56 protein-coding genes (2 of these 56 running past the window's edge) are annotated in these 55,780 nt (G+C 70.6%); 37 read left to right on the top strand and 19 right to left on the bottom strand.

All coding sequences use genetic code 11. The features are described 5' to 3' along the window. The 18 genes from OG440_RS11425 to OG440_RS11340 all read left to right on the top strand — a co-directional run. Positions 1–303: the 3' end of an LCP family protein gene (locus tag OG440_RS11425; RefSeq protein WP_406006733.1), read on the top strand. Its footprint begins 837 nt before the window's first position; the window shows 303 of its 1,140 coding nt (coding positions 838–1,140); its start codon lies off the left edge, out of view; its stop codon occupies positions 301–303. Between the two features lie 149 nt (positions 304–452). Continuing rightward, complete coding sequence (rpmE, locus tag OG440_RS11420; protein WP_020131190.1) at positions 453–677, top strand: 50S ribosomal protein L31; 225 nt, start codon at positions 453–455, stop codon at positions 675–677. 108 nt (positions 678–785) lie between these two features. Then, the gene (gene prfA, locus OG440_RS11415; protein WP_406006732.1) at positions 786–1,862 is read left to right on the top strand and encodes a peptide chain release factor 1; all 1,077 of its coding nucleotides are present in this window, start codon (positions 786–788) and stop codon (positions 1,860–1,862) included. Positions 1,863–1,907: 45 nt separating this feature from the next. Next, positions 1,908–2,753, top strand: a complete 846-nt coding sequence (gene prmC / locus OG440_RS11410; protein ID WP_020131188.1) for a peptide chain release factor N(5)-glutamine methyltransferase — start codon at positions 1,908–1,910, stop codon at positions 2,751–2,753. A 53-nt stretch (positions 2,754–2,806) separates the two neighbouring features. Further along, positions 2,807–3,454, top strand: coding sequence for an L-threonylcarbamoyladenylate synthase (locus OG440_RS11405; protein WP_328479689.1), 648 nt, complete (start codon positions 2,807–2,809; stop codon positions 3,452–3,454). After that, positions 3,451–4,128 carry a protein-tyrosine-phosphatase gene (locus OG440_RS11400; RefSeq protein ID WP_406006731.1) on the top strand — a complete coding sequence of 226 codons (678 nt, stop codon included), beginning with the start codon at positions 3,451–3,453 and terminating at the stop codon, positions 4,126–4,128. The genes OG440_RS11405 and OG440_RS11400 overlap by 4 nt, the downstream gene beginning before the upstream one ends. Positions 4,129–4,198: 70 nt before the next feature. Continuing rightward, on the top strand, positions 4,199–5,470 hold the full coding sequence (glyA, locus tag OG440_RS11395) for a serine hydroxymethyltransferase (RefSeq protein WP_406006730.1): 1,272 nt from the start codon (positions 4,199–4,201) through the stop codon (positions 5,468–5,470). 164 nt (positions 5,471–5,634) lie between these two features. Further along, positions 5,635–6,996, top strand: coding sequence for an MraY family glycosyltransferase (locus tag OG440_RS11390; protein WP_406006729.1), 1,362 nt, complete (start codon positions 5,635–5,637; stop codon positions 6,994–6,996). A 302-nt stretch (positions 6,997–7,298) separates the two neighbouring features. Beyond that, complete coding sequence (locus OG440_RS11385; protein WP_406006728.1) at positions 7,299–7,751, top strand: hypothetical protein; 453 nt, start codon at positions 7,299–7,301, stop codon at positions 7,749–7,751. Between the two features lie 225 nt (positions 7,752–7,976). Then, positions 7,977–8,798, top strand: a complete 822-nt coding sequence (gene atpB, locus OG440_RS11380) for a F0F1 ATP synthase subunit A (protein ID WP_307165438.1) — start codon at positions 7,977–7,979, stop codon at positions 8,796–8,798. Between the two features lie 72 nt (positions 8,799–8,870). After that, on the top strand, positions 8,871–9,119 hold the full coding sequence (locus OG440_RS11375; protein ID WP_030008695.1) for an ATP synthase subunit C: 249 nt from the start codon (positions 8,871–8,873) through the stop codon (positions 9,117–9,119). 36 nt (positions 9,120–9,155) lie between these two features. Continuing rightward, entirely contained in the window at positions 9,156–9,701 is a 546-nt protein-coding gene (locus OG440_RS11370) for a F0F1 ATP synthase subunit B (RefSeq protein WP_406006727.1), read from the top strand. After that, positions 9,698–10,519 carry a F0F1 ATP synthase subunit delta gene (locus OG440_RS11365; protein WP_406006726.1) on the top strand — a complete coding sequence of 274 codons (822 nt, stop codon included), beginning with the start codon at positions 9,698–9,700 and terminating at the stop codon, positions 10,517–10,519. The genes OG440_RS11370 and OG440_RS11365 overlap by 4 nt, the downstream gene beginning before the upstream one ends. Positions 10,520–10,653: 134 nt before the next feature. Further along, the gene (gene atpA, locus OG440_RS11360; protein WP_406006725.1) at positions 10,654–12,243 is read left to right on the top strand and encodes a F0F1 ATP synthase subunit alpha; all 1,590 of its coding nucleotides are present in this window, start codon (positions 10,654–10,656) and stop codon (positions 12,241–12,243) included. A gap of 21 nt (positions 12,244–12,264) precedes the next feature. Further along, a complete protein-coding gene (locus tag OG440_RS11355) occupies positions 12,265–13,182 on the top strand; it encodes a F0F1 ATP synthase subunit gamma (RefSeq protein WP_406006724.1) in 918 nt (305 codons plus the stop codon). Beyond that, positions 13,182–14,618 (top strand): F0F1 ATP synthase subunit beta, encoded by a 1,437-nt coding sequence (atpD, locus tag OG440_RS11350; protein ID WP_366884299.1) that lies wholly within the window; start codon positions 13,182–13,184, stop codon positions 14,616–14,618. Before OG440_RS11355 ends, atpD begins: the two co-directional genes overlap by 1 nt. A gap of 133 nt (positions 14,619–14,751) precedes the next feature. Then, positions 14,752–15,126, top strand: coding sequence for a F0F1 ATP synthase subunit epsilon (locus OG440_RS11345; protein WP_406006723.1), 375 nt, complete (start codon positions 14,752–14,754; stop codon positions 15,124–15,126). A gap of 142 nt (positions 15,127–15,268) precedes the next feature. Continuing rightward, on the top strand, positions 15,269–15,715 hold the full coding sequence (locus OG440_RS11340; protein ID WP_406006722.1) for a DUF2550 domain-containing protein: 447 nt from the start codon (positions 15,269–15,271) through the stop codon (positions 15,713–15,715). Between the two features lie 83 nt (positions 15,716–15,798). On the opposite strand, the gene OG440_RS11335 is transcribed toward OG440_RS11340, so the two are convergent. The 3 genes from OG440_RS11335 to OG440_RS11325 all read right to left on the bottom strand — a co-directional run bounded on the left by OG440_RS11335 (position 15,799) and on the right by OG440_RS11325 (position 19,597). Beyond that, positions 15,799–17,622, bottom strand: a complete 1,824-nt coding sequence (locus tag OG440_RS11335) for a glycosyl hydrolase family 18 protein (RefSeq protein ID WP_406006721.1) — start codon at positions 17,620–17,622, stop codon at positions 15,799–15,801. 113 nt (positions 17,623–17,735) lie between these two features. Next, positions 17,736–18,416, bottom strand: a complete 681-nt coding sequence (locus OG440_RS11330) for a response regulator (protein ID WP_406006720.1) — start codon at positions 18,414–18,416, stop codon at positions 17,736–17,738. After that, a complete protein-coding gene (locus tag OG440_RS11325; protein WP_406006719.1) occupies positions 18,413–19,597 on the bottom strand; it encodes a sensor histidine kinase in 1,185 nt (394 codons plus the stop codon). Before OG440_RS11325 ends, OG440_RS11330 begins: the two co-directional genes overlap by 4 nt. A 151-nt stretch (positions 19,598–19,748) precedes the next feature. Here OG440_RS11325 and OG440_RS11320 point away from each other — a divergent pair, with 151 nt between their 5' ends. Next, complete coding sequence (locus OG440_RS11320) at positions 19,749–20,288, top strand: hypothetical protein (protein WP_406011319.1); 540 nt, start codon at positions 19,749–19,751, stop codon at positions 20,286–20,288. Positions 20,289–20,314: 26 nt separating this feature from the next. Here the strand turns inward: OG440_RS11320 and OG440_RS11315 are convergent, their stop codons facing one another. Continuing rightward, positions 20,315–20,887 carry a cob(I)yrinic acid a,c-diamide adenosyltransferase gene (locus OG440_RS11315; RefSeq protein WP_406006718.1) on the bottom strand — a complete coding sequence of 191 codons (573 nt, stop codon included), beginning with the start codon at positions 20,885–20,887 and terminating at the stop codon, positions 20,315–20,317. Positions 20,888–21,312: 425 nt separating this feature from the next. Between OG440_RS11315 and OG440_RS11310 the strand changes: the two genes are divergently transcribed. Both OG440_RS11310 and OG440_RS11305 read left to right on the top strand, forming a co-directional pair. Next, positions 21,313–21,636 (top strand): STAS domain-containing protein, encoded by a 324-nt coding sequence (locus OG440_RS11310; protein WP_020131168.1) that lies wholly within the window; start codon positions 21,313–21,315, stop codon positions 21,634–21,636. A 237-nt stretch (positions 21,637–21,873) separates the two neighbouring features. Then, positions 21,874–24,423, top strand: a complete 2,550-nt coding sequence (locus OG440_RS11305; protein WP_406006717.1) for an ATP-binding protein — start codon at positions 21,874–21,876, stop codon at positions 24,421–24,423. Positions 24,424–24,493: 70 nt separating this feature from the next. Here OG440_RS11305 and nucS read toward each other — a convergent pair whose 3' ends face one another. Next, positions 24,494–25,165 (bottom strand): endonuclease NucS, encoded by a 672-nt coding sequence (gene nucS, locus OG440_RS11300; protein WP_406006716.1) that lies wholly within the window; start codon positions 25,163–25,165, stop codon positions 24,494–24,496. Between the two features lie 320 nt (positions 25,166–25,485). Between nucS and OG440_RS11295 the strand changes: the two genes are divergently transcribed. Then, the gene (locus OG440_RS11295; protein ID WP_406006715.1) at positions 25,486–25,878 is read left to right on the top strand and encodes an SCO5389 family protein; all 393 of its coding nucleotides are present in this window, start codon (positions 25,486–25,488) and stop codon (positions 25,876–25,878) included. 83 nt (positions 25,879–25,961) lie between these two features. Here the strand turns inward: OG440_RS11295 and OG440_RS11290 are convergent, their stop codons facing one another. Next, entirely contained in the window at positions 25,962–26,990 is a 1,029-nt protein-coding gene (locus tag OG440_RS11290) for an LLM class flavin-dependent oxidoreductase (RefSeq protein ID WP_406006714.1), read from the bottom strand. 222 nt (positions 26,991–27,212) lie between these two features. On the opposite strand from OG440_RS11290, the gene OG440_RS11285 reads away from it, so the two are divergent. Next, complete coding sequence (locus tag OG440_RS11285) at positions 27,213–27,542, top strand: ATP/GTP-binding protein (RefSeq protein ID WP_406006713.1); 330 nt, start codon at positions 27,213–27,215, stop codon at positions 27,540–27,542. 3 nt (positions 27,543–27,545) lie between these two features. On the opposite strand, the gene OG440_RS11280 is transcribed toward OG440_RS11285, so the two are convergent. The 7 genes from OG440_RS11280 to mce form a co-directional block, all read right to left on the bottom strand. After that, the gene (locus tag OG440_RS11280; RefSeq protein WP_406006712.1) at positions 27,546–28,427 is read right to left on the bottom strand and encodes an ABC transporter permease subunit; all 882 of its coding nucleotides are present in this window, start codon (positions 28,425–28,427) and stop codon (positions 27,546–27,548) included. Next, positions 28,424–29,725: an ABC transporter ATP-binding protein gene (locus OG440_RS11275; RefSeq protein WP_406006711.1), complete on the bottom strand. Its 1,302-nt coding sequence runs from the start codon at positions 29,723–29,725 to the stop codon at positions 28,424–28,426. The genes OG440_RS11280 and OG440_RS11275 overlap by 4 nt, the downstream gene beginning before the upstream one ends. 110 nt (positions 29,726–29,835) lie before the next feature. Then, positions 29,836–30,606 (bottom strand): ABC transporter permease, encoded by a 771-nt coding sequence (locus OG440_RS11270; RefSeq protein ID WP_406006710.1) that lies wholly within the window; start codon positions 30,604–30,606, stop codon positions 29,836–29,838. Positions 30,607–30,608: 2 nt separating this feature from the next. After that, the gene (locus OG440_RS11265) at positions 30,609–31,604 is read right to left on the bottom strand and encodes an ABC transporter ATP-binding protein (RefSeq protein WP_406006709.1); all 996 of its coding nucleotides are present in this window, start codon (positions 31,602–31,604) and stop codon (positions 30,609–30,611) included. An 85-nt stretch (positions 31,605–31,689) separates the two neighbouring features. Continuing rightward, a complete protein-coding gene (locus OG440_RS11260) occupies positions 31,690–32,628 on the bottom strand; it encodes a cellulose-binding protein (RefSeq protein ID WP_256911601.1) in 939 nt (312 codons plus the stop codon). 183 nt (positions 32,629–32,811) lie between these two features. Continuing rightward, entirely contained in the window at positions 32,812–36,693 is a 3,882-nt protein-coding gene (scy, locus tag OG440_RS11255; RefSeq protein ID WP_406006708.1) for a polarized growth protein Scy, read from the bottom strand. Positions 36,694–36,925: 232 nt separating this feature from the next. Then, on the bottom strand, positions 36,926–37,366 hold the full coding sequence (gene mce, locus OG440_RS11250) for a methylmalonyl-CoA epimerase (RefSeq protein ID WP_406006707.1): 441 nt from the start codon (positions 37,364–37,366) through the stop codon (positions 36,926–36,928). 152 nt (positions 37,367–37,518) lie between these two features. Here mce and OG440_RS11245 point away from each other — a divergent pair, with 152 nt between their 5' ends. From OG440_RS11245 to OG440_RS11235, 3 genes are all read left to right on the top strand, one after another. Beyond that, complete coding sequence (locus OG440_RS11245) at positions 37,519–38,730, top strand: acetyl-CoA C-acetyltransferase (RefSeq protein WP_406006706.1); 1,212 nt, start codon at positions 37,519–37,521, stop codon at positions 38,728–38,730. A gap of 72 nt (positions 38,731–38,802) precedes the next feature. Beyond that, the gene (gene meaB, locus OG440_RS11240; protein ID WP_406006705.1) at positions 38,803–39,759 is read left to right on the top strand and encodes a methylmalonyl Co-A mutase-associated GTPase MeaB; all 957 of its coding nucleotides are present in this window, start codon (positions 38,803–38,805) and stop codon (positions 39,757–39,759) included. Between the two features lie 227 nt (positions 39,760–39,986). Then, positions 39,987–41,213 carry an MFS transporter gene (locus tag OG440_RS11235; RefSeq protein ID WP_406006704.1) on the top strand — a complete coding sequence of 409 codons (1,227 nt, stop codon included), beginning with the start codon at positions 39,987–39,989 and terminating at the stop codon, positions 41,211–41,213. A gap of 203 nt (positions 41,214–41,416) precedes the next feature. On the opposite strand, the gene OG440_RS11230 is transcribed toward OG440_RS11235, so the two are convergent. The 4 genes from OG440_RS11230 to OG440_RS11215 form a co-directional block, all read right to left on the bottom strand. Then, positions 41,417–41,893 carry a MarR family winged helix-turn-helix transcriptional regulator gene (locus OG440_RS11230; RefSeq protein WP_406006703.1) on the bottom strand — a complete coding sequence of 159 codons (477 nt, stop codon included), beginning with the start codon at positions 41,891–41,893 and terminating at the stop codon, positions 41,417–41,419. Between the two features lie 92 nt (positions 41,894–41,985). After that, positions 41,986–42,792, bottom strand: a complete 807-nt coding sequence (locus OG440_RS11225; RefSeq protein WP_406011318.1) for an AIM24 family protein — start codon at positions 42,790–42,792, stop codon at positions 41,986–41,988. Between the two features lie 2 nt (positions 42,793–42,794). Next, positions 42,795–43,445 (bottom strand): AIM24 family protein, encoded by a 651-nt coding sequence (locus OG440_RS11220; RefSeq protein WP_406011317.1) that lies wholly within the window; start codon positions 43,443–43,445, stop codon positions 42,795–42,797. 1 nt (position 43,446) lies between these two features. Continuing rightward, entirely contained in the window at positions 43,447–44,079 is a 633-nt protein-coding gene (locus OG440_RS11215; protein WP_406011316.1) for an AIM24 family protein, read from the bottom strand. A gap of 169 nt (positions 44,080–44,248) precedes the next feature. Here OG440_RS11215 and OG440_RS11210 point away from each other — a divergent pair, with 169 nt between their 5' ends. The 3 genes from OG440_RS11210 (at position 44,249) to OG440_RS11200 (ending at position 46,023) form a co-directional block, all read left to right on the top strand. Next, positions 44,249–44,593, top strand: coding sequence for a DUF3817 domain-containing protein (locus OG440_RS11210; RefSeq protein WP_406006702.1), 345 nt, complete (start codon positions 44,249–44,251; stop codon positions 44,591–44,593). After that, positions 44,590–44,892 carry an MTH1187 family thiamine-binding protein gene (locus OG440_RS11205; RefSeq protein WP_406006701.1) on the top strand — a complete coding sequence of 101 codons (303 nt, stop codon included), beginning with the start codon at positions 44,590–44,592 and terminating at the stop codon, positions 44,890–44,892. Before OG440_RS11210 ends, OG440_RS11205 begins: the two co-directional genes overlap by 4 nt. Positions 44,893–45,039: 147 nt before the next feature. Continuing rightward, entirely contained in the window at positions 45,040–46,023 is a 984-nt protein-coding gene (locus OG440_RS11200; protein ID WP_406006700.1) for a matrixin family metalloprotease, read from the top strand. Here the strand turns inward: OG440_RS11200 and OG440_RS11195 are convergent. Further along, positions 46,017–47,003: a DUF5937 family protein gene (locus OG440_RS11195; protein WP_406006699.1), complete on the bottom strand. Its 987-nt coding sequence runs from the start codon at positions 47,001–47,003 to the stop codon at positions 46,017–46,019. The genes OG440_RS11200 and OG440_RS11195 overlap by 7 nt on opposite strands. 73 nt (positions 47,004–47,076) lie before the next feature. On the opposite strand from OG440_RS11195, the gene OG440_RS11190 reads away from it, so the two are divergent. The 4 genes from OG440_RS11190 (at position 47,077) to OG440_RS11175 (ending at position 51,323) form a co-directional block, all read left to right on the top strand. Further along, entirely contained in the window at positions 47,077–48,522 is a 1,446-nt protein-coding gene (locus tag OG440_RS11190) for an MFS transporter (protein WP_406006698.1), read from the top strand. Positions 48,523–48,533: 11 nt separating this feature from the next. Further along, positions 48,534–49,043, top strand: a complete 510-nt coding sequence (locus tag OG440_RS11185) for a MarR family winged helix-turn-helix transcriptional regulator (RefSeq protein WP_406006697.1) — start codon at positions 48,534–48,536, stop codon at positions 49,041–49,043. A 67-nt stretch (positions 49,044–49,110) separates the two neighbouring features. Next, positions 49,111–49,449, top strand: coding sequence for a DUF3817 domain-containing protein (locus OG440_RS11180; RefSeq protein ID WP_406006696.1), 339 nt, complete (start codon positions 49,111–49,113; stop codon positions 49,447–49,449). 173 nt (positions 49,450–49,622) lie between these two features. Then, the gene (locus tag OG440_RS11175) at positions 49,623–51,323 is read left to right on the top strand and encodes a methylmalonyl-CoA mutase (RefSeq protein ID WP_406006695.1); all 1,701 of its coding nucleotides are present in this window, start codon (positions 49,623–49,625) and stop codon (positions 51,321–51,323) included. Positions 51,324–51,370: 47 nt separating this feature from the next. On the opposite strand, the gene OG440_RS11170 is transcribed toward OG440_RS11175, so the two are convergent. Beyond that, entirely contained in the window at positions 51,371–52,021 is a 651-nt protein-coding gene (locus tag OG440_RS11170; protein ID WP_406006694.1) for a TetR/AcrR family transcriptional regulator, read from the bottom strand. Positions 52,022–52,260: 239 nt separating this feature from the next. Between OG440_RS11170 and OG440_RS11165 the strand changes: the two genes are divergently transcribed. From OG440_RS11165 to OG440_RS11150, 4 genes are all read left to right on the top strand, one after another. Beyond that, entirely contained in the window at positions 52,261–53,235 is a 975-nt protein-coding gene (locus OG440_RS11165) for a tetratricopeptide repeat protein (RefSeq protein ID WP_406006693.1), read from the top strand. A gap of 659 nt (positions 53,236–53,894) precedes the next feature. Further along, positions 53,895–54,527, top strand: a complete 633-nt coding sequence (locus OG440_RS11160; protein WP_406006692.1) for a DUF6230 family protein — start codon at positions 53,895–53,897, stop codon at positions 54,525–54,527. Positions 54,528–54,645: 118 nt separating this feature from the next. Beyond that, the gene (locus OG440_RS11155; RefSeq protein ID WP_406006691.1) at positions 54,646–55,284 is read left to right on the top strand and encodes a DUF6114 domain-containing protein; all 639 of its coding nucleotides are present in this window, start codon (positions 54,646–54,648) and stop codon (positions 55,282–55,284) included. After that, a protein-coding gene (locus OG440_RS11150; RefSeq protein ID WP_406006690.1) for a hypothetical protein crosses the window boundary here: on the top strand, positions 55,274–55,780 show its start. The gene runs 864 nt beyond the window's last position; 507 of the gene's 1,371 nt are visible here — the first part of the coding sequence; it begins with the start codon at positions 55,274–55,276; its stop codon lies beyond the right edge, outside the window. Before OG440_RS11155 ends, OG440_RS11150 begins: the two co-directional genes overlap by 11 nt.

Raw genomic sequence — 55,780 nt, 5'->3', positions numbered from 1 at the left:
AGCGGCACCAAGCTGTACGACCTCGCCGACACCGCGACCAAGGCCGTCACCGCCGACTCGCGGCTCGGCTCGCTGAACTCCCTGATGTCCTTCGCGAACGGCCTCAAGGGCATCAGCGCGGCCAACATGAACATGGTCACGATGCCGGTCCGGTACGACCCGTCCAACCTCAACCGGGTCATCGTCGCCGAGGCGAAGGCGAAGCAGGTCTGGACGGCCCTGAAGAACGACCGGCCCATCCCGAAGGCGGCCACCGAGGGCACCGCCACCGGTGAGGCGGCCGGGGTCGTGACGTCGTCCTGAGGGCCTTCGCGCGCCCCGGGGAATAGATCCCCCCGCCCCCCGGTTTTGGGGGATGCGGCCAGTCCTGGCAGACTGGTACGTCGGCTCCGGTTCACGTTTGTCGTATCCCGCGGCAGCGACCCGGCGCCCTCCCGAAACTAGGAGACACCTTGAAGCGCGAGATTCACCCCGAGTACGTCGAGACGCAGGTCAGCTGCACCTGTGGCGCCTCGTTCACCACCCGTAGCACGATCGAGAGCGGTTCCATCCGCGCCGACGTCTGCTCCGAGTGCCACCCGTTCTACACGGGCAAGCAGAAGATCCTCGACACGGGTGGCCGTGTGGCCCGCTTCGAGGCCCGCTTCGGCAAGGCTCCCGCCGGCTCCAAGAAGTAGCGAGCCCCTCTTCGCCGGTCCACGGCAGTGTCCCCGCCCAGGGGCACGCCGGGACCGGCGTTTTTGGTCGCCCGCCCTTCCCTCACGCACGTCATTCAGGAGCGCATCATGTTCGAGGCCGTCGAGGAGCTGCTCGGAGAGCACGCCGACCTGGAGAAGAAGCTGGCCGACCCGTCGGTCTTCGCCGACCAGGCCAACGCGCGCAAGCTGAACAAGCGCTACGCCGAGCTGACGCCCATCGTCGGCACGTACCGCTCCTGGAAGCAGACCGGCGACGACATCGAGACGGCGCGCGAGTTCGCCGCCGACGATCCGGACTTCATCGCCGAGGTCAAGGAGCTGGAGAAGCAGCGCGAGGAGCTGACGGAGAAGCTGCGGCTGCTGCTCGTGCCGCGCGACCCGTCCGACGACAAGGACGTCATCCTCGAGATCAAGGCGGGCGCGGGCGGCGACGAGTCGGCCCTGTTCGCCGGCGACCTGCTGCGCATGTACCTCCGGTACGCCGAGCGCGTCGGCTGGAAGACCGAGATCATCGACGCGACCGAGTCCGAGCTGGGCGGCTACAAGGACGTCCAGGTCGCGGTGAAGACCAAGGGCGGCCAGGGGGCCACCGAGCCCGGGCAGGGCGTCTGGGCGCGGATGAAGTACGAGGGCGGCGTGCACCGGGTGCAGCGGGTGCCGGCGACCGAGTCGCAGGGGCGGATCCACACCTCCGCCGCCGGTGTGCTCGTGACGCCGGAGGCCGAGGAGGTCGAGGTCGAGATCAACGCGAACGACCTCCGCATCGACGTCTACCGGTCCTCCGGGCCCGGCGGGCAGTCCGTCAACACCACCGACTCCGCCGTGCGCATCACGCACATTCCCACCGGAGTCGTCGCCTCCTGCCAGAACGAGAAGAGCCAGTTGCAGAACAAGGAGCAGGCGATGCGTATCCTGCGCTCCAGGCTGCTCGCGGCGGCGCAGGAGGAGGCGGAGCGGGAGGCCGCCGACGCCCGTCGCAGCCAGGTCCGCACCGTCGACCGGTCCGAGAAGATCCGCACGTACAACTTCCCGGAGAACCGCATCTCGGACCACCGCGTCGGTTTCAAGTCGTACAACCTGGACCAGGTCCTGGACGGCGACCTCGACGCGGTGATCCAGGCCTGCGTCGACGCGGACTCGGCCGCCAAGCTCGCAGCCGCGTAAGCGTTGTAGGACGTACGCACGACGAGTACGACACGGAGGACTTGCGTGAACCTGCTGCTCGCAGAGGTGGCCCAGGCCACCCAGCGGCTGGCCGACGCCGGCGTGCCCTCGCCGCGCAACGACGCGGAGGAGCTCGCCGCGTTCGTGCACGGCGTGAAGCGCGGTGAGCTGCATTCCGTGAAGAACTCCGACTTCGACGCCCGTTACTGGGAGACCATCGCCCGGCGGGAGCAGCGCGAGCCGCTCCAGCACATCACCGGGCGGGCCTTCTTCCGGTACCTGGAGCTCCAGGTCGGCCCCGGCGTCTTCGTACCGCGCCCCGAGACCGAGTCGGTGGTCGGCTGGGCCATAGACGCGGTACGCGCCATGGACGTCGTCGAGCCCCGCATCGTCGACCTGTGCACCGGCAGCGGCGCCATCGCGCTGGCCCTCGCCCAGGAGGTGCCGCGCTCGCGCGTGCACGCCGTGGAGCTGTCCGAGGACGCCTTGCGCTGGACGCGCAAGAACATGGAGGGGTCCAGGGTCGACCTGCGTCAGGGAGACGCCCTGGACGCCTTCCGCGACCTCGACGGCCAGGTCGACCTGGTCATCTCCAACCCTCCGTACATCCCGCTCACCGAGTGGGAGTACGTGGCGCCCGAGGCACGCGACTACGACCCCGAACTCGCCCTGTTCTCGGGGGAGGACGGCCTCGACCTGATCCGCGGCATCGAGCGCACCGCGCACCGGCTGCTGCGCCCCGGCGGTGTCGTCGTCATCGAGCACGCCGACACCCAGGGCGGCCAGGTGCCGTGGATCTTCACCGAGGAGCGGGGCTGGGCCGACGCGGCCGACCACCCGGACCTCAACAAGCGCCCGCGCTTCGCGACCGCCCGCAGGGCGACGCCGTGAGCGCACCCCGCACTTTCGACCCGCAGCAGTACGTGTACGAGGAGGCCCGCTAGATGGCACGGCGATACGACACCAATGACGCGACCGACCGTGTGACCGGTCTGCGCGAGGCCGCGTCCGCCGTCCGCCGTGGCGAGCTCGTGGTCCTCCCGACCGACACGGTGTACGGCATCGGCGCCGACGCGTTCTCCTCGGAGGCCGTCGCCGACCTGCTGGCGGCCAAGGGCCGGGGCCGCAACATGCCCACCCCTGTCCTCATCGGCTCCCCGAACACGCTGCACGGGCTCGTCACGGACTTCTCCGAGATGGCCTGGGAACTGGTCGACGCGTTCTGGCCGGGCGCGCTCACGCTCGTCGCCAAGCACCAGCCGTCCCTCCAGTGGGACCTCGGCGACACCCGCGGCACGGTCGCCGTCCGTATGCCGCTGCACCCGGTCGCCATCGAGCTGCTGACGGAGGTCGGCCCGATGGCGGTGTCGTCGGCGAACCTCACCGGCCACCCGTCGCCGGAGAACTGCGACTACGCCCAGGAGATGCTGGGCGACTCCGTCTCCGTCTACCTCGACGGCGGCCCGACCCCCGGCAACGTCCCCTCCTCGATCGTCGACGTCAGCCGTGAGGTGCCCCTGCTGCTGCGTGAGGGCGCGATCTCCGCGGACGAGCTGCGGAAGGTCGTACCCGACCTCGAGGTGGCGAATTGACAGCCCCTGACGCGGGGCGTGGCATAGGCAACGGGGACCGTGCCGCGGAACAGACGACGACGTTCGGGTTTCCGCGCGACAGCTTCCGCATCCTCCACGTCAGCACCGGCAACGTCTGCCGCTCGCCGATCACCGAGCGGCTGACCCGGCATTTCGTGTCACAGCGGCTCGGGGTGCTGGGCCGCGGGCTGATCGTGGAGAGCGCGGGCACCTGGGGTCACGAGGGCGCGTCCATGGAGGCCAACGCGGAGACCGTGCTGGCCGACTTCGGCGCGGACGCCACCGGGTTCACCGGCCGCGAGCTCCTCGACGAGCACGTCATCATGGCCGACCTGGTCCTGACGGCGACCCGCGACCACCGCGCCCAGGTCATCTCCATGGGCCACTCGGCCGGCCTGCGCACCTTCACCCTGAAGGAGTTCACCCGCCTGGTGAACGCCATCGACCCGGCCACCCTCCCGCCGCTGGACGAGGGCGTGGTGATGCGCGCCCGCGCCCTGGTCCGCGCCGCGGCGGCGCTACGGGGGTGGCTGCTCGCCCCGACACTCGAGGCGGACGAGGTCTACGACCCGTACGGGGCGCCCCTGCCGTTCTTCCGCTCGATCGGCGACGAGATACACCAGGCGCTGGACCCCGTCGTCACCGCTCTCACCGGGGTCCCCGCCAGGATGTAGGCGGCCGCGCGCACCCCCCACCCCCGGGCCTACATTGGACGTACGTCACCGTCGACGTCCGGAGCGCATCATGTCGGTCACCCATGTCCCCGAGGCCGATGTCCTGCGCCGGCAGGACCCCGAGCTGGCCGAGATCCTGCTCGGGGAACGGGAACGGCAGGCGTCGACGCTCCAGCTGATCGCCGCCGAGAACTTCACCTCGCCCGCCGTACTGGCCGCCCTCGGCTCACCGCTCGCCAACAAGTACGCGGAGGGCTACCCGGGGGCCCGGCACCACGGCGGCTGCGAGATCGTCGACCTCGCCGAGCGGATCGCCGTGGACCGCGCCAGGACGCTGTTCGGCGCCGGACACGCCAACGTGCAGGCCCACTCGGGGTCCTCCGCCATGCTGGCCGCCTACGCCGCCCTGCTCCGGCCCGGCGACACCGTCCTGGCGCTGGGCCTGCCCGACGGCGGCCATCTCACGCACGGTTCGCCGGCGAACTTCTCCGGCCGCTGGTTCGACTTCATCCCCTACGGGGTGGACGCGGAGACCGGGCTCGTCGATCACGAGCAGGTCCGCACGCTGGCCCGGGGCCACCGGCCCAAGGCGATCGTGTGCGGATCCACCGCCTACCCGCGCCACCTCGACTACGCCTTCTTCCGCGAGGTCGCCGACGAGGTGGGCGCGTTTCTGATCGCCGACGCCGCCCATCCCATCGGGCTCGTCGCCGGGGGAGCCGCGCCCAGTCCGGTGCCGTACGCCGACATCGTCTGCGCGACCACGCACAAGGTGCTGCGCGGGCCGCGCGGCGGGATGCTCCTGTGCGGTGACGAGCTCGCCGAGCGGGTGGACCGGGCGGTGTTCCCGTTCACGCAGGGCGGTGCGCAGATGCACACCATCGCCGCGAAGGCGGTCGCGTTCGGCGAGGCGGCAACCCCGGCGTTCACCGTGTACGCCCATCAGGTGGTCGCCAATGCGAGGGTTCTCGCGGCCGCCCTGGCCGGGGAGGGGATGGCCGTCACGACCGGCGGGACCGACACCCACCTCATCACCGTCGACCCGGCACCGCTCGGCGTCGACGGGCGCATCGCGCGCGGACGGCTCGCGGCCGCCGGGATGGTGCTGGACTGCTGTGCCCTCCCGCATGCCCCGGGCGCCGACGTCACCGCCGCGCACGCCCGTGGCCTGCGCCTGGGCACCGCGGCGCTGACCACGCAGGGCATGGGGGAGGAGGAGATGGCGCGGGTCGCGGCCCTGCTGGCGGGGGTGGTGCGGGACGAGATCGAGAGCAGGAAGGCCCGTGCGCAGGTGCGCGAGCTGGCCCTGGCGTTCCCTCCGTATCCGGACGGAGCGGGGTAGGCGCGACGGGTACCCACCCGTGTGCGCACCCCCCGTGCGTCACCGCGCACAGCCGCACGTGAAACCATCGTCACTACCCGGTAGTCCTCACACATATGCGCCGTGCGGTGGTCGATCGCTAGGGTGTGGGACTGAGATGGCCGGCGAGACCTGTGGGGAAGCCCGTGCGTGAATACCTGCTGACGCTCTGCATCACGGCCGCGGTGACGTATCTGCTGACAGGGCCGGTACGGAAGTTCGCGATCGTGGCCGGAGCGATGCCGGAGATCAGGGCCCGTGACGTGCACCGGGAACCCACTCCGCGGCTAGGCGGGATCGCCATGTTCTTCGGCCTGTGCGCCGGTCTGCTGGTCGCCGACCATCTCACCAACCTCAACGAGGTCTTCGAGAAGTCGAACGAGCCGCGCGCGCTGCTCTCCGGGGCCGCGCTGATCTGGCTGATCGGCGTCCTGGACGACAAGTTCGAGATCGACGCCCTGATCAAGCTGGGCGGCCAGATGATCGCCGCCGGCGTCATGGTGATGCAGGGTCTGACCATCCTGTGGCTGCCGGTGCCCCTGGTCGGCACGGTCGCGCTGACCCAGTGGCAGGGCACCCTGCTGACGGTCGCGCTGGTGGTCATCACGATCAACGCGGTCAACTTCGTGGACGGCCTCGACGGCCTGGCGGCGGGCATGGTGTGCATCGCCTCGGCGGCGTTCTTCATGTACGCCTACCGCATCTGGTACTCGTACGGCATCGAGGCCGCCGCCCCGGCGACGCTGTTCGCGGCGATCCTGATGGGCATGTGCATCGGCTTCCTGCCGCACAACATGCACCCCGCGCGGATCTTCATGGGCGACTCCGGCTCGATGCTGATCGGGCTGGTGCTGGCCGCGGGCGCGATCTCCGTCACGGGGCAGGTCGATCCGGACATCATGCGGCTGTTCTCCGGCTCCGAGCGCAACGCGGTGCACCAGATGGTGCCGGTCTACATCCCGCTGCTGATGCCGCTGACGATCATCGCGATCCCGGCCGCCGACCTGATCCTGGCCATCGTGCGCCGCACCTGGCGCGGTCAGTCGCCGTTCGCCGCGGACCGCGGTCACCTGCACCACCGGCTGCTGGAGATCGGCCACTCGCACAGCCGCGCGGTGCTGATCATGTACTTCTGGTCGGCGCTGATCGCGTTCGGCGCGCTCACCTACTCCGTCAACGCGGCCTCCATGTGGATCGTCCTCGGTGTCGTGATCCTCAGCGCGATCGGTCTGGCGCTGCTCCTGCTGCCGCGCTTCCGGCCGCGTACCCCGCGCTGGGCCGAGGCCTTCGTGCCGCCGCGCTACCGGCGCCGGGGCGGCGCCGTACCCGAGGCGCAGCAGTCCCCGGTGCCCGCCGGGCAGGCCGGAACGGCCGGACCGGAGCAGCCGGCCGCCGTCGGCGAACCGGACGGTCAGGCGGGGCAGCAGAGCCCTGTGACGGTCGGGGTGACGGGGGCGAACGGGGCCACGGCGATCGGTGGCCGGGGCGGTTCCAAGGTAAGAATCTGACGAGAGCATTGCCAATTCGTGGGAGAGTCCCGGGAGGGTAAATCCCCCCATTACCAGACAGACTCCCCTTCCGCCCGCGCATACGGGCACTGTCACTCTCATGTGTGACAGCCAGCACACCTGTCAGGTAAAGACCTCATCAAATAGTTTGTGATACGGTTCACGAGAACCCCGGATGGAGCTGAAGGACCGTGATCCACGGCCCTTCGGACCGAGGACGGCGTGAGGTCAATCGCCCCTCGAACCGGGACTACGCTCGTCCATGACGACACCCTGCCCCCTTTGAAAGCGGAGTTGCCGCCATGCCGTCCAACGACGTCCGGATCCTGGCCCAGGCCGCCGTGCCCACTGTCGCCGTCGGTGCTGTCGCCGCCGTCGTCAGCGGCGTGGTCGCGGGTGGCAAGGGAGCCATCGGGGCCGCCGTCGGCACGGTGATCGTGATCGCCTTCATGGGGCTGGGGCTGTACGTCCTGCAGCGCACCGCCAAATCGCTTCCGCAGTTGTTCCAGGCCATGGGGCTGATGCTCTACGCGGCTCAGATCCTGCTGCTGTTCATCTTCATGGCCGTGTTCAAGAACACGACGCTGTTCAACCCCCGGGCCTTCGCCATCACGCTCGTCGCCGCCACCGTCGCGTGGATCGCCGCACAGGCGCGTGCGCACATGAAGGCCAAGATCCTGTACGTCGAACCCGATTCGGCCTCCACGACCTCCTCGAAGGGCGACAAGCCCGAAAATTCGAGGCACTCGTCGTGAGGGGTAGGGCCGGGATAAAGACGTCTGGGAGATCCTGCTATCGTCCGGTGCCAACTGCGGCATCGCGGGCGCGGGCATTCGAGCTGACGCCTGCTCAATCGCGAGGCGAGATGCCCCCAAGCCGCCCCCACATCAGAAACACCAGTCCCGTGCCGACACGCGGTCGTACGCCGCGCCGACACAACGAGGTTGCCGTACCCATGCACCACGACGAAGGAGCCCGCGGTGAGTGCTGACCCGACGCAGGTGCTCGCTTTCGAGACCGACTGCCACCTGTTCGACGGTTGTGGCTTCCCGGCTCCGGGCCTGCACTCGTTCCTGTTCGAGCCGCTCTTCGGCGACGCGGACGGCAACTCGTACTTCAACAAGACGATGCTGCTGGCGCTGCTCGGCTCGATCATCATCGTCGGCTTCTTCTGGGCCGCCTTCGCCCGTCCGAAGGTCGTCCCCGGCAAGCTCCAGCTGGTCGCCGAAGCCGGCTACGACTTCGTCCGCCGAGGTGTCGTCTACGAGACCATCGGAAAGAAGGAAGGCGAGAAGTACGTACCGCTGGTCGTCTCGCTCTTCTTCTTCGTCTGGATGATGAACCTCTGGTCGATCGTCCCGATCGCCCAGTTCCCGGTCACCGCGATCATTTCGTACCCCGCGGTCCTCGCCGGCATCGTCTACATCCTGTGGGTCTCCCTGACCTTCAAGCGCCAAGGATTCGTCGGCGCCTGGAAGAACTTCACCGGTTACGACAAGTCGCTCGGCGCGGTCCTCCCGCTGTCGATGACGATCGAGCTCTTCTCGAACCTCCTCGTGCGGCCGTTCACTCACGCCGTGCGACTGTTCGCGAACATGTTCGCCGGCCACACCCTCCTGCTGCTCTTCACGATCGCCACCTGGTACATGCTGAACGGCATCGGCATCGCCTACTCCGCCGTCTCGTTCGTGATGGTGCTCGTGATGACGGCCTTCGAACTCTTCATCCAGGCGGTGCAGGCGTACGTCTTCGTCCTCCTGACCTGCAGCTTCATCCAGGGCGCGCTCGCCGAGCACCACTGAGCCAGCCCGACCCCCACCCAGACATCCGGTGGCCAACCCCCACCGGTCCTTGAAAGAGAAGGAAGAACCGGCATGTCCGCTCTCCAGACCCTTGCCGCCGGCGTCGAGATCAAGGGCAACCTCGGCTCGATCGGCTACGGCCTCGCCGCGATCGGCCCGGGCGTCGGCGTCGGCATCATCTTCGGTAACGGCACCCAGGCGCTCGCCCGTCAGCCCGAGGCTGCCGGCCTGATCCGCGCCAACCAGATCCTCGGCTTCGCCTTCTGTGAGGCGCTCGCCCTGATCGGTCTGGTCATGCCGTTCGTCTACCCGACCTCCTGATCCGTCGGACCGCCCCTTTCGACGAAAGGCACTGATATGAGCCCCCTGGTTCAGCTGGCGGCTGAGGAAGCGGAAAACCCGCTCATCCCGCCGATTCCGGAGCTCGTGATCGGCCTGATCGCCTTCGTCATCGTCTTCGGCTTCCTCGCCAAGAAGCTTCTCCCGAACATCAACAAGGTTCTGGAGCAGCGGCGCGAGGCCATCGAGGGCGGTATCGAGAAGGCAGAGGCCGCACAGACCGAAGCCCAGAGCGTTCTTGAGCAGTACAAGGCCCAGCTCGCCGAGGCCCGTCACGAGGCCGCGCGGCTGCGCCAGGAGGCGCAGGAGCAGGGCGCCGCACTCATCGCCGAGATGCGTGCGGAAGGCCAGCGGCAGCGCGAGGAGATCGTCGCCGCCGGACACAGCCAGATCGAGGCGGACCGCAAGGCCGCCGCGTCCGCGCTGCGTCAGGACGTAGGCAAGCTCGCCACGGACCTGGCCGGCAAGCTCGTCGGGGAGTCCCTCGACGACCACGCCCGCCAGAGCCGCGTCATCGACCGCTTCCTCGACGACCTCGAGGAGAAGGCCGAGGCGTCTCGATGACCGCACACGGAGCGAGCCGCGAGGCATTCGCAGCAGCCCGTGAGCGTCTCGACGCGCTGACGGACTCCACGTCCGTGGACGCGGTGCAGCTCGCCGACGAGCTGGCGGCCGTCACCGCGCTGCTTCACCGCGAGGTCTCGCTGCGTCGGGTCCTCACCGACCCGGCGCAGGCCGGCGAGGCCAAGGCCGGGCTGGCCCAGCGCCTGCTCGGCGCCCAGATCAGCGGCGCCACCGCCGACCTGGTGTCCGGCACGGTGCGTTCGCGCTGGTCGCAGTCCCGCGACCTGGTGGACGTGCTGGAGGAGCTGGCGAACATCGCCGACCTCACCGCCGCACAGAAGGCCGGCAGGCTCGACAACGTCGAGGACGAGCTGTTCCGCTTCGGACGGATCGTCGCCTCGAACACCGAGCTGCGCGCCGCACTGACCAACCGGAAGGCCACCGCCTCGGCCAAGAGCGAGCTGCTGCGCAGTCTGCTCGGCGGCCGGGCCGACGCGGCCACCGAGCGACTGGTGACGCGCCTCGTGACCGCCCCCCGGGGACGTAGCCTGGAAGCGGGCCTCGAGGCCCTGTCCCGGCTCGCCGCGGAACGCCGGGACCGCATGGTCGCCGTCGTCACCTCGGCGGTACCGCTGAGCGATCCGCAGAAGCAGCGCCTCGGCGCCGCCCTCGCCAAGCTCTACGGCCGCCCGATGCACCTGAACCTCGACGTGGACCCCGCGGTCCTCGGCGGGATCCGGGTGCAGGTAGGTGACGAGGTGATCAACGGCTCCCTGGCGGACCGCATCGAGGACGCCGCCCGCCGCATGGCGGGTTAGCAGCAACTCAAGACCGCAGTACGAACTGATGGCGGCCCTGGTTGGGCCGTGCAGAGGATTCACCTCTTTCAGGGGGGAGTCCCCATCCCCCCAAAGTGAAACTTCGGGCCCAACAAGGAGAGCAGGGAACCCAGATGGCGGAGCTCACGATCCGGCCGGAGGAGATCCGGGACGCGCTGGAGAACTTTGTCCAGTCGTACAAGCCGGACGCGGCCTCGCGCGAGGAGGTCGGTACGGTCACCCTTGCCGGCGACGGCATCGCGAAGGTCGAGGGCCTTCCCTCGGCCATGGCCAACGAACTGCTGAGGTTCGAGGACGGCACCCTCGGTCTCGCGCTCAACCTCGAAGAGCGTGAGATCGGTACCGTCATCCTCGGCGAGTTCAGCGGCGTCGAGGAGGGCCAGCCGGTCACCCGCACGGGAGAGGTCCTGTCCGTCGCCGTCGGCGAGGGCTACCTCGGCCGTGTCGTCGACCCGCTCGGCAACCCGATCGACGGCCTCGGCGAGATCGAGACGTCCGGCCGCCGTGCCCTGGAGCTTCAGGCTCCGGGTGTCATGGCCCGTAAGTCGGTGCACGAGCCGATGGAGACCGGCTACAAGGCCGTCGACGCGATGACCCCGGTCGGCCGTGGTCAGCGTCAGCTGATCATCGGTGACCGCCAGACCGGCAAGACCGCCCTGGCCGTCGACACGATCATCAACCAGCGCGACAACTGGCGCTCCGGTGACGTGAACAAGCAGGTCCGCTGCGTCTACGTCGCCATCGGTCAGAAGGGCTCGACCATCGCCTCCGTGCGTGGCGCCCTCGAAGAGGCCGGCGCGCTGGAGTACACGACCATCGTCGCCGCCCCGGCGTCCGACCCGGCCGGCTTCAAGTACCTGGCGCCGTACACCGGTTCGGCCATCGGTCAGCAGTGGATGTACGAGGGCAAGCACGTCCTCATCATCTTCGACGACCTGTCCAAGCAGGCCGACGCCTACCGCGCCGTGTCGCTGCTGCTGCGCCGCCCGCCGGGCCGCGAGGCCTACCCGGGCGACGTCTTCTACCTGCACTCCCGTCTGCTGGAGCGCTGCGCGAAGCTCTCCGACGACCTGGGCGCCGGCTCGATGACCGGTCTGCCGATCGTCGAGACGAAGGCCAACGACGTCTCGGCGTTCATCCCGACCAACGTCATCTCCATCACCGACGGCCAGTGCTTCCTGGAGTCGGACCTGTTCAACGCCGGTCAGCGCCCCGCGCTGAACGTCGGTATCTCCGTCTCCCGAGTCGGCGGTTCCGCGCAGCACAAGGCGATGAAGCAGGTTTCCGGCCGGCTTCGCCTCGACCTCGCCCAGTACCGCGAGCTGGAGGCGTTCGCCGCCTTCGGTTCCGACCTGGACGCCGCGTCGAAGTCCCAGCTGGAGCGCGGTCAGCGCCTGGTCGAGCTGCTCAAGCAGGCTCAGTACCAGCCGATGCCGACCGAGGACCAGGTCGTCTCGGTGTGGGCCGGTACCACCGGCAAGATGGACGACGTTCCGGTCGCCGACGTCCGCCGCTTCGAGAAGGAGCTCCTGGAGTACCTGCACCGCAAGGAGCAGGGCCTCATGACCTCCATCAAGGAGGGCGGCAAGATGTCGGACGACACCCTCATCGCCATTGCCGACGCGATCGCCGAGTTCAAGAAGCAGTTCGAGACCTCGGACGGCAAGCTTCTCGGCGAGGACGCCCCGGCCGCGGCCAAGTGACGTAAGGAAGGGACCTGACTCATGGGAGCCCAGCTCCGGGTCTACAAGCGTCGCATCCGATCCGTCACCGCGACCAAGAAGATCACCAAGGCGATGGAGATGATCGCCGCCTCGCGTGTCGTCAAGGCACAGCGCAAGGTGGCGGCCTCCACGCCGTACGCGACCGAGCTCACCCGCGCGGTCACGGCGGTCGGCACCGGTTCGAACACGAAGCACCCGCTGACCACGCAGGCCGAGACGGTCGTGCGGTCCGCGGTGCTGCTCCTGACGAGCGACCGTGGTCTCGCCGGTGCCTTCAACTCCAACGCCATCAAGGCCGCGGAGCAGCTGACGGCGCGCCTCGAGGCCGAGGGCAAGCAGGTCGACACGTACATCGTCGGCCGGCGTGGTCTCGCGCACTACAACTTCCGTGAGCGCAAGGTCGCGGAGTCGTGGTCGGGCTTCACCGACGAGCCGTCGTACGCGGACGCGAAGAAGGTCGCGGGTCCGCTGATCGAGGCCATCGAGAAGGACACGGCGGACGGCGGCGTGGACGAACTCCACATCGTCTTCACCGAGTTCGTCTCGATGATGACGCAGACGGCGCTCGACGACCGTCTGCTGCCGCTCAGCCTCGAAAAGGTTGCTGAGGAGTCGGCGCCGAAGGGCGAGATTCTTCCGCTGTACGACTTCGAGCCGTCGGCGGAGGACGTCCTCGACGCCCTTCTGCCGCGGTACGTCGAGAGTCGTATCTACAACGCGCTGCTCCAGTCGGCCGCCTCCAAGCACGCCGCCACGCGCCGCGCGATGAAGTCGGCGACCGACAACGCGGGAGACTTGATCAACACGCTCTCCCGCCTTGCCAACGCGGCCCGCCAGGCCGAAATCACCCAGGAAATCAGCGAGATCGTCGGTGGCTCCGCAGCCCTGGCCGACGCGACCGCGGGGAGTGACAGGTAATGACGACGACAGTTGAGACGGCCGTTGCCACGGGCCGCGTCGCCCGGGTCATCGGCCCGGTCGTCGACGTGGAATTCCCCGTCGACGCCATGCCCGAGATCTACAACGCCCTTCACGTCGAGGTGGCCGACCCGGCCCTCGCCGGCGAGAAGAAGACGCTGACCCTGGAGGTCGCCCAGCACCTGGGTGACGGCCTGGTCCGCACCATCTCGATGCAGCCCACCGACGGCCTGGTCCGCCAGGCGCCGGTCACCGACACCGGCACGGGCATCACCGTCCCGGTCGGCGACTTCACCAAGGGCAAGGTGTTCAACACCCTCGGTGAGGTGCTGAACGTCGACGAGCAGTACGAGGGCGAGCGCTGGTCCATCCACCGCAAGGCTCCCAACTTCGACGAGCTCGAGTCGAAGACCGAGATGTTCGAGACCGGCGTCAAGGTCATCGACCTGCTGACCCCGTACGTCAAGGGCGGCAAGATCGGTCTGTTCGGTGGTGCCGGCGTCGGCAAGACGGTGCTCATCCAGGAGATGATCTACCGCGTCGCCAACAACCACGACGGTGTCTCCGTGTTCGCCGGTGTCGGCGAGCGCACCCGTGAGGGCAACGACCTCATCGAGGAGATGGCCGACTCGGGCGTCATCGACAAGACCGCCCTGGTCTTCGGCCAGATGGACGAGCCCCCGGGCACCCGTCTGCGCGTGGCCCTGGCCGGTCTGACCATGGCGGAGTACTTCCGCGATGTGCAGAAGCAGGACGTGCTGTTCTTCATCGACAACATCTTCCGCTTCACCCAGGCCGGTTCCGAGGTCTCGACCCTGCTCGGCCGGATGCCCTCCGCGGTGGGTTACCAGCCGAACCTGGCCGACGAGATGGGTCTCCTCCAGGAGCGCATCACCTCGACCCGTGGTCACTCGATCACCTCGATGCAGGCGATCTACGTCCCCGCGGACGACCTGACCGACCCGGCCCCGGCCACCACCTTCGCCCACCTCGACGCGACGACGGTTCTCTCCCGTCCGATCTCCGAGAAGGGCATCTACCCGGCCGTGGACCCGCTGGACTCCACGTCCCGGATCCTGGACCCCCGCTACATCGCGGCGGACCACTACAACACCGCGATGCGCGTCAAGACGGTCCTGCAGAAGTACAAGGACCTTCAGGACATCATCGCGATCCTCGGTATCGACGAGCTGGGCGAGGAGGACAAGCTCACCGTCCACCGCGCCCGTCGCGTGGAGCGCTTCCTGTCCCAGAACACCCACGTCGCCAAGCAGTTCACCGGCGTCGACGGGTCGGACGTCCCGCTGGACGAGTCGATCGTGGCCTTCAACGCGATCATCGACGGCGAGTACGACCACTTCCCGGAGCAGGCGTTCTTCCTTTGCGGTGGCATCGAGGACCTGAAGGCCAACGCCAAGGAGCTGGGCGTCTCCTGAACTCGGAGCTGAACCGTTCCGAGCTTCGAAACTGATGTGAGGGGGCGGGCGCGTCCCGCCCCCTCACTCACGCCCACTAGACTTGTAACCAACACCCGGCAGATTCCGCCGGGTGGTGACCCGAGGAGCCACCTTGGCTGCTGAGCTGCACGTCGCGCTGGTCGCGGCCGACCGAGAGGTCTGGTCCGGCGAGGCCACCCTGGTCGTCGCGCGCACCACGTCGGGCGACATCGGCGTCATGCCCGGTCACCAGCCGCTGCTCGGTGTGCTGGAGTCGGGCCCGGTGACCATCCGTACGAGTGATGGTGGAACGGTCGTCGCCGCGGTGCACGGCGGTTTCATCTCGTTCGCGGACAACAAGCTGTCGCTGCTGGCCGAGATCGCCGAGCTTTCGGACGAGATCGACGTCCAGCGCGTGGAGCGGGAACTCGAGCGCGCGAAGGCGGAGGGCGATGCCGCCGCCGAGCGTCGCGCGGACGTACGACTGCGGGCGGCGACCTCGCGCTGAATGGGCGCAGAGCCGCTTGATGTCACTCAGCCGCGGTCGGCACCGGAGCAATCCGGAGCCGACCGCGGCTGAGGCAGATATGGATGTTTTTTCCGTTCCGTTACCTATTTTCGGTACCTAGGAGACGAGGAGGTCGGTGTCGATGGTCCTCGCTCTGACTGTGTGCGGAAGCGTCGTGGCCCTGGTGGCGCTGGGGCTGTTCGTCTTCGGCCTGCGCCGCAGACTCATCCAGCGGTCCGGCGGCACCTTCGACTGTTCCCTGCGCTGGGACGTCTCCGAGAAACCGGACACGAGCGGGAAGGGCTGGAGTTACGGGGTCGCCCGCTACAACGGCGACCGTATCGAGTGGTATCGCGTCTTCTCGTACGCCTACCGCCCGCGCCGGGTTCTGGAGCGCGGCTCGATCGAGGTGGCCGGCCGCCGTCTTCCCGAGGGGGAGGAGGAGCTGGCGCTGCTCTCCGACGCGGTGATCCTCACCTGTGTGCACCGGGGCACGCGCCTCGAACTCGCCATGAGCGAGGACGCGCTGACCGGTTTCCTCGCGTGGCTCGAGGCGGCCCCGCCCGGCCAGCGGGTGAATGTGGCCTAGCCGCGTTCACCCTCCCCCGGAAGAGTCCCGGGAGAGGGTGAAGGTCATTCGGTCACTCGGTCACTCGGACCTGTTCGGGACGGTCACGACATTCCGCTGTTGATGGCGCTCACCAGTTCACCGTTGGCGGTGTCCCCGCTGAACTCCCAGAAGAACGCGCCGCCCAGGCCCTGGTTCTTGGCCCAGGTCATCTTCCCGGCGATGGTGGCCGGGGTGTCGTAGGACCACCAGTTGCTGCCGCACTTGGCGTAGGCCGTGCCGGCGATGGTGCCGGTGGCCGGGCAGGACGTCTTGAGGACCTTGTAGTCCTCGATGCCCTGCTCGTAGGTGCCGGGGGCCGGGCCCGTGGCACTGCCGCCCGGGGCGTCCTGGGTGACGCCGGTCCAGCCGCGGCCGTAGAAGCCGATGCCGATGAGCAGCTTGCTCGCGGCGACTCCCTTCGACTTGAACTTGGCGATCGCGTCGGCCGTGGTGAAACCGGTCTGCGGGATGCCGCTGTAGGTGGTGAGCGGGGAGTGCGGAGCGGTCGGGCCGTCCGCGTCGAACGCGCCGAAGAAGTCGTACGTCATCACGTTGTACCAGTTGACGTACTGCGCGGCGCCCGCGTAGTCGGCGGCGTCGACCTTGCCGCCGGAGGTGCCGTCGGCGGTGGTCGCCGCGGTGACCAGGTTGCCCGTGCCGAACTTGGCGCGCAGGGCCTGCATCAGGTTCTTGTAGGCCGCCGACCCGCTGGTGTCACAGGACAGGCCGCAGGCGTTCGGGTACTCCCAGTCGATGTCGATGCCGTCGAAGACGTCGGCCCAGCGCGGGTCCTCGACCAGGTTGTAACAGGACTGCGCGAACGCGGCCGGGTTGGCCGCGGCCTGGGCGAAGCCGCCGGACCAGGTCCAGCCGCCGAAGGACCACAGCACCTTGATGTTCGGGTACTTGGCCTTCAGCTGGCGCAGCTGGTTGAAGTTGCCGCGCAGCGGCTGGTCCCAGGTGTCGGCGACGCCGCTGACCGACAGGTCCGCGGTGAACGCCTTGTCGTAGTCGGCGTAGGAGTCGCCGATCGCGCACTGGCCGTTCGTGACGTTGCCGAAGGCGTAGTTGATGTGCGTGATCTTCGCGGCCGAGCCCGACGTCACCAGGTTCTTGACGTTGTAGTTACGGCCGTAGATGCCCCACTCGGTGAAGTAGCCGAGCTTGACCTTGGAGCCGGTGGTCGGGGGAGTGGTGCCGCCGCCGGTCGTGTGGACGGCGACCGCGCCGCTGACCGGGCCGGTCTGGTCGGCGCTGTCGCGGGCCTGGACGGTGTAGGAGTAGTCGGTGCCGGCCGTCAGACCGGTGTCGGTGTACGAGGTCGTCGTCACCGTGGCGACCTTGGCGCCGTCGCGCAGGACGTCGTAGTTCTTGACGCCCTTGTCGTCGGTGGCGGCGGACCAGGTCAGTTTCACCGAGGTGTCGGTGAGGGCGGACGCGGTGGGGGTGCCAGGGGCGGACGGGGAGGCGTCGCCCGGGACCGTCGTGCCGTCGCAACTGTCGCCGTTGAGCTTGCAGTTGGAGGGGGAGCCGGAGCCTGCGCCGTTGAAGCCGAAGGAGACGGAGGCGCCGGCGGCGAGGCTGCCGTTCCAGGACTTGTTCTTGGCGGTCCAGTGCGTGCCGGAGGACGTGACGTCGGCGTCCCAGGCGGAGGTGACGGAGGTGCCGGAGGGGAAGTCCCACTCGACCGTCCATGAACTGATGGCGGTGGTACCGGTGTTCTTCACCGTCCACTTGCCCTCGAAGCCGGTGCCCCAGTCCGACGCCTTGGCGTAGGTGGCGGTGGCCGTCGTGGCGGCCTGGGCGGGGCTCGCGAGGCCGACCAGTCCGGCCAGCGGGAGCAACAGGGTCGCGAACCCTGCCGCGGCTCTGTGTCTGAAGCGCATCCTGCGCCTCCTCGGGGGGAGTCGGGGGGCGTGACTGAGCCTTCACGCCCACGGTGCCGCGAGAATAGAAAGGTCTGGACCACAGGTCAATAGGTCTGGACCACTGCGGTCCGTTAAACCTCCGGATCCCCTTGGGATCGCCACCGGACGCCCAACTCCTGCGCCAGCACCGCCGCTTGCACCCGACTGCGCAGCTCCAGCTTCCCCAGCAGACGGCTGACGTGCGTCTTCACCGTCGCCTCCGCCATGGCGAGCCGCCCGGCGATGCCCGCGTTGGACATCCCCTCGCCCAGACAGGCCAGCACCTCGCGCTCGCGCCGGGTCAGGGCGTCCAGGACGGCGGGATCGGCCTTCGGCGCCCGGACCGGCTTCGCGGCGAACGCGGCGATCAGCCGGCGGGTCACCGCGGGAGCGATCAGCCCCTCCCCGCCGGCCACCGTGCGGACCGCCGCCAGGAGATCCCCGGCTTCCGTGTTCTTCAGCAGGAACCCCGCCGCGCCCGCCCGCAGCGCCCCGAACACGTACTCGTCGAGGTCGAAGGTGGTCAGCACCAGTACGTCGGCGAGCCCCTCCTCGACGACCTTCCGGGTCGCCGACACCCCGTCCAGACGCGGCATCTGAACGTCCATCAGTACCACGTCGGGCCTCAACTCCCGGGCCAGCGCCACCGCCTGTTCACCGTCCGCCGCCTCCCCGACCACCTCGATGTCGGCCGCGCTGCCCAGGATGAGGACGAGCCCGGCGCGCACGGCCGACTGGTCCTCGGCCACCAGGACCCGGATGGTGGAGCTCATGCGGGCTCTCCTTCGACGAGGGGGAAAGTGGCACGCACCGTCCAGCAGGAGTCGTCCGGACCGGCGTCGAAGGTGCCGTCCAGCAGCGCCGCGCGCTCCCGCATCCCGACGAGTCCGGCGCCGGAACCCGGGGCGCGGGGCTCGTCCCGGCGGCCGTACGGACTGCGCACCCGCACGTCGAGCACCCCGTCGCGCCGGACGAGGGCGACGGTGACCCGGCCGGGGCGCGCGTGCTTCAGCGCGTTGGTCAGCGACTCCTGGACGATCCGGTAGGCGGCGAGTTCCACCGGCGCGGGCACCGGGCCGTGCTCGGCGTCGAGGGTGACGTCGAGACCGTTGGCGCGGGCGCCGTCCACGAGCGCCTCCAGGCCGTCCAGGGTGGGAGCGGCCGCGGGCTCGTGGTCCTCGCTGCCCTCACGCAGGATCCCGATCAGCCGCCGCATCTCCGCCAGCCCCTCCACGCTGTTCTCCCGGATGACGGACAGTGCCTGCCGGGAGGTGTCCGGGTCGTCGATCGAGAGCGCCGCCGTCGAGTGGATGGCGATCGCGGAGAGGTGGTTGGCGACCATGTCGTGCAACTCCCGTGCCATCCGTGCCCGTTCGCTCGTGACGGCCTGGGCCCGGTCCAACTCGGCCAGCAGCGCGGTCTGTTCGGCCCGCAGCCGGGCGGCCTCGGCCGCGTCTCGGTGGTCGCGCACGATCCACCCGGTGGCGGCGGGCGCGTAGGCGACGATGCCGACCACCACCCCGATCAGCAGGGCCTCCGGCACCCGCCACAGCGCGAACGGCACCAGCGTCCCGGCCACCGTCAGCAGTCCGGTGATCCACTGGATCCGGCGGGCCGACGCGAGCGGGCCGTACAGGACGGCCGCGTACATCACGTCCGTGTACATCAGGACCGTGAACAGGTTGCCCTGGGTCAGGGTGTCCAGAACGATCGCGGCGGTCCCGGTCAGCAGGGCCGCGCGGGGCGCGATCCGGCGCAGCACCTCGCAGCCGGCCATCACACCGAGCGGCACCAGGACCGGCCGGGAACCGTCGAGCAGGACGATCGGGTCGTCGGCCGGCCGGGTGCCCAGGCCGATCGCCACCAGCAGCAGACCGCCCAGCAGACCGCCGACCGCGATGAACACGTCGAAGCGGTGCGGGGGGCGCGGGCTGCGCGGTTGTCGGACGGCCATGCCCTCCATCCAACACGGCGCCCGTGCCGTCCGCCTGCTCCCCGGGGACGGTCCCCGACTGCATCGTTCGATGTACCGCGAGGTCCTCACCGCCGACGACGAGGGGCGCTCCTTCGTCCGCAAGCCTGGAAGGGAGCGAGAGGAGCGAACCGTGATCGTCGGACTGATCGTCGCCTGCGAGGTGGCCTTCTGGGTGCTGCTGGCGGCCGGACTGGCCTTCCGGTACGTGTTCCGGATGCCGCGCCTGGGGCTGGCCCTGCTGCTGTGCGAGCCGCTGCTGGAGGTCGTGCTGTTCGCGGTGACCGCGATCGACCTGAAGAACGGCGCCGAGCCGGACTGGCGGCACGGGCTCGCCGCCGTCTACATCGGCTTCACCGTGGGCCTCGGCCACTCCACCGTGCGGTGGGCGGACGCCCGTATCGCCCACCGCTTCGCCGGGGGACCGCCGCCCGCGCGGCCGCCGAAGTACGGCAGGGCCCGCGCCGTTCACGAATGGAAGGTCGCGGGCCGCTGGACGCTCGCCGCACTGGTCGCCGTGGCGCTGCTCCAGGCGGCCGCCTGGTACGTCGGCGGGGACGGCGACACCGACTCGTTGCGGGCGTGGCAGCTGCGGATGCTGATGGTGATCGGGGTCAACCTCGTCATCGCGGGGAGCTACACCCTGTTCCCGAAGGCCGCACCGCGCGGCTGACCGGAGCGGGAACCGGCCAAGATGCGTCAGCGCTCCCCGCCCGGCACCCAGAGCACGTCGCCGACCGCTTTGTTGGCCGTGCGGGCCAGAATGAACAACAGGTCCGAGAGCCGGTTGAGGTAGGTCGCGGTGAGCGGGTTCATCCGCTCGCCGTGCACCTCCAGCGCCGCCCAGGTGGAGCGTTCGGACCGCCGGACGACCGTGCAGGCGTGGTGCAGCAGGGCCGCGCCCGGGGTGCCGCCGGGCAGGATGAACGACCGCAGCTTCTCCAGCCGCTCGTTGAACCGGTCGCAGTCCGCCTCCAGGCGGTCGACGTAGAACTGCTCGACCCGCAGGGGCGGGAACTCCGGGTTCTCCACGACCGGCGTCGACAGGTCCGCGCCCACGTCGAACAGGTCGTTCTGGACCCGGGTGAGGACCTCGACGAGCTCCTCGTCCAGACCGCCCAGCGCGAGCGCGGTGCCGAGCGCCGCGTTCGCCTCGTTGACGTCGGCGTACGCGGCGATCCGCAGGTCGGTCTTGGCGACCCGGCTCATGTCGCCGAGAGCGGTGGTGCCCTGGTCGCCGGTCCTGGTGTAGATGCGCGTCAGATTGACCATGCGGCCAATCTAGACCGTCCCGCGGAATTCGTTCCGTTCCCCTCGTCACTGCCGTCGGCACCCGGTCAGTCCCGGTCCAATCGGCGTGAATCGGACAGTATTTGACGACGTGACCGGCGTCTCACGCCCTGAGACGTGAGCCGCGTTACTAACCGGTCACACAGCGCCTCACGCCCGCTAATCTCCCGCCGAGAGGCATGCGGAGCGGCTGCGCCGGATGGTTGACGCCGGTGACATCGGACGCCTGAGCGGGCAGGGCTTCTACAAGCACCGAAACCGCACAGGCCCCATGGGCCTCACCCCTGCGAGTGAATTCGGTATCGGTTCGCTCACAGACGGCAACCTCCGACCGCTTCCCGCAGTCAGAGGATGCAACACCGGACACCACCACCGCGGAGCACGAGACGCACGCTTAGGGGAGCGCTATGCACATCAGGGGCGACCACGTAGAGCTGGTCGTCGGGGGTCGTCTCGACGTCCGCAGTGCGGCGGACGCCCGTACGGCCCTGCACACGGCCGTGGACGACGGAGTCGGCGACCTGGTGCTCGACCTGTCCGAGCTGGATTCCTGGGACGCCACCGGACTCGGCGTCATCATGGGCGTCCACCGACGGGCCGGCCGGTGCGGCCGACGCCTGGTGCTGCGCGGAGTGCCTCCGCAGATGCAACGCCTGCTGGTGGCCACCCGACTGCACCGGATCCTCGCGATCGAGGGCGGTATCGGAGTGGAGTCCCTGCCCCGGGTCTGACCCCCGAGGGGGCGTGGCCTGCGGCGGGAAACGCGCGACGGGCGCAATCCTCACGAGACTGTGACCCTTCGGGCGGCCCGGCACCCCGGGCTGTCGTAGATACTGTGCGAAGGTTTACGGTTCGTCTGCCCGCCGCCCTCAGCCCTCGAGCGGGTACCGGACCAGAAGCGACAGCGCAGTGTGCAGCAAGGCCGGGAGGGGCTACCGCCACACGACGCTTTTGGGGGGCTTGGACCTATGGACCCGAACACCCGGGGACCCGAGGAGTACGGCCAGGACGGTGGGGGCACCTCCCAGTCGAGCGAATTCGAGACTGGGGAAGGCGGCACGCCGCGCCCGCGCCCGCCCAGGGATCCCCTCACGCCCGACTTCAGCCAGCACACGCCGGCCCTGGCCCGCACCGTGCGGCTCGTCGCGGGCGAACACCTGCTCACGGTCAACCCGGTCGACGGCAGCGAGATAGAACTCTGCCCGCCCACCGACGTACCGGAGCGTCCCGCCAAGCGCACCGCGGAGCGGCGCGCCGAGGCCGAGCGCGCCGCCCGGCCGGCGGCCCCCGCCGGAACCACCCGGCCCGCGCAGCCGCTGCTGGGCCGCCAGGACGAACGCGAACAACTGGTCCGCCTGCTGGCCCGCGGCCGCTCCGTCCGTCTCACCGGACCGGCCGGCTCCGGCCGCACCAGCCTCCTCGACCTCGTCGCGGAGGACTGCGAGGACCTCGCCCCCGACGGCGTCGTCCGTCTCACGGGCTTCCGGCGCACCTCGGCCGACCTCCTCCACGATCTCTTCCACGCCGTCTACGAGGCCCCCCGGTACCGCCCCGACCCCGACGACCTGAGCGCCCTGGTGCGCGAGATCGGCGCGGTCGTCGTGGTCGACGATCTCGACCTCGGCGGCGCCGCCCTCGACGAGCTCCTGGACGCGACGCCCGAGTGCGCCTTCCTGCTCGGCGCGACCCCGGACACCCCGCCGCCCTCCGCGGAGTCCGCCGTCGAGGAGGTCGTCCTCACCGGGCTGGACCGCGCGGGCGGTGTCGAGGTGATCGAGCACTGCGTCGGCCGCGTCCTCACCGAGGAGGAGGCCAACTGGGCCGGCGACCTGTGGTTCGAGTCCGAGGGCCTGCCGCTCCGGTTCGTCCAGGCCGGCGCCCTGCTCTCGCAGCGCGACCAGCTGCGGGCCGGCGCCGACGCGGTCGACGCCTTCGGTGTCTTCGAGGACGCCCGGCCGCTCGCCGATTCCGTCGACGGCCTCGCCGGAGCCGGCGAGGCCGAGGAGATACCCCTGCCCTCGCTCGGCGAGGCCGCCGCGCCCGCGCCGCTGCTGGCCGCTCGCCTCAGTGCCTCCGCCCGCGCCACCCTGCGCTTCGCCGTCGCCCTGGACGGTGAGATCCCGCACCAGGCGCACCTGCCCGCCCTGGTCGGCGACACCCACGCCGACGCGGCCCTCGGCGAACTGGCCGCCTGCGGGCTCGTCTCCCCGGTCGGCACCCGCTACCGGCTCGCCGCCGGCGTCCAGACCCAGCTCGAGGCCGCCGGATACGGCGACGACCTCGAGGCCCGCGCCGACTCCGCCGCCCAGCACTACGCCTGGTGGACCGGACATCCCTCCGTCACACCCGAGCGGGTGTGCGCGGAGGCCGACGCCGTGCTCGCCGCCCTCGCCGTGATCGTCCCCACGACGACCCGGACCGGCGAGGACGAGGAGTCCACCGCCGTCCGGCTCGCCCGCACCGCCGCGCCCGCGTTCGCCGCGGGCCTGCACTGGAGCGCCTGGGAGAGCACCCTGCACGAGGGCGCCGAGGCCGCCCGGCTCGCCGGGGAGTCCGCCGACCGCGCCTACTTCCACCACGAGATGGGCGTCCTCGCCCTCTGCGGCGGAGACCTCGACCGGGCCCGCTCCGAGCTGGAGGCCTCCCTCGCCCTGCGCGGGGCGATCGCCGACAAGCGCGGGACCGTCGCCGGCCGCCGCGCCCTCGCCCTGGTCGCCGACCGCTCCGGGGACATACCCGGCCTCGCGGCGGCGACGGCGGGCGAGGAGGTGCCCGAGGCGCGCCACGAGGAGTCGGCGTCCCCGCCGCGCGGCGTCCAGGCGGTGCTCCCGACCTACCCGTCGGAGGCCCGGACCGTCGTCGCCCGGCACGCGCCCGCCGGCCCGCCGACCCGCCACACCCGGGGCGGCCTCAAGGCCCTGGCCAAGCGCAACCTGGTCGCGGCCGGCGCGGGAGCGCTGCTCGTCGCCGTCCTCGGCACGGTCGTGACGCTCGGCGCCACCTCCAACAACGACGCCGACAACCCCTCCGACCGGGTCGGCGTCAATCCGTCCGCCGGCACCGGCCTGGGCGACGGCGGACTCGACTCGGACACCCCGGGCGACGACGCCGGCTCCACGGACACGGGCGACGCGACCAGCAGGCCGACGGACCCGGGCCCGGACGGGACGATGGGCACCTCGGACGACCCCACCCCGACGGGGGAGGCGGAGCCGTCCTCGGAAGCGAGCAGCTCACATGGGTCGGGCGGCAGTGGGTCGTCCACTACGCCGAAGCCGTCGACGTCCGGTTCGCACTCCTCGTCGCCTTCCTCGTCACCGTCCAGCTCGTCCAGCAGCGGTTCGGGCTCCTCGTCGCCCTCACCCTCGGCGTCCGAGTCCGACACCACCACCCCGCCCCCGTCCGAGGGCACCCCGCCGACCTCGAACTCGGCCAGCAGCTCGATGTCCTCCTCGCCCGCGAGCTCGATCAGCTCCTCCGGCGCCTCCGCCTCGGCGTCGCCGGACCAGCTGATCTGAGCCTCCGGGCACATGAAAGGGGCCGGGTTCCTCTGAGGAACCCGGCCCTTCTCGTCGTACGGGGGAGGGGTCAGAACAGCCGCAGCTTGTCGTCCTCGATGCCCCGCATCGCGTTGTAGTCCAGGACCGTGCAGCCGATGCCGCGGTCCGTGGCGAGTACCCGGGCCTGCGGCTTGATCTCCTGGGCCGCGAAGACACCGCGGACCGGCGCGAGGTGCGGGTCGCGGTTCAACAGCTCCAGGTAGCGCGTGAGTTGCTCGACGCCGTCGATCTCGCCGCGTCGCTTGATCTCGACCGCGACGGTCTGCCCCTCCGCGTCCCGGCACAGGATGTCGACGGGTCCGATTGCGGTCATGTACTCGCGGCGGATGAGGGTGTAGCCCTCGCCGAGGGTCTCGATGCGGTCGGCGAGCAGTTCCTGGAGGTGTGCTTCCACGCCGTCCTTGATCAGGCCGGGATCGACGCCGAGTTCGTGCGAGGAATCGTGGAGGATCTCCTCCATCGTGATGATGAGCTTCTCTCCGCCCTTGTTGACGACGGTCCAGACGCCTTCCTCGTCGCCCGCGCCCTCCTTCAGCGTGCAGGGCGGCGACATCCAGTTGAGGGGCTTGTAGGCCCGGTCGTCCGCGTGGATCGAGACGCTGCCGTCCGCCTTGACCAGGATGAGACGGGGGGCGGAGGGCAGGTGGGCGGTGAGCCGGCCGGCGTAGTCCACGGAGCACCGGGCGATGACGAGACGCATGGTCCGCAACGCTATCCGACGCCCCACCGGGCACGCGATTCGCCCGCTCCTCTTCTCCACCACCGTCCACGGGGGCCTCACCGGCCCCGCCCGTTTCGACCTGGTAACCGATTGTTCGGCACGTGCTCGACAGTGGCCGATTGTGTGCCTACTTGGAGTTCCCTATGTGCCCATTCTCCTGGTGCGGTCACGGTCCGTTGCCTACCGTAGTGAACGGGAGGTCGCGATGCGTGTACTCAGCGTGTGCGGTGTTTCGGCATGCGAACTCCCTTTCCCTGTCCGGCAACCCCTGATGTTCCGGGGGTGCGAGAGGAGTACCCATGTCGCTCGACGTCTCACCGGCCCTACTCGAACAGGCCGAGCGAGGCGAGGTCGACGAAGCAGAATTCGTCGACTGCGTCCGGACCTCCCTGCCCTACGCATGGGAGATGGTCAGCTCCCTGGTGGCCCAGCTGAAGGTGGACGGCGGAGACTTCGCCGACAACCAGACGCCCCCGCCGGACGAGCAGGCACGCGGGCAGTTGCTGCGCGCGCTCGCGAGCGACGCCATACGCGGCGCGCTTCAGCGGCACTTCGGTGTTCGGCTGGCCTTCCAGAACTGCCACCGGGTGGCGGTGTTCCCGTTGGAGCCGGCTGTCGATCAGAAGCTCGCCCGTTTCACCTCGGTCCGCAGTCAGGTGCTGAACCAGTCCCCGGAATTCCGGGACTGCTGACACGTGAGCCTGTTGCTTGCCGCTCCTGACGCGGGAGGTTCCATCAGTACGGGAGCGGCAAGCCTCGCGGCCGGCTGGGCTGTTCACCGGAGGTGGGGGAGCACCTCCGAGCCCAGCCGCCGTACGTTCTCCTCGGTGGCCGCCAGGTCGCCGGAACCCTCGACCAGCAGGGCGAAACGCGAGATGCCGGTCCGCTCGCCGGTCGCCGCGAGCCGGTCGGCGCACAGCCGTGGGGTGCCCACCGGGTGCAGCCCGCAGAGCAGTTCGGTGTATGCCACCGGGTCCCGCATGGAGCGGGCCCGGCCGTCCACCGTCACATGCGCGTCGAGGCCCTGCCTCAGCCAGCCCGGCATCGCCTTCACCAGGGTCTCCACCGCGTCGGTGCGCCGGTCCGCGATCTGGCAGACGCCCGCCGAGACGTGCGCGGCGCCCCGGATCTCGTCCCCGGACCGCCCGGCCGCGCGCGCGTACTGCCGCCACGCGGCGACCATCTCGGCCTTCTCCTCGTCCCCCACGTGCATGCCGAGGAGCATCGGCAGCCCGCGCTCGGCGGCCAGCCGTACGCTCGCCGGCGAGGTGCACGCGACGACGACCTCCGGGCCCGAGGCGTCGGTCAACGCCTCCGACGGCCGCGGTACGACGGGGACTTCGCGGAAGCGGAACCGCTCGCCATCGGCCCCCACCGAGGGGTCGCGCAGCCAGCGCACCAGCAGATCGAGTGATTCCGGGAACCCCCGCTCGTACGCCTCCAGGCCCGCGCCGAACACCTCCAGGTCGACCCATGGGCCGCCGCGCCCCACGCCCAGCGAGAAGCGGCCGCCGCTCGTCACGTGCAGCAGCGCGGCCTGCTCGCCCAGGGCGACGGGGTGGACGGTGGGCAGTACGCTGACCGCCGTACCGACCCGGATCCGGTGGGTGCGGCCCAGCAGCAGAGCGGCGAGCGTGACGGCCGACGGGCACGTGCCGTACGGCACGAAGTGGTGCTCGGCCAGCCAGACCGAGTCGAGGCCCGCCTCCTCGGCCACCTCGGCCGAGCGGACCGCGCGGTGCAGCGCCTCGCCCTGGCCCTGGCCGGGGAACTGGGCCCCCAACACGAAACTTCCAACGCGCATGGACTTTCCTGCTTCCTTGGCTCCGACGCGGAGCTCCCCCACCCGGCATAACCGTCCGACACGTGCCGAGGACACGGCCTGGCGGAGAGATTTGCGGATTGTCTGGAGAATGGGACGCCGGGGAGGGCGACTTGTGGGGATGGCTGCCCTACGGATACCCGCGTGCTCGCCGCGTAGGCTGGACGCCACTCCTGCTTCCTGTATAGCCCCGTGAGGTGTCCCGTGTCCCCGCGTCGCAACCGACCCAAGGGTGAGGGCCCCGGCCAGAGCGCCGAGGACGACCGCGCGAGCCGGTACGGCGGCTGGCACTCGGGGGAGAGCTGGCAGGGCGAGCAGTGGAGCGTGCGGCACGTGGCCGGCGCGAGCGCCCAGGGCAAGGCCTACCGGTGCCCCGGCTGCGACCAGCTGATCCCCGACGGGGTGCCGCATGTCGTCGTCTGGCCCGAGCACGCGGGCGTGGACGACCGCCGGCACTGGCACAAGGCGTGCTGGAACGCACGGGACCGCCGCACCCCGGGGGTGCGGCGGTCCCGTAACGCGCCGAGGTTCTGACCGTCAGACGTCGCGCTTCTCCAGCAGGGCGAAGGCGCCGCCGAGCACCGCGGCGGTCACGCCGAGCGCGATCCACAGCGGGTCCCAGCCGCTCGGCCCGCTGTCGCTGAGCGAGGACGAGTAGAAGACGCTCATCTGGCTCGGGATCGAGTACTCGAACAGGGCCTGGCGCAGGTCTTCCAGCGAGGACGAGAACATGAAGATCGCGATGACCAGCGGGGCCAGCAGGACGCCGATCATGATGGTGATGGCGCCGGCCGAGTGCCGGATGACCGAGCCGACGGCCAGCGAGATCAGCCCGAGCAGCGCGATGTAGAGGGACACGCCGAAGGTGGCCTTGAGCCACTCCGAGCCGGTCGGCTGCCGTGCGTCGCCCAGCATGCCCACGTCCACCATGGCGACGAAGCCCGAGGACACGAGCGTGACGACGAACGCGACGGCGAAGAAGACGACCGATTTCGCGGCGAGCACCCGGCCGCGGGACGGGCAGGCCACCATCGTCGTGCGGATCATGCCGGTGCCGTACTCCGAGGCCGTGGTCAGCACGCCGAGCGTGATGATGCACATGCTGCCCAGGAGCAGCCCGAAGAAGCCGAACGACAGGGCGGTGTCGTTCGCGAGGTCGCCCTCGGTCGCGTTCGCGGAGACGATCGCGCCGGCCAGCAGTCCGATGCCGACGACGAGCAGCACGAACACGCCCAGCGTCCACATCGTGGAGCGCACCGAACGGATCTTCGTCCACTCCGAGGCGATGGCGTGCCCGAGGTGCGTGCGCACGATCGGGATCGGCGAGGTGTAGGCGGGGCCGGCCGCGGCGTACGCGGGACCGGGCGCCCCCTGCCAGGCGGGCGCGGCCTGCGGCGACGGGTGCTGCGGGGTGCTCATCGGGCGTCCTCGGACTGGGTCGGTGCTGCGTCGGGAGCGGGAGCGGCGGGAGCTGCCGGGGCGGGCGCGGGCGGCGCCTTGTCCAGGGACGCGGCGGCCGGGGCGGGCGCCGGAGCCTGGGTCACGGGTGCGGCGGGGGCCTGTGCGGGCGCCTGCGCGTACGGGTTGGCCCCGTTCGGGCCGGGTGCCGTGCCGGGTGCCCCGGGGGCGCCGTACGCCCCGTAGGGGGCCGCAGGCGGCGTCTGGGCCGGCTGCGGGGGCGCGTATCCGGGATGCTGCGGGGGCGGCGGGGCGTACCAGCCCGGCTGGCCCTGGCCCGGCACCGGCATGGGCGGTTGCGCGCCCGGCGGCAGTTGCTGCTGGAGGCCGGCCTTCTGGTCGATGGTCGACCGGTAGTCGACGGCGCCCTGCGTCATCCGCATGTACGCCTCCTCCAGCGACGCCTGGTGCGGCGACAGCTCCCACAGCCGCACGTCGGCCTCGTGGGCGAGGTCGCTGATGCGGGGCAGCGGCAGCCCGGTGACCCGCAGCGCGCCGTCCTGCTCGGGCAGCACATGGCCGCCCGCCTCGGTGAGCGCGGAGGCCAGCTTCTCGCGCAGCTGGGGGTCGGTGTGCGGGGTGCGGACCCGCGCGAAGTCGGCGGAGTTGGCCGAGATGAAGTCCTTCACGCTCATGTCGGAGAGCAGCTGACCGCGTCCGATGACGATCAGGTGGTCGGCGGTCACCGCCATCTCGCTCATGAGGTGGGAGGAGACGAACACCGTGCGGCCCTCGGCGGCCAGCGACTTCATCAGGTTGCGCACCCAGAGGATGCCCTCGGGGTCGAGGCCGTTGACCGGCTCGTCGAAGAGCAGCACCTGCGGGTCGCCGAGCAGGGCCGCCGCGATGCCGAGCCGCTGGCCCATGCCCAGGGAGAAGCCCTTGGAGCGCTTGCGCGCCACGTCCTGGAGGCCGACCACGCCGAGGACCTCGTCGACCCGCCGGGCCGGGATGCCGGACAGCTGGGCCAGGCTCAGCAGGTGGTTGCGGGCATGCCGGCCGCCGTGCACCGCCTTGGCGTCCAGCAGGGCGCCCACCTGGCGGGCGGCGTTCGGCAGCTTGCGGTACGGGTAGCCGCCGATCGTCACCGACCCGGAGGTCGGGTTGTCCAGGCCCAGGATCATCCGCATGGTCGTCGACTTGCCCGAGCCGTTCGGCCCGAGGAAGCCGGTGACCGCACCGGGCCGTACCTGGAAGGAAAGGTTGTACACAGCGGTCTTGTCGCCATAGCGCTTGGTCAGGCCGACTGCTTCGATCATGCTCCGCACCCATCGAAAGGTTCAGGACAGCAGGGCACACGCCCCCGTAAGGGTTAGGAGACTATCGGGGCGCTGACGGTTCCGCTCAAATGAAAGCAAAGCCCAAAGCGTTACGCGTCGCGTTTCTTCAGCAGCAGGTAGCCGCCCGCGAGCGCGGCGAGGGCCCACAGCGCCATGATGGCGAACCCGCCCCAGGGCCCGTACGGGGTGTCGTCGTCGATCGGCGTGACCACCTGCATGATCTTGCTGCCGGCCTGGTCGGGCAGATACCGGCCGATCTTCTTCGTCGCCGAGACGTTGCCGAGGATGTTGGAGATCAGGAAGAAGAACGGCATCAGGATGCCCAGCGACAGCATCGGCGAGCGCAGCATCGTGGCCACACCCATCGAGAACACGGCGATCAGCGTCATGTACAGACCGCCGCCGATGACCGCCCGCAGGACACCGGTGTCCCCGATCGACGCCTTGTGGGAGCCGAGCATGGCCTGCCCCAGGAAGAACGTGACGAAGCTGGTGGCCAGCCCCACGGCCAGCGCGAGCCCGGTGGCCACCGCGATCTTGCTGAACAGGAAGGTGCCGCGCTGCGGCACAGCGGCCAGCGAGGTCCGGATCATGCCGGTGCTGTACTCGTTCGACACGACCAGCACCCCGAACACGATCATCGCGAGCTGGCCGAGGCTCATCCCGGCGAAACTGATGAACGTGGGGTCGAAGGAGAGCCGGTCGTCGCGGCTCATGTTGTCGAACTCGTGGCTCGACAGCGCCGAGATCAGCATGCCGAGGGCGATGGTGACCACCACGGCGAGGGAGAGCGTCCACACCGTGGACGCCACCGACCGGATCTTGGTCCATTCGGACCGGATGACCTGGGTCGCCGCCATCATCAGCTCCTCGTCCAGTCGTCGCCCCACTGCTGCCGGGGCGGTGCGGGGGGCGTGCCCGTGATCGGGGCCGTCAGCGCGTCCGCGGCCGGGTCCGTGTGCGCGTGGTACTCCACCGACTCGGCCGTCAGCTGCATGAACGCCTCCTCCAGCGAGGCCCGCTGGGGGCTCAGCTCGTGCAGCACGATCCGGTGCTGCGCGGCCAGCTCCCCGATGTGCTCGGACTTGCCGTCGTCGACCTCCAGCACCCCGCTGCCGGTCTCGACGACCAGGATCCCGGCGCCGTGCAGCACATCGAGCAGCCGCTCCCGCTGCGGGGTGCGGATACGGACGAACGAGCGCGAGTTCTGCGCGATGAAGTCGGCCATCGAGGTGTCGGCGAGCAGCCGGCCCTGTCCGATGACGACGAGGTGATCGGCGGTCAGCGCCATCTCGCTCATGAGGTGGGAGGAGACGAACACGGTCCGCCCCTGCGCGGCGAGGGACTTCATCAGGTTGCGGATCCAGTGGATGCCCTCGGGGTCGAGACCGTTGACCGGCTCGTCGAACATCAGGATCCGGGGATCGCCGAGCAGCGCGCCGGCGATGCCCAGCCGCTGCCCCATGCCCAGCGAGAACCCCTTGGCCTTCTTCTTCGCCACGGACGTGAGACCGACCGTGTCCAGCACCTCGTGCACCCGGCTCTTCGGGATGCCGTTGCTCTGCGCCAGGCACAGCAGGTGGTTGAAGGCGCTGCGCCCGCCGTGCATGGCCTTGGCGTCCAGCAGGGCGCCGATATAGGTGAGGGGGTCCTTGAGCCGGTCGTAGTGCTGCCCGTCGATCCGGACGTCCCCCGCGGTCGGCCGGTCGAGGCCCAGCATCATCCGCATGGTGGTGGACTTGCCGGCACCGTTGGGACCGAGGAAGCCCGTGACGATGCCCGGTCTGACGGTGAAGGTGAGGTTGTTCACCGCGACCTTCTCGCCGTACCGCTTCGTCAGGCCCGACAGCTCGATCATGCGGCCACGCTAAAGCGCGACAAAGCCCTCTGCCACCGGAGTGGCGGAGGGCTTCGCCGATGTTCGGTCGCCGTACCCGTGGACGTTACCGGGACTGCTGCGCCGGGACCCCGCGGGAGATCGGCTCGTCGTCCGTGGACGGCGTACCGGCCGCGGCCACCGCGGCGCCGGTCAGCGTGGCGAGCATCTCGCGGACGTTCGTCAGCTGGGCGTTGATCGAGTCGCGGCGGTTGGTGAGGGCCGCCAGCTCGCGCTCGGATTCGGAACGGATCCGGTCCGCCTTGGCATTGGCGTCGGCCACGATGTCCTCGGCCTGGCGCTGCGCCGTCTCGACGGTCTGACGGGCCCGGCGCTCGGCGTCGGTGCGCAGCTTCTCGGCCTCCAGCCGCAGCTGCTCCGCGCGGTGCTCGATCTCCGCGAGACGCTTCTCGGCCTTCTGCTGACGGGACGCCAGGTCGCGCTCCGACTGCTCGCGGCGCTTGGCGAGGTTGGTCTCGAAGTCGGCGGCGGCCTGTGCGGCCTTGGCGCGGGTCTCCTCGAAGAGGGCGTCCGCCTCCTCACGCTTCGACTGCGCGTCCTTCTGCGCCTCGGAACGCAGCTGCGACGCGTCGCTCTTGGCCTTCTCGACGATCCGGACGCCCTCGTCCTCAGCCTTGGACTTGCGCTCCGCGGCGAACGACTCCGCGTCGTTGCGCACCTGCTGGGCCGCCGACTCGGCGAGCTCACGGTGCTGCTCGGCCGCGCGACGGGCCTCCTCGCGCAGATCCTTGGCCTCTTCCTCGGCGAGGCGGAGGATCTTCTCGACACGCGCGCCGAGACCGGCGTACGACGGTTCCGCGTCGCTTACCTGGGCCTGGGCGTTCTGCGTCTCGAGGTGGAGCTCCTCGATGCGCTTTTCCAGAGCAGTGATACGGGCCAGAGCGCTGTCACGGTCGGAGACGAGCTTCGAGATGCGTTCGTCCACCTGAGCGCGGTCGTACCCACGCCGCACAAGCTCGAAGCCGTAGGGGGAAGTGTCGCTCATGGGGTTCCTGTCGAATGAGACCGGTGAGGTGATAGGTGGAATCCTAGGGCCCGGAACGGTGTGTCATCGAGCGTATACGTGTTTGATCTGGAGAATGACACCCCTTTTGGGTGGCTGAGCGGCAGAGCGCTTGCCAAAGGTCCGGTCAAAGGCGCGAGACTTTAACGCAATTCACACATTCCGCTAGCCGTCCGAAGCCTTCCCGCCCGATCGGGGCGCCCCGATCGTGGCGCCCGCCTTGACGCCCCCGTCCTTGCCGCCGGTCGGGACCTCGAAGGACTCCAGCGCCTCCAGCACGTCCTGGACCCGGGAGATCTCGGCGTTGATGTCCTCCCGCCGGCGCACCAGCACCTCCAGCTCGCGCTTGCCCTCCTCGACCGTGCGGCGGGCCTCGCGGATCGCCTCGGCCTTGAGCTCCTCGGCCTCGCGTACGAGCGTCGCCTTCTTCTGCTCGGCCTCCTTGAGGAGCCCCTCGGCCTTCTTCACGGCGGCGATACGGACCTTGCCGGCCTCGGAGTTGGCGTCCGACACCAGCTCCTTCGCCTTCGCCTGCGCCCTGGCGAGCTGCTCCTCGGACGCCTTGATGAGCGCGTCGCAGCGGTCGCCGGTCGACTTCATCGTCTCGGCGGCCTCGCGGCGGGCCCGCTCGTGCAGGCCCTCGACCTCGCTCGTGATGCGGTCGCGCAGCTCCTCCGCCCGCTCCCTTATCGCGGTCGCGTCCCGGCGGGCGCCGACCAGCAGCTCGTCGGCGTCGGTCCGGGCCTTCTCCACCCGGGAGTTGCCGTCGACCGTCGCCTCGGAGACCAGCCGCTCCGCCTCGTTGCGGGCCGCGCCGACCATCGAGTCGGCCTGCGCCTCCGCGTCCGCCGTGACCTGCTGCGCCTGCTGCTGTGCCTCGGTGAGGAGCTTGTCCGCCTCGGCCGCGGTCTCCGTGATGAGGGTGTCGACCTGCTCGGCCGCCTCGGAGCGCCGCTTGTTGGCCTCCTTGCGGGCCTCGTCCAGCGTCGAGTCGGCCTCCTCGCGGGCCACGCTCATCAGACGGTCGGCCTCCGCGGCCGCCTCCGTCCTGACCCGCTCGGACTCGGCGCGGATCCGCTCGGCGTGCTGCTGCGCGGAACCCACCGTCTCGGCGGCCTCGGCGCGCAGCCGCTCCGCGTCCCCGGCGGCGTCCGAGATCAGCTTCTCCGCCTTGGCGACCGACTCGGCCCGCAGCCGGTCGGCCTCCGCGATCGTCTCGGACTGGAGGCGCTCGGCCTCGGCGATGGTCTCCGTCTGGAGCCGCTCCGCCTCGTTGCGGGCCTCGGTGATGAGGGTGTCGGCCTGCGTCGCCGCGTCCGAGCGGATGCGGTTGGCGTCGTCCCGGGCGTCCGCGCGGGTGCGCGACGCGTCCTGGTCCGCCTGGGCGATGGCGTCCGAGACCTCGGTGCGGACCCGCTGGGCGTGCGCGGACGCCTCCGAGCGCAGCCGCTCCGCCTCCGCGATCGCCTCGCCGACGGTCTGCTCGGCCAGCGCCTGCGCGGCCTCCGCCGCCTCGCTCGCCTCGCGCCGCACCCGGTTCGCGTCCTCGGCGGCCCGCTCCTGCACCGCGTAGGCGTCGGACCGGACCCGGTCCGCCTCCTCCTCGGCCTCGCGCCGGGTACGTTCCGCCGCGTGCTCGGCGGCGGAACGCAGCCCGTTGATCTCGTCCTGCGCCTGCTCGTGCAGCCCGGCGACGGACTCCCGTACCTGCTGCGCGTGCTGCTCGGCCGCCGACACCATCTCGTTGGCACGCCGGTCGGCCTCCTCGACCAGCCGGACGGCCTCGGTCTGCGCCTCGTCCACGCGCTTGCGCGCCGAGGCCAGCAGTTCCTCGCTCTGCCGGCGGGCCTGCTCGCGCTCCTGGTCGGCCTCCTGGCGGGCGGAACCGAGGAGCTCCTCGGCCTCGCGGCGGCGCCGGAGCGCCTCCTCCTGGGCGGCGGCCAGCGTCTCGGACGCCTCGGTCGCGAGCCGCTCGGCGGCGGCCTGCGCCTCCGCGCGCACCCGGTCGGCGGTGTCCTGCGCCTCGGTCTTCAGCCGCTCCGCCTCGGCGGCGGCCTCGGAACGCAGCCGTACGGCGACGGCCTCGCCCTCGGCGCGCGAGGCGGACGCGTCGGCGGCGGCCTCGTCGCGCAGCCGGTCCACCTCCGCCCCGGCCTGCTGCTGGAGTACGCGGATCCGCTCCGCGGCCTCCGAGCGAAGCCGTTCGGCCTCCTCGCCGGCCTCGCGACGGATCCGCGCGGCCTCCTCCCGGGCGTCGGTCAGCGCCTGCTCGGCGGAGGCGAGCCGGGACTCCGCCTCGGTGTGCAGCCGGGTCAGCTCCTCGGCGGCCTCGGCCTGCCGGGCCTCGACCCCGCGCTCGGTCTCCTCGCGCAGTTCGAGCGCGGCCTGCTCGGCGTTGGAGGTGATGGTCTCGGCCAGCTCCACCGCCTCGTCGCGCTGGCGCTCGGCCTCCGCGCGGGTCCGCTCCAGCGTCTCCTCGGCCTGCCGGCGCAGCGTGGTGGCGCGCTCGATGGCCTCGGTGCGCACCTTCTCGCTGTCCGAGGTGGCCTTCTGGCGCAGCTCGTCCGCGTCGGCCTTCGCCTTGGACAGCAGCTCCTCGGCGGTCCTGGCCGCCTCCTCGATCTGCTGGACGGCCTCCTTGCGGGCCTCCGCGCGGATCTTCTCGCCCTCGGCGACCGCGTCGGCGCGCAGCTGCTCGGCCTCGCCGCGCAGCCGGCGGGCCTCCTCCTGGAGCTCGACCGTCTTGGCGCGGTACTCCTTGGTGTCGTCCTTCGCCGAACCCTTGAGCTGCTCGGCGATGTCGTGCGCCTCGGCGCGCAGCCGGTCCGCCTCGGTCTCCGCCTCGCGACGGATCCGCTCGGCCTCCTCGGCGGCGGCCTTCGTGGTGTTCTGCGCGTCGGCCTGTGCCTTGTTCAGCACGTCCTCGGCGGTCTTCGCCGCCTTCGACAGCTGGGTCGCGCTCTCCTCGGCGGTGAGCGTGCGGGCCTTCTCGGAGGCCTCCGCGACGATCTTCTCGGCCTCGGCGCGGGCGTCGGCGACGAGCTGCTCGGCGTCCGCCTTGGTGGCCTCTGCCTCCTTGGTGGCCTCGCTGACCAGCCGGGCGACCTGCTCCTTCGCCGTACGGGTGCGCTGCTCCTTGGCGGCCTCCGCGCCGGCGAGTGCCTTCTCGGCGGTGGCCTTCGCCTCCGCGAGCACCTTGTCGGCCTCGGCCTGCGCCTTGCGCAGCGCCTCCTCGGCCTCGGACATGCGCTGCTCGGCGGCGCGGCTGAGCTCACCGGCCTGTCGGCGGGCCGCGTCGGACTCCGTGACGGTGGAGGTGCGCAGCTGCTCGGCGTGGTCGCTGGCCTCCTGCGCCTGGCTGGAGGCGGCGTTCAGCAACCGTTCGGCGTCCGTGCGGGCCCGCAGCAGCAGCTGCTCGGCCTCCGCGCGGGTCGCCTCCGCGTCGGCCTGGAGTCGCTGACGGGCCTCCGCGGCCACCCGTTCGGCCTCGGCGCGGGCCGCGGTCAGGGCCTGCTCGGCCTCGGCCCGCGACTCGTCGAGGAGGCGGCGCGCCTGCGCCTCGGTGCGGGCCCGCAGCTGCTCGGCCCACGCCACGTTCTCGTTGACGTGCGACTCGACGTTCTGCCGGCGCTCGGCCAGCTCCTGGTCGAGTTGCTGACGACGGGCCACCGCCTCCTGGTGCAGCTCCGCCTGGAGCCGGGCCGCCTGTTCGGCGTGCTCCTGGAGGATGCGCTGCGTCTGGGCCCGGGCCTGGCTCAGTTCCCGTTCGGCGTCCTGCCGCAGCTGATCGGCCTGCATCTGCGCGTTACGCAGCATCTGCTCGGCCTGGTACCCGATGTCGCCGCCGTCGAAGGCGGGCCGGGACATGATGGTGCGACGCGCCTCGTGCAACTTGGCGCGCAGCACCTCGACCTGGTAGCCGAGGTCCTCGGCATGCTGGATCGCCTTTTCCCGCTCGGTCTTCAGCCGCTTCATCTCGGCTTCGAACCGAGTCAGGTGGTCGACGTCAGCCGCCGGCTCCCGCTCCTGGCTCTCGTAGCCCCGCACTGCGCGGTCCCATCCGTCCCTGGTCGCATGCTTCCCGTACGAGCTCCGTCCATCCGCCGAACGGGGCTCCCGGGGAATGGTGTCAGATCAACGACGGAGCATGGGCTGCTGCCCCGACGCTCGTCCCCCGACACCCGGACCCCGGCTGCGTCCCGCCGCCGTACGGCAGGACCGGGTCGCCCCGGTGTGAGCGGCGACCGCCCCCAACCCTACCGGCCCATATGTACGAGGGTCAGTGCTCAGGTGACTCAACGGCCGCCGAAGTGACCAGTTCTGTCAGTACTCCGTGGCAATCCTTGGGGTGCAGGAAAGTGATTCGTGACCCCATGGAGCCGCGTCGCGGCTCTTCGTACAGAACGCGTACGCCCTTGTCCTTGATGTCCGCGGCGTCCGCGTCCACATCCGCCGTACCGAAAGCGATGTGGTGGACGCCCTCGCCGTTCTTGTCGAGCCACTTGGCGACGGTGGAGTCCGGCCGTGTCGGCTCCAGCAGTTGCAGGTAGGACGCCCCGCCGTCGGACGTATCGTTGATCTTGAGCATGGCCTCGCGCACGCCCTGCTCCTCGTTGACCTCGGAGTGGAACACCTCGAAGCCGTACGTGGAACGGTAGAACTCGACGGTCGTGTCGAGGTCGTGGCAGGCGATCCCGATGTGGTCGATTCGCGTCAGCATGGTGTCAGTGGAGCGCGAGCGCGGTGGTTACGCAACGTGCGCGCGATCACACTGACGGCCCGATGACGGCACGGAGTGCCACTCAGTACATTCGAAGTAAACCCTCGTTCACTCCTCGGCCCGTGCAAGGCCGGTAAGGGGAATCGCAGCTCATGACTGAATCGACTGGCTCCAACGGCACGACCTCGGTGATCGTCGCGGGCGCGCGGACGCCCATGGGACGGCTGCTGGGCTCCCTGAAGTCCTTCTCCGGAGCCGACCTCGGCGGCTTCGCGATCAAGGCCGCCCTCGACCGTGCGGGAATCGGCGGCGACCAGGTGCAGTACGTGATCATGGGGCAGGTGCTCCAGGCCGGGGCGGGGCAGATCCCGGCCCGTCAGGCCGCGGTCAAGGCCGGCATCCCGATGAACGTCCCGGCGCTCACCATCAACAAGGTGTGCCTGTCGGGCCTCGACGCGATCGCGCTGGCCGACCAGCTGATCCGCGCGGGTGAGTTCGACATCGTGGTGGCCGGCGGTCAGGAGTCCATGACCAACGCCCCCCACCTGCTGCCGAAGTCCCGCGAAGGCTTCAAGTACGGCGCGATCGAGATGCTCGACGCGATGGCGTACGACGGTCTCACCGACGCCTTCGAGAACATCGCCATGGGCGAGTCCACGGAGAAGCACAACACCCGGCTCGGGATCGCGCGTCCCGAGCAGGACGAGATCGCCGCGCTGAGCCATCAGAGGGCCGCCGCCGCGCAGAAGAACGGCGTCTTCGAGGCCGAGATCACCCCGGTCGAGATCCCGCAGCGCAAGGGCGAGCCGGTCGTCTTCAGCAAGGACGAGGGCATCCGCGCCGACACCACGGCGGAGTCCCTGGGCAAGCTCCGTCCGGCGTTCACCAGGGACGGCACGATCACCGCGGGCACGTCCTCGCAGATCTCCGACGGCGCGGCGGCCGTGGTCGTGATGAGCAAGGCCAAGGCCGAGCAGCTGGGCCTGTCGTGGATCGCCGAGATCGGCGCCCACGGCAATGTGGCGGGACCGGACAACTCGCTCCAGTCCCAGCCCTCGAACGCCATCCTGCACGCCCTGAAGAAGGACGGACTGGAGGTCTCCGACCTCGACCTGATCGAGATCAACGAGGCCTTCGCCGCCGTGGCGGTGCAGTCGATGAAGGATCTCGGCGTGTCCACGGACAAGGTGAACGTCAACGGTGGTGCCATCGCCCTGGGTCACCCGATCGGCATGTCCGGTGCCCGCCTGGTCCTGCACCTGGCCCTGGAGCTCAAGCGCCGGGGCGGCGGCGTGGGCGCGGCCGCGCTGTGCGGCGGCGGCGGTCAGGGTGACGCGCTGATCGTGCGGGTGCCCAAGGCCTGAGGCCTGCCGCACGTCTCGTGCGCGTCTCACCCGGAACGGATCGACAGATCGAACGGATCGAACGGAGCTGTGATGCAGGACGTCTCCTCGCTGGTCGCCCAGGCCAGGGAAGGCCGGCCGCGGGCCGTGGCCCGGCTGATCTCCCTGGTGGAGGGGGCGTCCCCGCAGCTCAGGGAGGTCATGGAGGCGCTGGCCCCGCTCACCGGCAACGCGTATGTGGTGGGCCTGACCGGCTCACCGGGCGTGGGCAAGTCCACGTCGACGTCCGCGCTGGTCACCGCCTACCGCAAGCAGGGCAGGCGGGTCGGGGTGCTGGCCGTCGACCCGTCCTCGCCGTTCTCCGGCGGTGCCCTGCTCGGCGACCGCGTCCGGATGTCGGAGCACGCCTCCGACCCGGGCGTGTACATCCGCTCGATGGCCACCCGCGGTCATCTGGGCGGTCTCGCCTGGTCGGCCCCGCAGGCGATCCGGGTGCTCGACGCGGCGGGCTGCGACGTGATCCTGGTCGAGACGGTCGGCGTCGGTCAGTCGGAGGTCGAGATCGCGTCGCAGGCGGACACGAGTGTCGTTCTGCTGGCCCCCGGCATGGGTGACGGCATCCAGGCCGCCAAGGCCGGGATCCTGGAGATCGGCGACGTGTACGTCGTCAACAAGGCGGACCGGGACGGTGCCGACGCCACCGCCCGTGAGCTGAACCATATGCTCGGCCTCGGGGAGGCCCGCGGTCCCGGGGACTGGCGCCCGCCGATCGTGAAGACGGTCGCGGCCCGCGCCGAGGGCGTCGACGAGGTCGTCGAGGCACTGGAGAAGCACCGCGCGTGGATGGAGGAGCACGGTGTCCTCACCGAGCGGCGCCGCTCCCGCGCGGCCCGCGAGGTCGAGACGATCGCCGTCACGGCCCTGCGCGAACGCATCGGGGACCTGCACGGCGATCGTCGGCTGAGCACTCTCGCCGAGCGCATCGTCGCCGGTGAACTGGACCCCTACCGGGCGGCGGACGAACTGGTGGCGGGGCTGACACAGGGCTGAGGGCGACGGGCCGACCCGGGGCCGACGCGCGGCCGGTGTGCGAAGGCGCCGACGAGCACCTCGCCGAAGGCGTCGCCGGCGTCCGGGCCGCGCTGATACGGTCATGTCCATGTTCCTCCTCCTGGCATAGGGGCCGCCCCGGCCCGCGAACGGTGAGCGGCGTCCGCCGCACCGTCTCGCGGCGATCAGGCGTCCCCTTTCTCCTGCCATGAGTCGAGGAACTCCTCATGTCCGCTTCGCCTGCGGTGCGGCCTTCGTATGCCGTCGTCCTGCGCGTTCCGCACGCCCGCCGTACCTTCGCCGCCGCCCTGACCGGACGGCTGTCATACGGGATCGTCCCGCTGTCCTTGATGCTCGCCGTGACCCGCTCGTCGGGCTCGTACGCGGTGGCGGGCACCGTGATGGCCCTGTTCGGGGCCACCACCGTCTTCCTGTCGCCCGCCAGGGCGGCCCTCATCGACCGGCACGGGCCGTGCCGGGCACTCGTCCCGATGACCGCCGCCTACCTGGCGGTCCTCGTCCTGCTGACCCTGACCCTCGCCCGTCCGGCCGGCACCTCGGCCGCCGTGCCGGGGGCCCTCGCCGCCACCGCGGGCGCCTGCGTACCGCCGCTGGGGCCGACCATGCGGGCGGTGTGGGGGAGGCTCACCCCGGACCGCGCGCTGTTGCAGCGCGCGTACAGCCTCGACGGGGTCGCCGAGGAACTTCTCTTCGTCACCGGACCCCTGCTCGTCGGCGTGCTCGTCGGCTTCGCACCGCCGACCGCGGGGATCGTCGTCGGGGCGGCCCTCATGGCCGTGGGCACGGCCGGGTTCCTGTCCTCGCCGGCCGTGCGGGCGGTGGGGCCGCAGCGGGCCAGCGCACGCCGGGGCGGCGGCGGTCTGCGCGGGCTCGGGCGGCCGGTGGCCGCCGTCGCGGGCGTGGGACTGGCGTTGGGTGCGGTCGATCTGCTGGTCGTGGCGTTCGCCGAGCGGCACGGGCACGGGACCGGCGGGGCGAGCGCCGCCTGGGTGCTGGCCGCGCTGTCGGCCGGCAGCGCCGTCGGAGGGCTGCTCAACGGGGCGCTCACCTGGCGGGCGTCGACCGGGGCGCGGCTGCCGCTGCTCACGGCGGGGCTCGGGCTGACGCTGTGCGGCGCGGGACTCGCGCCGGGGCTCGGCACGCTGGCCGCAGCCGTCGCGGCCGCCGGGTTCTTCGTGTCGCCGGCGATCACCACGGCCTATCTCATCGCCGACGAGACGGCCGCGCCGGAGGCCCGGGTGCGGGCGGGGGCGTGGGTCAACACGGCCGTCAACGCGGGCAGTACGGCCGGTACGGCGATCGCCGGAGCGCTGGCCGGGTCCCTTCCGGTGGCGGTGTGCTTCGCGCTGACCGGAGCGGTGGTCCTGCTGGCGGCGGCCGCCGTCGCCCGCGGCTCCTGGCGGGGCGCGAACGATCTCGTACCCCTCGCCTGACCGGGGCTGGGGCGGGAGCGCGGGCCCGGGTCGTGTGACGCCGACAGGCGGAGCCCTGTGGGAGCTCCGCCTGTCGGTCGCTGAACCGACCGTTCGCACCGATCGCCTGAACCGATCGGTCTGGATCGCGGGCCGGGATCGATGGGCCGGGATCGATGGGCCTGGGCCGATGGGGTCCGGGCCGATCGTCTAGCGGTCGTCCCTCACGGGCGTCCGCGCTGCCCGCGGAGGTGTTCCGCGACGGGCTTCAGGGCCTTGGAGAGTTCGGTCGTGGCCTCGGGCGAGAGCAGGTCGATGAAGTGCCGCCGCACGGATTCCACGTGATGGGGCGCGACCTTCTGCATCGTCTCCAGGCCGTGCTCGGTCAGGACCGCGTACAGGCCGCGGCGGTCGGACTCGCAGTTCTCGCGGCGCACCAGGTTGGCGCTCTCCATGCGGGTGATCTGGTGCGAGAGACGGCTCTTGGACTGGAGGGTGGCGGACGCGAGGTCGCTCATCCGCATCCGGACGCCCTCCGACTCGGAGAGATTCACCAGGATCTCGTAGTCGTTCATGGTCAGGCCGAACGGTTGGAGATCCTTTTCGAGCTGGTACGTCAACAGCCTGTTGACCTCCAGGTGGGTGCGCCAGGCGCACTGCTCCGCATCGGTCAGCCAGTGTGTGGCCGTTTCGGTCTCCATAGATGAAGTCTACCTAAAATGTTGAAAGGCGAACTAGTGACGGTGGTGTGACGGCGCGCACGCGTTCGATGTCACACTCCGCAGACTACCGCTCACAGCCCGAAGCGACGCTGGAGGTCTCCCAGCTGTCCGGGAAGGCGCGGTGCGCCGGTTTGCGCTCCGTGGCCACCGTGCCCACCTGGCACGGCGCCCCCGCCGGGCACTCCCGGCTCGTGCGGAACCGCCCCCGTCGCCTGCTCGGCCATGAGCAGCTCGGTCGACTGGAGCAGCACCGTCCCGGCCCCCACGAACTCGAACTGGTGCTCCTCCCCGGAAGCCCCTCCGAGGCCTGTCAGCGCACGTAGACCGCCCATCAGGCCGGTCATGTACCCGTGGTCGTAGTGATGGCAGGGAGAGGGGCAGTCGGCCCAGCCGACGAGTGCCTGCGGGTCGACCCGGATCGGGGGTTCCATGAACACCACCGGACCGTTAGATGCGGCGACGAACTTGCCGGTTCCGATCAGCGTCAGAAATCCCGGCACGATCGACTGCTTGAGCGACAGAGTTGGCTGAAAAGCGAGCAGATTGCCCGAGCGAATGGTCAGGTTGCCGTCGTCCAGGTCGTACGAATTCACGTCGAAGGCCCGGTCGGCGAGGAGCATCTTGCCCGAACCCTCCGCCACGACCCAGTCGCTTGCGTGCAGAGGCGAATGAAACGAAGTGCGCACCAGACGGTCCAGCCGGCCGTGTCCGATGCCGTTGAAGTCGATCGACCCGTAGTAGGCGATCATCTTCCCCTTCTGGAGGAACCACTGGCTCCCCTTGAGCTCCACACAGAAGGTGTAGCTGTTCACGTTGTCGTCGACCGGCAAGGTCATCGGGTCGTGCACCGTCGGGCCGCCGCCCGGAGCCCCGTACATGCTCACAGCTTCTCCTCGGACGCCTGGACGAACACCGCACCGCTGCCGCTCAGCTCGAGCTGGAACGCCTCGCCGGAACCCCGGCCCACCATGTCCCGCCAGCCCAGCGCCGTCGACAGTTTGTTGCGGACGTCGCCGTGGTGGGCGACGTAGGCCTGGGGGTCGACATGGACCGGGCGCTGCGGGGTGATCGGCACCTCGAAGACTCCGCCGTGGGCCATCACGGCGACGGCCCCGTGCCCCTTGAGGGTGGTGGTGAACAGGCCCTGTCCGCTGACCTGGCCGCGCACCATGCCCATGACCCCGCCCTGGGAGCCCAGGAACATCGTGCCCTGCTGGAGGGTGCCCTCGAAGGCGAGCAGGCGGTCCGCCTCGACGTACAGGGTGTCGCCGGTGAGCCGGATGACCTGGACGTGGTGGCCGCCGTGCCCGAAGAGGACCGTGCCGCTGCCCTCGACGGTCATCAGGGGGGTGTCCTCGTTGGCGAGCCGCCGCCCGATCATGGACATCACCCCGCCCTGCCCGCCCTGGACGTTGGGGGTGAAGGCCACTTCGCCGCGGTAGGCGAGCATGGCGCCGCGCTGGCTGAAGAGCCGTCCGCCGGGGACGAGGGTCGCCTCGACCATCTTGGAGTTGATCTCACGGAAGGTCATCTCACACATCCCCCGCGATCGTGTTGCGCTCGCTCGGCTGGACGTACACCAGGCCGTCCCCCTCGAACCGGATCTGGAAGGCCTCACCGCCGCCCTCACCCATGAACGTGCGGAAGGTCACACCGGACTGGAAGGACTGCCGGACATTGCCCTGGTGCGCGACATAGGCGCCGGGGTCGACGGTCAGCGGGTACTGCGGGCTGACGCGCAGCACCACGGCGGGGCCGTCCGAGGTGATGGCCGCCTGGCCGGTGCCCTCGACGGTCGTCGTGAACAGTCCGTTGCCCTGGGTCGCGCCGCGCATCCCGGTGAAACTCGTCCCGGTCCTGAGCCCGGCGTCGGTCGCGAGCAGGTTGCTCGACTCGACGTACAGCTTGTCCCCCCGGAGCTGGACGAGATTGATCTCGGAGGCGCGATCGGCCAGCCAGCACGTCCCCTGCCCTCTCACCTCCATCATGGTCATCTGCTCACCGGTGAGCCGCCGGGTGACCATCCCCCGGATGCCCTCACCGCCGCCGCTGAGCTTCTTGAACGCCATCTGTCCGTCGTACGCGACCATCGAGCCGTTCTTCGCCTTCACGGCGTCCCCGGTCATGTCGACGGCCAGCACCTTGCTGCCTTGGAGTCGAAACATCGCCACGCGGCGAAGGTATCGGCCGGACGGGTGTGCCGAACAGCACCCGAGGATGGAGAACGACCCTGAACGCACCCCTAGGTGAACCGTTTGCCACAATGGACGAACGCTTGTGCGTGCATTCACAAACCGCCCTGTTCGCCGCCGTACCTCCCCCCGAAGGTGATCCGTGGACCTGAAGACAGCCTCCGCCCTCCGCCGCCTGCGCCTGGTCTCCGCCCCCGAGGCCGTTTCCTTCATCCTGCTGCTGATCTGCTCGGTGCTGAAGCGGACCACGGACTTCAACGCGGTGCCCGTGATGGGCATGGTCCACGGCGTGCTGTTCGTCCTGTACGTGCTCTTCTGGGCGGACGCCTGGAACCGCGCGAAGTGGTCCTTCGGGACCGCGGCCCTCTACTTCGTCCTGTCGGTCCTGCCGACCGGCGGCTTCTTCGCCGAGCGCAAGCTGCGCCGTGAGGCCGAGGACGCGGTCATCGCCTCCCGCGCCCGTCAGGAAGCGGTGGCGAAGGCATGATCGTCGCGTTCTCGGTCACGCCGCTGGGTGTCGGCGAGGACGTCGGCGAGTACGTCGCCGACGCCGTCCGGATCGTCCGCGCGTCCGGCCTCCCGAACCACACCGACGCCATGTTCACCTCCATCGAGGGGGAATGGGACGAGGTCATGGACGTCGTCAAACGCGCCGTCGCAGCCGTCGAGGAGCGGGCCCCTCGGGTCTCCCTTGTCCTCAAGGCGGACATCCGTCCCGGTGTGACGGACGGTCTGACCTCGAAGGTGGAGACGGTGGAGCGGCATCTGCAGGAGCGCTCGGAGTAGCGGAAGCGACGGCGTCGGGACACCCGTTTGGGCAACAGTCGCTCGAACGGGCCATATCGGATGGGGTTGCGGCCGGTGCCGCCTGGCTAATGTCACCCGAGGCCGATCAAGTTCCGCGCCTGGCGTGGCATCCAAGAGGAGTGTGCGGTGGCAGGGCGGCGCGGACCGGGACCGGTCGGCAGGGCGGTCACGGCGTTCCTGGTGGCGGCATCGCTGGCGGTGGTCTGTGTGGGGGAAGCGCCCCCACCGCGCGCGTGCGCGCTCGCCCGGGGCGAACTGACCGTGGACGACCTGCCCGCCGGCTCCTCCGTGCTCGACTGTGCCGCCGTCGGCCGTGTCGTCACCCATGAGGGCGCCGGAGTGGCGGTGCCCGAGCCCGGCACGACGGTCAGTGTCGACGCGCTCACGGCGGACGGGGCGGGGCACGATTTCACCCTGAGGGTCGCCGCCGACGGCACGGTCTCCTACGCCTACGAGGCGGAGCCGGCCCGCGCGGCGGCAGCCGTCGCCGGGGCCCGCGCCGACGCCCCCGCCCCCTGCGCCGACGGCGCCTACTCCACCGAGGGCCGCAAGGAGTACGGCACGTACGAGTGGTTCATCGGCGACGGCCCCCTGCCGGGCCGGCTGTCCCACGCCGAGGGCCGGCGGGCCTTCGAGGACGCCATCGCCACCATCACCACGAGCCGCAACGACTGCGGCTTCGACGACAGGGTCGCGGCGAAGGCGAGGTTCCTGTCCGGGACCGGCAACGAGGCCGGCATCGACCGCGCGGCCCGCTGCACCCGGCGGGACGGTCTGAGCGTGTGGGACGCGGGCGACATCGGCGGCGAGGCCGTCGCGACGACCTGCTCCTGGAGCCGCCCGGTGCCCAATGGACCCGAGGAACTGCTCGAGGCCGACGTCCGCTTCAACACCCACGACTTCCCGTTCACGAACCGCCCGTCCGGCGCCTGCACGCACGCGTACGACATCCGCAGCGTCGCCACGCACGAGGCCGGGCACGTCTTCGGCCTCGGCCACTCCGGCCCCGGGCACGAGAACCTCACCATGTACGCGGACTCCTTCGCCTGCTCCACGGGCGCCCGCACGCTGGGCAAGGGTGACGTCCTCGGCCTGCGCAGCCTCTACTGAGCGCCGCCCGCCACCAGCGCCATCCCCAGCGGCGTCCGCTCGTACAGCACCTGGTGGCCATAGCGCCGGGACACCAGCAGCCCTGAGTCGCGCAGCACCGTCAGGTGCGCGGAGACCGAGGACGGGGCGAGGCCCAGCCGGTGGGCGAGGGCGGAGGTGGTCGCCGGATCGCCGAGCGCGCCGAGCACGGAGGCCCGGCCCCGGCCCAGCAGCCGGACGAGCGCCTCGGGGGAGTGGGCGGTGGTGTCGGTCCACAGGCCGCCGATGCCCCGCGCCGGGTAGACCAGCGTCGGCTGCCAGGGAGGGTCGAAGCCGCTCACGACGTCCGGCCACGCGAACACGCTCGGCATCAGGACCAGCCCCTGCCCGCCCAGGTGCCGCTCGTGCTCGCCGTTCGAGGCGATGGTCAGGGTGCCGGCCCGCCAGCCGCACCGCCGGTCGATCTCCGGCAGCAGCCCGCCCAGGCCGACCTCGGCAAGCCGGCGCGAGTGGAAGGCGACATCCGCCTCCAGCAGGGCGCGCAGCCGGGGCCAGTCCGGCGCGAGGAGGGTGTGCCAGACCTCCGCCAGTACGCCGGTCAGCTCCCGGATCATCCGCTCCGGATCCGCCAGCCAGGCCCGTCCCCGGGGCGATTCCAGGGCGCCGGGGGTGTCCGCGAGCGAGCGGGCGGTGTCCGCGCGAGCGGCCCGCGGGTCGGCGGCCAGGACCGCGGCGATCTCCTCCTCGAACCCGGCCGCGGGCCCGACCGGCGGCGGGCACAGCCAGTCGGGGGTGTGGCCCCGACGTGGCATCAGCAGCCAGAGCCCGGTCAGGTCGAGCGCCTGAGCGGCCGTACGGACCCCGCGCAGCCAGGGCGCGTGGTAGGCGTGCCGGTCGGGCCGCTTGAGGGTGCGCACGACCTCCTGCGTCTCCCACAGCGGGGACACGGCGAAGCGGCAGCGCAGGAAGTCGTCCTCCCCGAAATGCAGGTGTGACGGCACGACCTCACCTCTCGAACATTCGGCGGTGCCCGAAACTCTAGGGCCCGCGCCCTCCTCCGGGCACGCTCCCGCCATGCCGGAAGTGACGACCCCCTCGACGACAGAGACACCGGAGCCCTCGGAAACCTCGGAGCCCTCAGAGCCGTCAGCGCCCTCGGAGCTCCGAGAGCTCTCGGAGACGCCGAAGACCTCGGGAACCACGCAGACCTCGGGAAGCACGCAGACCCCGAAGATCACCCAGACCCCGAAGACCACCCAGACCCCGGACACCCCGGCCACCCCCGGGCCCGGGGCTCCGTCCGCCGGTTACCTCCGCGTCTTCGCCGTCCGTGAGTTCCGGGCCGTCTTCGCCGCCCACCTGCTGTCCATGCTCGGCGTGATCGTCGCCGAGATCGCGCTGTCCGTCCTCGTCTACGACCTGACCGGCTCGCCGCTGATGAGCGCCCTGGCCTGGGCCCTCGGCTTCCTGCCGTACGTCGTCGGCGGCACCCTGCTCGCCGGGGTCGCCGACCGCCTCCCGGCCCGGCGGGTGCTGGTGGGCTGCGACCTGGTGTGCGCGGTGTGCGTGCTGCCGATGACGGCGTCGGGCGCGCCCCTCGCCCTGCTGCTCGCGCTGCGCTGCTGTCTCGCCGTCGTCTCGCCGGTCTTCGCGGGCACCCGGATGGCGACCCTCGCGGACATCCTCGGCGACGGCGACCTGTTCGTCCTCGGCCGCTCCCTGCTGCGTATCACCGCGCAGAGCGCGCTGCTCGTCGGCTTCGGACTCGGCGGGCTGCTGCTCACGGTCGCCTCGCCGCGCCAGGCCCTGCTCGTCACCGTCGGCACCTTCCTCGCCTCCGCCGCGCTGCTGCGGTTCGGCACCCGGAGCCGCCCCGTCCGTGCCCGGACCGGCGGCGCCCTGGTCACGGACTCCCTCAAGGGCGCCCGGCAGATCCTCGCCGACCGGCGGGTGCGGGCGCTGCTGCTGCTCTTCTGGGTACCGCCGGCCTTCACGGTCGCGCCCGAGGCGCTGTCCGCGCCCTACGCCGACGGTCTCGGCGTCGGCTCCACCGGGCTCGGTCTGCTGATGTGCGCGCTGCCGGTCGGCACGATCGCCGGCGAGCTGTACGCGGGCGCCCGGCTGCGCCCGGTCACCCGTGAGCGCGTCGCGCTGCCGCTCGTCTGTGTGACCCTGCTGCCCTACCTCGGCTACGCCCTGCATCCCGGCCTCGCGGTCTCGCTGCTCCTGCTGGTGGTCTCGGGCGCCGGCTCGGCCTACACCCTCGGCCTCGACCAGTGGATCGTCCGGGACGTGCCCGATGAGCTGCGCGGACGGGCCATGACGCTGCTCACCGCCGGGCTCATGACGTTCCAGGGGGTCGGTATGGCTCTCGCCGGGATCGCGGCGGAGCTGGTGGGGGTCGCGGCCGCGGTCGCGGGGGCCGGTGTGCTGGGGACGGTCTGCTGCGTACTGGCGGCCGTGGAGGTCCGCCGGACCGAAGGCCGAGACGGGGCTGACCGCGATATGACCGGCCGGTAAGGTCTGGAGGCGTGCCGAAACCGCCCAGTCTCGCCTTCGACCCCATCGCCCGCGCCGACGAGCTCTGGAAGCAGCGCTGGGGGAACACGCCGTCCATGGCCGCGATCACCTCGATCATGCGCGCGCACCAGATCCTGCTCGCCGAGGTGGACGCCGTGGTCAAGCCGTACGGCCTGACCTTCGCACGCTTCGAGGCGCTGGTGCTGCTCACCTTCTCCAAGGAGGGCGAGCTGACCATGTCGAAGATCGGCGAGCGCCTCCAGGTGCACCCCACCTCGGTGACGAACACCGTCGACCGCCTGGTGAAGTCGGGCCTGGTCGCCCGGCGGCCCAACCCCAACGACGGCCGCGGCACCCTCGCCGTCATCACCGACAAGGGCCGCGAGGTCGTCGAGGAGGCCACCCGGGACCTGATGGCGATGGACTTCGGTCTCGGGGTGTACGACGCGGAGGAGTGCGGGGAGATCTTCGCGATGCTCAGGCCGCTGCGGGTCGCCGCGCACGACTTCGACGAGGAGTGAGGGAGCCGGCCCCGGCAGGAGTGACCCGGGGCAAGATCTCCCGGAACGGGTCGTTACGCTCGTCGGCATGAAGAAGAGCGTGCTGACCCGCTACCGCGTCCTGGCCTATGTCACCGGTGTGCTGCTGGTCCTGCTGTGCCTGGGCATGATCGCCAAGTACGGCCTGGACGTCGACGGGGCCGCGGACTTCACCCGCGTCGTCGCCATCGCGCATGGCTGGCTCTACGTCCTCTACCTGGTCTTCGCCTTCGACCTGGGCTCCAAGGCGAAGTGGCCGGTCGGCAAGCAGCTGTGGGTGCTGCTGGCCGGGACCGTGCCGACGGCCGCCTTCTTCGTGGAGCGCAGGATCAGCCGCGAGCTGGAGGGCCGGATCGCCGACGACGCTCCCGTGCCCGCCAAGGCCTAGACCCGCCACGGTCCCACCGTCGTGCCCGGGCCGCGGAAGCGCCGCGGCAGGGCCGTACGGGGGCTGTATCCGCGCCGCACACGCGTGTGTGCGGCGCGCGGACACGCACAGTTACCAGGATGTCCTACCAAGAGCCATCGACATTTACTTGGACGTCCTAGTAAATTCGAGTCATGGACGCTGACGCCATCGAGGAGGGCCGCCGCCGCTGGCAGGCCCGGTACGACGCTTCACGCAAGCGTGAGGCCGACTTCACCACGCTCTCCGGAGACCCCGTGGAGCCGGCGTACGGGCCCCGGCCCGGTGACACGTACGACGGCTTCGAGCGGATCGGCTGGCCCGGGGAGTACCCCTTCACGCGCGGCCTGTACCCGACCGGCTACCGGGGGCGCACGTGGACCATCCGGCAGTTCGCCGGGTTCGGCAACGCCGAGCAGACCAACGAGCGCTACAAGATGATCCTGGCCAACGGCGGCGGGGGTCTGTCCGTGGCCTTCGACATGCCCACGCTGATGGGGCGCGACTCCGACGACCGGCACGCGCTGGGCGAGGTCGGGCACTGCGGGGTCGCCATCGACTCGGCCGCCGACATGGAGGTCCTGTTCAAGGACATCCCGCTGGGCGACGTCACGACCTCCATGACGATCAGCGGCCCGGCCGTCCCCGTCTTCTGCATGTACCTCGTCGCCGCCGAACGGCAGGGCGTCGACCCGGGCGTCCTCAACGGCACGCTCCAGACGGACATCTTCAAGGAGTACATCGCCCAGAAGGAGTGGCTCTTCCAGCCCGAGCCCCATCTGCGCCTCATCGGCGACCTGATGGAGTACTGCGCCTCCGGCATCCCCGCCTACAAGCCGCTGTCCGTCTCCGGCTACCACATCCGCGAGGCCGGGGCGACGGCCGCACAGGAGCTGGCTTACACGCTGGCGGACGGCTTCGGGTACGTGGAGCTGGGACTCAGCCGCGGTCTCGACGTGGACGTGTTCGCGCCCGGCCTGTCCTTCTTCTTCGACGCGCACGTCGACTTCTTCGAGGAGATCGCCAAGTTCCGCGCGGCGCGCAGGATCTGGGCGCGCTGGATGCGGGACGTCTACGGGGCGAAGTCCGAGAAGGCGCAGTGGCTGCGCTTCCACACCCAGACCGCGGGGGTCTCGCTGACCGCCCAGCAGCCCTACAACAACGTGGTGCGTACCGCCGTGGAGGCCCTCGCGGCGGTGCTCGGCGGGACCAACTCGCTGCACACGAACGCCCTGGACGAGACCCTCGCGCTGCCGAGCGAGCAGGCGGCGGAGATCGCGCTGCGCACCCAGCAGGTACTGATGGAGGAGACCGGTGTCGCCAACGTCGCGGATCCGCTGGGCGGTTCCTGGTACGTCGAGCAGCTGACGGACCGGATCGAGGCCGACGCCGAGAAGATCTTCGAGCAGATCAGGGAGCGGGGCCTGCGGGCCCACCCCGACGGGCGGCACCCGATCGGACCGGTCACCTCCGGGATCCTGCGCGGCATCGAGGACGGCTGGTTCACCGGGGAGATCGCGGAGTCGGCGTTCCGGTACCAACAGGCCGTGGAGAAGGGCGAGAAGCGGGTCGTCGGCGTCAACGCGCACCACGGGTCGGTGACCGGTGACCTGGAGATCCTGAGGGTCAGCCACGAGGTGGAGCGGGAGCAGGTACGGGCGCTGGGCGCACGCAAGGCCGCTCGGGACGACGCGGCGGTACGGGGCGCGCTCGCCGCCATGCTGGACGCCGCCCGTGACGGCTCCAACATGATCGGGCCGATGCTGGACGCCGTGCGGGCCGAGGCGACGCTCGGCGAGATCTGCGACGTACTGCGGGACGAGTGGGGGGTGTACACCGAGCCCCCCGGGTTCTAGGGGGCGTCGGCGCAAGCGGGGCGGGGGCGAGCCGGTGGCCCCCGCCCTCAGGCGTGTTCGCCGGGGACGTCCGCGGCCGGGCCGGTGGACGCGGTCAGGCCCAGGAGCAGCACCCGGGTGAAGCTGCGCACCCACTCCTCGTCCGCGGGTTCCGCGCTGACCAGGGTGCGGTGGACCACCGCACCCGCCACGACGTCGAAGATGAGGTCGACCGTGCGGGCGGCCTCGGCCGGGTCGGTCTGCGGGGGGAGCTCACCGCGCGCCTGGGCGCGGGCGCGGCCCTCCAGGACCAAATCCTTCTGCGGGTCGACGATGGAGGCCCGGATGCGCTCGCGCAGGGCGTCGTCGCGGGTGGACTCGGCGACGGCCGCCATCAGGCCGCTCTTGGCCTCCGGCCGGGCCAGGATCGCCGCGAACTGGAGGACCACGCCCTCGATGTCGGCGGCGAGGCTGCCCCGGTCGGGGAGTTCGAGTTCACCGAAGAGTTCCGCGACGGCGTCGACGACCAGTTCGTTCTTGCCGGCCCAGCGGCGGTAGAGAGTCGTCTTGGCGACCCCGGCGCGCGTCGCCACGTCCCCCAGCGTCAGCTTGGACCAGCCCAGCTCGACCAGCGCCTCCCTGGTCGCGGCCAGGATCGCGGTGTCCGCGGCGGCGCTGCGCGGACGGCCCGTACGGCACGCGGGGGTGCGGATCTGCATTCCCCGACCATAACCGGCGGTTTGTCATGGGCTTCCGTGAGGGAGATCACCGAGGCGTGGTGTTGCGGAGGCACCCCATGCCATTACGCTACGACTCGTAGCGAAAGCTCGCGCGGGACGTGCGCGGGCTGTCGCACCGGCAGGGTGCGGGGTGGGGACCCCGGCGCTCATGTTCGGAATGTTCGGGACGTATTCGGAACGCTTTTCACGCAGGCGCGCGGACGGGGGAGGATAGACCCATGCAGCCACGGAACATGTCCATGAGCGGAGTCGTCGACCTCGCCGCGGTGAAGGCGGCCCAGGAGGCCAAGGCGAAGGCGGAGCAGACGCGCGCCGAAACGGCACGGCAGGGCGGCGCGGGGGCCGTCTCCCCGGCCGATCTCGTCATCGACGTCGATGAGGCGGGCTTCGAGCGGGAGGTCCTCCAGCGGTCGGCCGAGGTGCCCGTCGTCATCGACTTCTGGGCCGAGTGGTGCCAGCCCTGCAAGCAGCTGAGCCCCGTCCTCGAGCGGCTCGCCGTCGAGTACGACGGCCGCTTCCTGCTCGCCAAGATCGATGTCGACGCCAACCAGATGCTGATGCAGCAGTTCGGGGTGCAGGGCATCCCGGCCGTCTTCGCGGTCGTCGCCGGGCAGGCGCTGCCGCTCTTCCAGGGGGCCGCCGGCGAGGCGCAGATCCGGCAGACCCTCGACCAGTTGGTCCAGGTCGCCGAGGAGCGGTTCGGGCTCACCGGCCTGACCGTCGACTCCGAGGCCGGACCGGTCGCCGCGGAGGCGGTCGCGGCCGAGCCCGTCGGACCGTACGACGCGCTGCTCGAGGCCGCCGTACGGGCGCTGGACGCCGGTGACTTCGGCGGCGCCGTGCAGGCGTACCGCAACGTCCTCGCCGACGACCCGGGCAACAGCGAGGCCAAGCTCGGGCTCGCGCAGGCCGAGTTGCTCCACCGGGTGGGCGGCATGGACCCGCAGCAGGTGCGCAAGGACGCCGCCGACCGGCCCGAGGACGCCGAGGCGCAGATCGCCGCCGCCGACCTGGATCTGGTGGGCGGTCATGTCGAGGACGCGTTCGGACGGCTCATCGACACCGTGCGGCGCACGGCCGGCGACGACCGGGACGCCGTACGGCTGCGGCTGGTCGAACTGTTCGAGGTGGTAGGGCCGGACGACCCCCGGGTCGCGGCGGCCCGGCGGGCGCTGGCGCGCGCCCTGTTCTGATCCGGGTTCCTGATCCGGCCGGAGCCGGGTTCTGACCAGTCACTAAACGTCAGAGCCCGTGGTGTCGGAGTGAAAGTTCCGTCGATGTGGTTCCCCTGCGGCCGCGCTTTACCAAATCTTGGTAATCGCGGCCGCTGTTACTGCAAGTAAGACTTGGGCGTTCTTCTGTCTGATTCTGTCCAGCGATCAACAGCTTTGTCCCGGACGCCGATGACACCCTGCGTTGCCGGTCGAGACCTATGGGTCGTTGTTCGGTTATCCCGCCGTTACTAGCGAGTAACGAACCCCCTTGTGCGGGCGGCGAGAATGCACCACGATCGGCCACGCTCGGTCCAATCCCGTACCCCGACAGCCGGTTGGGTCAACGGGTTTTCCTGGGTCCCCACCGAGTAGAGCCGCCGGCAGTGGAGTCGGCTCTTGGGCAGGGGGGTCTTCGCCACGGTGAAGCCTGTCCAGCAAGGTTGTGCGTGATGTGTGTCAGGCGCGACCCAGTGGTTGTCGCTCGGGGGTGATCGCCGGTGATCGGTGCGCGGTTCGCGCCTCCGAGACAGGCGCTCCCCTTCCCGAGGACGTAGCACTTCTCCCATCCCTGCCCGGCTGAGCCGCCGTACGAGGGGGCCAGTCAGGGTCAGGAGATGTACGTCCGAGAAGGAGGAAATATGGAGTCCCAGGTGCGTGGCGGGACCAGATGGAAGCGCTTCGCTGTGGTCATGGTGCCCAGCGTCGCCGCTACGGCATGTATAGGTGTCGCCCTCGCGCAGGGTGCACTGGCCGCGTCGTTCAGTGTGTCCGGCCAGTCGTTCAAGGTGAGCGCCGACAAGCTCGAAGGCACGGGCTTCTCGCAGTACGGCGCGATCGACTCGGGTTACACCCTCGACGGCAAGAAGACGGCTCACGCCGTCGCCGTCTCGGCGTTCAAGAGCGCCTCGATCACGAACATGTGCCAGTCCGTGGTCACCCCGAACATCCCGCTGCTCGGTTCCGTCAGCCTTCAGCTGAAGGCCGGCGGCAACGGTACGCCGGTCGAGGCCGAGAACCTCTACATCGACGTCGAGGACCTGAGCGCGGACGCCGTGTTCAGGGGCATCGACATCGGTGTGGCCGCCAAGGACGCCACCAAGGGTCCGGGCCTCAAGAGCGGTGACACGGCCAACCCGTACGGGTTCGCCCAGCAGGCGGACTCCGCCACGCTGACCGACGTGAAGCAGACGGCGTGGGCCACCACCGCCGGAACCTTCAAGCTCAGCGGCCTGAAGATGTCGCTGTCGACGGGTGTCAAGGAGTGCTACTAAGCACTCTCTGACGGGCGGGGGAGCCGGTGGCGCCCCCGCCCGTCCAGTCTGAAGCCCGCGGCTTCACCAGCAGTTCGACTCACCACCACAGAAACGCCGCACCAGGGAGCTGTTTTCCATGAGCGCCGAGACCCCTGTCGCCCCCGGCCAGTTCACCCGCCGGAGGCAGCAGTTCCGCGCCTGGCGGGGAACCAGGCCGTTCTGGGCGGGCCTGTTCGTCCTGATCGCCGGCTTCCCCATCGCCTACTTCCCCTACGCTCACCTCCAGGTGGGCCACCTGACTCTGGCGATGGCCACCACCGCGGGCGCGGGATCGCTGATCATCGGCGTCCTGCTGGGCGTTCTGGGCATCAGTCTGTGGTTCCAGAAGCACGTACAGGTCTTCGCGGGAGTCGCGGCGATCCTGCTCGGCCTGGTCTCCATCCCGGTCTCGAACCTCGGCGGCTTCCTCATCGGCTTCCTCTTCGCGCTGATCGGCGGGGCGATGGCCGTGTCCTGGGTGCCGGGCACGCCGCCCGCCCCGGTGCCGGCCCCCGGAGCCGACGTGAACGTCGGAGACGCTCCCGAGGGCACGTACCCCGCGGGTCCCGCCGACGCGGGCGACCTCACCGAGAACCCGTACAGCACCGGCCCGGCACCCTCCGAGAAGCCGTCCTTCACGAAGGACGAGCCCGGGGCGGGCGAACCGCACGATCTGCACGATCTGTCAGGAACGAGCCCGGCCAACGGGGCGAACGGGAGGCACAGTGCCGGCTGACGAGGTTTCCACCGGGAGCGATGTGGACGCTGCCCGCGTGAGAACCACCGGGCCGCGGCACGCGGCACCCAGAAAGCCGCTCTTCACCAGGTTCCACATGCCGGCCGGCAAGGCGATAGCCCTGGCGGCCATGCCGACCGCGGTCCTCATGGGGATGGGGTTCACGCCGACCCTCGCCAACGCCGAGGACCAGCCGGCGTCCAAGAGCCTCACCATCGACGAGTACAAGGACTGTGTGGCGGCCCTGGAGGGCGCGGACGCGTCCGCGTCGGCCTCCCCGTCGGCGTCCGCCTCGGCGAGCGCGAGCGAATCGGCCGACGACTCCAAGGACGACTCCAAGGACGACTCCAAGGACGAGTCCTCGGACGACTCGAAGGACACGTCGGGCGACACGGGTGACTCCGGTTCGTCGGATTCAGGTTCCGACGACACGGCCGAGCCCGCTCCCGCCGCGTCCTCCGCGGCCGCCGTGCCGGAGAAGTCGACGACGTCCGGT

The sequence above is a fragment of the Streptomyces sp. NBC_00637 genome (assembly GCF_045161545.1).
Taxonomy (GTDB): Bacteria; Actinomycetota; Actinomycetes; order Streptomycetales; family Streptomycetaceae; genus Streptomyces.
The sequence above is the reverse complement of the archived record's forward strand: the minus strand, read 5'-3'. Positions and strand labels throughout refer to the sequence as shown.

What these genes read in the sequence shown, in the direction of transcription:
- OG440_RS11165 (WP_406006693.1), top strand. Translation starts at nt 52,261, where the DNA reads ATGCAGCCACGGAACATGTCCATGAGCGGAGTCGTCGACCTCGCCGCG.
- OG440_RS11355 (WP_406006724.1), top strand. Translation starts at nt 12,265, where the DNA reads ATGGGAGCCCAGCTCCGGGTCTACAAGCGTCGCATCCGATCCGTCACC.
- OG440_RS11225 (WP_406011318.1), bottom strand. Translation starts at nt 42,792, where the DNA reads ATGTACGGGGCTCCGGGCGGCGGCCCGACGGTGCACGACCCGATGACC.
- OG440_RS11295 (WP_406006715.1), top strand. Translation starts at nt 25,486, where the DNA reads ATGTCGCTCGACGTCTCACCGGCCCTACTCGAACAGGCCGAGCGAGGC.
- OG440_RS11370 (WP_406006727.1), top strand. Translation starts at nt 9,156, where the DNA reads ATGAGCCCCCTGGTTCAGCTGGCGGCTGAGGAAGCGGAAAACCCGCTC.
- OG440_RS11230 (WP_406006703.1), bottom strand. Translation starts at nt 41,893, where the DNA reads ATGGAGACCGAAACGGCCACACACTGGCTGACCGATGCGGAGCAGTGC.
- prfA (WP_406006732.1), top strand. Translation starts at nt 786, where the DNA reads ATGTTCGAGGCCGTCGAGGAGCTGCTCGGAGAGCACGCCGACCTGGAG.
- OG440_RS11190 (WP_406006698.1), top strand. Translation starts at nt 47,077, where the DNA reads ATGCCGGAAGTGACGACCCCCTCGACGACAGAGACACCGGAGCCCTCG.
- OG440_RS11265 (WP_406006709.1), bottom strand. Translation starts at nt 31,604, where the DNA reads ATGATCGAGCTGTCGGGCCTGACGAAGCGGTACGGCGAGAAGGTCGCG.
- OG440_RS11325 (WP_406006719.1), bottom strand. Translation starts at nt 19,597, where the DNA reads ATGGCCGTCCGACAACCGCGCAGCCCGCGCCCCCCGCACCGCTTCGAC.
- nucS (WP_406006716.1), bottom strand. Translation starts at nt 25,165, where the DNA reads ATGCGTCTCGTCATCGCCCGGTGCTCCGTGGACTACGCCGGCCGGCTC.
- OG440_RS11160 (WP_406006692.1), top strand. Translation starts at nt 53,895, where the DNA reads ATGGAGTCCCAGGTGCGTGGCGGGACCAGATGGAAGCGCTTCGCTGTG.
- OG440_RS11245 (WP_406006706.1), top strand. Translation starts at nt 37,519, where the DNA reads ATGACTGAATCGACTGGCTCCAACGGCACGACCTCGGTGATCGTCGCG.
- OG440_RS11275 (WP_406006711.1), bottom strand. Translation starts at nt 29,725, where the DNA reads ATGATCGAAGCAGTCGGCCTGACCAAGCGCTATGGCGACAAGACCGCT.
- atpA (WP_406006725.1), top strand. Translation starts at nt 10,654, where the DNA reads ATGGCGGAGCTCACGATCCGGCCGGAGGAGATCCGGGACGCGCTGGAG.
- OG440_RS11235 (WP_406006704.1), top strand. Translation starts at nt 39,987, where the DNA reads ATGTCCGCTTCGCCTGCGGTGCGGCCTTCGTATGCCGTCGTCCTGCGC.
- OG440_RS11405 (WP_328479689.1), top strand. Translation starts at nt 2,807, where the DNA reads ATGGCACGGCGATACGACACCAATGACGCGACCGACCGTGTGACCGGT.
- OG440_RS11340 (WP_406006722.1), top strand. Translation starts at nt 15,269, where the DNA reads ATGGTCCTCGCTCTGACTGTGTGCGGAAGCGTCGTGGCCCTGGTGGCG.
- OG440_RS11280 (WP_406006712.1), bottom strand. Translation starts at nt 28,427, where the DNA reads ATGAGCACCCCGCAGCACCCGTCGCCGCAGGCCGCGCCCGCCTGGCAG.
- OG440_RS11170 (WP_406006694.1), bottom strand. Translation starts at nt 52,021, where the DNA reads ATGCAGATCCGCACCCCCGCGTGCCGTACGGGCCGTCCGCGCAGCGCC.
- OG440_RS11215 (WP_406011316.1), bottom strand. Translation starts at nt 44,079, where the DNA reads ATGTTTCGACTCCAAGGCAGCAAGGTGCTGGCCGTCGACATGACCGGG.
- OG440_RS11335 (WP_406006721.1), bottom strand. Translation starts at nt 17,622, where the DNA reads ATGCGCTTCAGACACAGAGCCGCGGCAGGGTTCGCGACCCTGTTGCTC.
- OG440_RS11305 (WP_406006717.1), top strand. Translation starts at nt 21,874, where the DNA reads ATGGACCCGAACACCCGGGGACCCGAGGAGTACGGCCAGGACGGTGGG.
- meaB (WP_406006705.1), top strand. Translation starts at nt 38,803, where the DNA reads ATGCAGGACGTCTCCTCGCTGGTCGCCCAGGCCAGGGAAGGCCGGCCG.
- OG440_RS11290 (WP_406006714.1), bottom strand. Translation starts at nt 26,990, where the DNA reads ATGCGCGTTGGAAGTTTCGTGTTGGGGGCCCAGTTCCCCGGCCAGGGC.
- OG440_RS11180 (WP_406006696.1), top strand. Translation starts at nt 49,111, where the DNA reads ATGAAGAAGAGCGTGCTGACCCGCTACCGCGTCCTGGCCTATGTCACC.
- OG440_RS11205 (WP_406006701.1), top strand. Translation starts at nt 44,590, where the DNA reads ATGATCGTCGCGTTCTCGGTCACGCCGCTGGGTGTCGGCGAGGACGTC.
- OG440_RS11365 (WP_406006726.1), top strand. Translation starts at nt 9,698, where the DNA reads ATGACCGCACACGGAGCGAGCCGCGAGGCATTCGCAGCAGCCCGTGAG.
- OG440_RS11385 (WP_406006728.1), top strand. Translation starts at nt 7,299, where the DNA reads ATGCCGTCCAACGACGTCCGGATCCTGGCCCAGGCCGCCGTGCCCACT.
- OG440_RS11375 (WP_030008695.1), top strand. Translation starts at nt 8,871, where the DNA reads ATGTCCGCTCTCCAGACCCTTGCCGCCGGCGTCGAGATCAAGGGCAAC.
- glyA (WP_406006730.1), top strand. Translation starts at nt 4,199, where the DNA reads ATGTCGGTCACCCATGTCCCCGAGGCCGATGTCCTGCGCCGGCAGGAC.
- OG440_RS11220 (WP_406011317.1), bottom strand. Translation starts at nt 43,445, where the DNA reads ATGACCTTCCGTGAGATCAACTCCAAGATGGTCGAGGCGACCCTCGTC.
- OG440_RS11330 (WP_406006720.1), bottom strand. Translation starts at nt 18,416, where the DNA reads ATGAGCTCCACCATCCGGGTCCTGGTGGCCGAGGACCAGTCGGCCGTG.
- OG440_RS11310 (WP_020131168.1), top strand. Translation starts at nt 21,313, where the DNA reads ATGCACATCAGGGGCGACCACGTAGAGCTGGTCGTCGGGGGTCGTCTC.
- OG440_RS11315 (WP_406006718.1), bottom strand. Translation starts at nt 20,887, where the DNA reads ATGGTCAATCTGACGCGCATCTACACCAGGACCGGCGACCAGGGCACC.
- OG440_RS11155 (WP_406006691.1), top strand. Translation starts at nt 54,646, where the DNA reads ATGAGCGCCGAGACCCCTGTCGCCCCCGGCCAGTTCACCCGCCGGAGG.
- OG440_RS11260 (WP_256911601.1), bottom strand. Translation starts at nt 32,628, where the DNA reads ATGAGCGACACTTCCCCCTACGGCTTCGAGCTTGTGCGGCGTGGGTAC.
- atpD (WP_366884299.1), top strand. Translation starts at nt 13,182, where the DNA reads ATGACGACGACAGTTGAGACGGCCGTTGCCACGGGCCGCGTCGCCCGG.
- OG440_RS11175 (WP_406006695.1), top strand. Translation starts at nt 49,623, where the DNA reads ATGGACGCTGACGCCATCGAGGAGGGCCGCCGCCGCTGGCAGGCCCGG.
- mce (WP_406006707.1), bottom strand. Translation starts at nt 37,366, where the DNA reads ATGCTGACGCGAATCGACCACATCGGGATCGCCTGCCACGACCTCGAC.
- OG440_RS11270 (WP_406006710.1), bottom strand. Translation starts at nt 30,606, where the DNA reads ATGGCGGCGACCCAGGTCATCCGGTCCGAATGGACCAAGATCCGGTCG.